The sequence below is a fragment of the Vibrio sp. Vb1980 genome (assembly GCF_033338615.1).
Classification (GTDB): Bacteria; Pseudomonadota; Gammaproteobacteria; order Enterobacterales; family Vibrionaceae; genus Vibrio; species Vibrio alginolyticus.
This window is the reverse complement of the sequence record NZ_JAWOSZ010000023.1, coordinates 1-50,535: the sequence shown is the minus strand read 5'-3', so window position 1 is coordinate 50,535 and position 50,535 is coordinate 1. Positions and strand designations below refer to the sequence as shown.

Annotated in this window: 47 protein-coding genes and 3 tRNA genes; 19 read left to right on the top strand and 31 right to left on the bottom strand. The window is 45.0% G+C overall.

Going from position 1 to position 50,535, the window contains the following annotated elements; all coding sequences use genetic code 11:
• Nucleotides 1-507: 507 nt before the first annotated feature.
• The 14 genes from R7F64_RS22270 to R7F64_RS22205 all read right to left on the bottom strand — a co-directional run bounded on the left by R7F64_RS22270 (nt 508) and on the right by R7F64_RS22205 (nt 15,126).
• Entirely contained in the window at nt 508-1,662 is a 1,155-nt protein-coding gene (locus R7F64_RS22270; RefSeq protein ID WP_005382038.1) for a flagellin, read from the bottom strand.
• Between the two features lie 427 nt (nt 1,663-2,089).
• On the bottom strand, nt 2,090-3,283 hold the full coding sequence (gene flgL / locus R7F64_RS22265; protein WP_047102907.1) for a flagellar hook-associated protein FlgL: 1,194 nt from the start codon (nt 3,281-3,283) through the stop codon (nt 2,090-2,092).
• A 13-nt stretch (nt 3,284-3,296) separates the two neighbouring features.
• Complete coding sequence (gene flgK / locus R7F64_RS22260; RefSeq protein ID WP_065274248.1) at nt 3,297-5,237, bottom strand: flagellar hook-associated protein FlgK; 1,941 nt, start codon at nt 5,235-5,237, stop codon at nt 3,297-3,299.
• Nucleotides 5,238-5,397: 160 nt separating this feature from the next.
• Nucleotides 5,398-6,324: a flagellar assembly peptidoglycan hydrolase FlgJ gene (gene flgJ, locus R7F64_RS22255; RefSeq protein ID WP_318072084.1), complete on the bottom strand. Its 927-nt coding sequence runs from the start codon at nt 6,322-6,324 to the stop codon at nt 5,398-5,400.
• A gap of 16 nt (nt 6,325-6,340) precedes the next feature.
• Nucleotides 6,341-7,432, bottom strand: a complete 1,092-nt coding sequence (locus tag R7F64_RS22250) for a flagellar basal body P-ring protein FlgI (protein WP_005393118.1) — start codon at nt 7,430-7,432, stop codon at nt 6,341-6,343.
• Nucleotides 7,433-7,475: 43 nt separating this feature from the next.
• Nucleotides 7,476-8,255, bottom strand: coding sequence for a flagellar basal body L-ring protein FlgH (gene flgH / locus R7F64_RS22245; RefSeq protein WP_005382033.1), 780 nt, complete (start codon nt 8,253-8,255; stop codon nt 7,476-7,478).
• A 30-nt stretch (nt 8,256-8,285) separates the two neighbouring features.
• The gene (flgG, locus tag R7F64_RS22240) at nt 8,286-9,074 is read right to left on the bottom strand and encodes a flagellar basal-body rod protein FlgG (protein WP_005382032.1); all 789 of its coding nucleotides are present in this window, start codon (nt 9,072-9,074) and stop codon (nt 8,286-8,288) included.
• A gap of 18 nt (nt 9,075-9,092) precedes the next feature.
• Entirely contained in the window at nt 9,093-9,842 is a 750-nt protein-coding gene (gene flgF, locus R7F64_RS22235) for a flagellar basal-body rod protein FlgF (protein ID WP_318072083.1), read from the bottom strand.
• A 328-nt stretch (nt 9,843-10,170) separates the two neighbouring features.
• Nucleotides 10,171-11,484, bottom strand: coding sequence for a flagellar hook protein FlgE (flgE, locus tag R7F64_RS22230; RefSeq protein ID WP_005382030.1), 1,314 nt, complete (start codon nt 11,482-11,484; stop codon nt 10,171-10,173).
• Between the two features lie 30 nt (nt 11,485-11,514).
• Nucleotides 11,515-12,225: a flagellar hook assembly protein FlgD gene (flgD, locus tag R7F64_RS22225; RefSeq protein WP_318072082.1), complete on the bottom strand. Its 711-nt coding sequence runs from the start codon at nt 12,223-12,225 to the stop codon at nt 11,515-11,517.
• 17 nt (nt 12,226-12,242) lie between these two features.
• Nucleotides 12,243-12,656 carry a flagellar basal body rod protein FlgC gene (flgC, locus tag R7F64_RS22220; protein WP_005393132.1) on the bottom strand — a complete coding sequence of 138 codons (414 nt, stop codon included), beginning with the start codon at nt 12,654-12,656 and terminating at the stop codon, nt 12,243-12,245.
• Nucleotides 12,657-12,661: 5 nt separating this feature from the next.
• Nucleotides 12,662-13,057 carry a flagellar basal body rod protein FlgB gene (gene flgB / locus R7F64_RS22215; RefSeq protein WP_005382026.1) on the bottom strand — a complete coding sequence of 132 codons (396 nt, stop codon included), beginning with the start codon at nt 13,055-13,057 and terminating at the stop codon, nt 12,662-12,664.
• Nucleotides 13,058-13,360: 303 nt separating this feature from the next.
• Complete coding sequence (locus R7F64_RS22210; RefSeq protein WP_005382024.1) at nt 13,361-14,188, bottom strand: CheR family methyltransferase; 828 nt, start codon at nt 14,186-14,188, stop codon at nt 13,361-13,363.
• Nucleotides 14,189-14,199: 11 nt separating this feature from the next.
• A complete protein-coding gene (locus R7F64_RS22205) occupies nt 14,200-15,126 on the bottom strand; it encodes a chemotaxis protein CheV (RefSeq protein ID WP_005382022.1) in 927 nt (308 codons plus the stop codon).
• Between the two features lie 76 nt (nt 15,127-15,202).
• Here R7F64_RS22205 and flgA point away from each other — a divergent pair, with 76 nt between their 5' ends.
• The 3 genes from flgA (at nt 15,203) to R7F64_RS22190 (ending at nt 16,833) form a co-directional block, all read left to right on the top strand.
• Nucleotides 15,203-15,949: a flagellar basal body P-ring formation chaperone FlgA gene (flgA, locus tag R7F64_RS22200; RefSeq protein ID WP_262654186.1), complete on the top strand. Its 747-nt coding sequence runs from the start codon at nt 15,203-15,205 to the stop codon at nt 15,947-15,949.
• Between the two features lie 116 nt (nt 15,950-16,065).
• Nucleotides 16,066-16,380: a flagellar biosynthesis anti-sigma factor FlgM gene (gene flgM, locus R7F64_RS22195; RefSeq protein ID WP_005382018.1), complete on the top strand. Its 315-nt coding sequence runs from the start codon at nt 16,066-16,068 to the stop codon at nt 16,378-16,380.
• 27 nt (nt 16,381-16,407) lie between these two features.
• Nucleotides 16,408-16,833 (top strand): flagella synthesis protein FlgN, encoded by a 426-nt coding sequence (locus R7F64_RS22190; protein WP_005382015.1) that lies wholly within the window; start codon nt 16,408-16,410, stop codon nt 16,831-16,833.
• 102 nt (nt 16,834-16,935) lie between these two features.
• Here the strand turns inward: R7F64_RS22190 and flgP are convergent, their stop codons facing one another.
• On the bottom strand, nt 16,936-17,367 hold the full coding sequence (flgP, locus tag R7F64_RS22185; RefSeq protein ID WP_005382014.1) for a flagellar assembly lipoprotein FlgP: 432 nt from the start codon (nt 17,365-17,367) through the stop codon (nt 16,936-16,938).
• 9 nt (nt 17,368-17,376) lie between these two features.
• Nucleotides 17,377-18,015, bottom strand: coding sequence for a FlgO family outer membrane protein (locus R7F64_RS22180; protein WP_005382013.1), 639 nt, complete (start codon nt 18,013-18,015; stop codon nt 17,377-17,379).
• Between the two features lie 169 nt (nt 18,016-18,184).
• On the opposite strand from R7F64_RS22180, the gene R7F64_RS22175 reads away from it, so the two are divergent.
• The 3 genes from R7F64_RS22175 (at nt 18,185) to R7F64_RS22165 (ending at nt 20,356) form a co-directional block, all read left to right on the top strand.
• Nucleotides 18,185-19,318 carry a flagellar assembly protein FlgT gene (locus R7F64_RS22175; protein ID WP_005382012.1) on the top strand — a complete coding sequence of 378 codons (1,134 nt, stop codon included), beginning with the start codon at nt 18,185-18,187 and terminating at the stop codon, nt 19,316-19,318.
• Nucleotides 19,319-19,493: 175 nt separating this feature from the next.
• Nucleotides 19,494-19,570, top strand: a tRNA-Arg gene (locus R7F64_RS22170).
• 279 nt (nt 19,571-19,849) lie between these two features.
• Nucleotides 19,850-20,356, top strand: a complete 507-nt coding sequence (locus R7F64_RS22165; protein ID WP_005382011.1) for a hypothetical protein — start codon at nt 19,850-19,852, stop codon at nt 20,354-20,356.
• 115 nt (nt 20,357-20,471) lie between these two features.
• Here the strand turns inward: R7F64_RS22165 and R7F64_RS22160 are convergent, their stop codons facing one another.
• The 4 genes from R7F64_RS22160 to chiP all read right to left on the bottom strand — a co-directional run bounded on the left by R7F64_RS22160 (nt 20,472) and on the right by chiP (nt 25,519).
• A complete protein-coding gene (locus tag R7F64_RS22160; RefSeq protein ID WP_005382010.1) occupies nt 20,472-21,434 on the bottom strand; it encodes an OmpA family protein in 963 nt (320 codons plus the stop codon).
• Between the two features lie 639 nt (nt 21,435-22,073).
• Nucleotides 22,074-23,501 (bottom strand): glutamate--tRNA ligase, encoded by a 1,428-nt coding sequence (gene gltX, locus R7F64_RS22155; RefSeq protein ID WP_005384075.1) that lies wholly within the window; start codon nt 23,499-23,501, stop codon nt 22,074-22,076.
• A gap of 177 nt (nt 23,502-23,678) precedes the next feature.
• Nucleotides 23,679-24,275 carry a DUF2057 domain-containing protein gene (locus R7F64_RS22150; RefSeq protein WP_318072081.1) on the bottom strand — a complete coding sequence of 199 codons (597 nt, stop codon included), beginning with the start codon at nt 24,273-24,275 and terminating at the stop codon, nt 23,679-23,681.
• 122 nt (nt 24,276-24,397) lie between these two features.
• The gene (chiP, locus tag R7F64_RS22145) at nt 24,398-25,519 is read right to left on the bottom strand and encodes a chitoporin (protein WP_005382007.1); all 1,122 of its coding nucleotides are present in this window, start codon (nt 25,517-25,519) and stop codon (nt 24,398-24,400) included.
• Nucleotides 25,520-25,997: 478 nt separating this feature from the next.
• Here chiP and R7F64_RS22140 point away from each other — a divergent pair, with 478 nt between their 5' ends.
• The gene (locus R7F64_RS22140; RefSeq protein ID WP_042522772.1) at nt 25,998-28,694 is read left to right on the top strand and encodes a heavy metal translocating P-type ATPase; all 2,697 of its coding nucleotides are present in this window, start codon (nt 25,998-26,000) and stop codon (nt 28,692-28,694) included.
• 21 nt (nt 28,695-28,715) lie between these two features.
• Nucleotides 28,716-29,165, top strand: coding sequence for a DUF411 domain-containing protein (locus R7F64_RS22135; RefSeq protein WP_005382005.1), 450 nt, complete (start codon nt 28,716-28,718; stop codon nt 29,163-29,165).
• 65 nt (nt 29,166-29,230) lie between these two features.
• Here the strand turns inward: R7F64_RS22135 and R7F64_RS22130 are convergent, their stop codons facing one another.
• Both R7F64_RS22130 and R7F64_RS22125 read right to left on the bottom strand, forming a co-directional pair.
• Nucleotides 29,231-29,923: an oligogalacturonate-specific porin KdgM family protein gene (locus R7F64_RS22130; RefSeq protein WP_005382004.1), complete on the bottom strand. Its 693-nt coding sequence runs from the start codon at nt 29,921-29,923 to the stop codon at nt 29,231-29,233.
• A gap of 439 nt (nt 29,924-30,362) precedes the next feature.
• A complete protein-coding gene (locus tag R7F64_RS22125) occupies nt 30,363-33,014 on the bottom strand; it encodes a beta-N-acetylhexosaminidase (protein ID WP_318072080.1) in 2,652 nt (883 codons plus the stop codon).
• Nucleotides 33,015-33,508: 494 nt separating this feature from the next.
• On the opposite strand from R7F64_RS22125, the gene R7F64_RS22120 reads away from it, so the two are divergent.
• Both R7F64_RS22120 and R7F64_RS22115 read left to right on the top strand, forming a co-directional pair.
• On the top strand, nt 33,509-34,381 hold the full coding sequence (locus R7F64_RS22120; RefSeq protein WP_253657014.1) for a TraB/GumN family protein: 873 nt from the start codon (nt 33,509-33,511) through the stop codon (nt 34,379-34,381).
• A gap of 151 nt (nt 34,382-34,532) precedes the next feature.
• Complete coding sequence (locus R7F64_RS22115) at nt 34,533-34,916, top strand: hypothetical protein (RefSeq protein ID WP_005384085.1); 384 nt, start codon at nt 34,533-34,535, stop codon at nt 34,914-34,916.
• 321 nt (nt 34,917-35,237) lie between these two features.
• Here R7F64_RS22115 and R7F64_RS22110 read toward each other — a convergent pair.
• A tRNA-Pro gene (locus R7F64_RS22110) sits at nt 35,238-35,314 on the bottom strand.
• 259 nt (nt 35,315-35,573) lie between these two features.
• Between R7F64_RS22110 and R7F64_RS22105 the strand changes: the two genes are divergently transcribed.
• From R7F64_RS22105 to rluF, 3 genes are all read left to right on the top strand, one after another.
• Nucleotides 35,574-35,714 (top strand): DUF3149 domain-containing protein, encoded by a 141-nt coding sequence (locus tag R7F64_RS22105; protein ID WP_005382236.1) that lies wholly within the window; start codon nt 35,574-35,576, stop codon nt 35,712-35,714.
• Between the two features lie 132 nt (nt 35,715-35,846).
• Nucleotides 35,847-36,428: a DNA endonuclease SmrA gene (smrA, locus tag R7F64_RS22100; protein ID WP_005382233.1), complete on the top strand. Its 582-nt coding sequence runs from the start codon at nt 35,847-35,849 to the stop codon at nt 36,426-36,428.
• A 94-nt stretch (nt 36,429-36,522) separates the two neighbouring features.
• A complete protein-coding gene (gene rluF / locus R7F64_RS22095; protein ID WP_042524120.1) occupies nt 36,523-37,680 on the top strand; it encodes a 23S rRNA pseudouridine(2604) synthase RluF in 1,158 nt (385 codons plus the stop codon).
• Between the two features lie 64 nt (nt 37,681-37,744).
• Here rluF and ybaK read toward each other — a convergent pair whose 3' ends face one another.
• The 8 genes from ybaK to hemA all read right to left on the bottom strand — a co-directional run bounded on the left by ybaK (nt 37,745) and on the right by hemA (nt 45,600).
• Nucleotides 37,745-38,218, bottom strand: a complete 474-nt coding sequence (gene ybaK / locus R7F64_RS22090) for a Cys-tRNA(Pro) deacylase (protein ID WP_005382231.1) — start codon at nt 38,216-38,218, stop codon at nt 37,745-37,747.
• Between the two features lie 102 nt (nt 38,219-38,320).
• Nucleotides 38,321-40,003: a bifunctional UDP-sugar hydrolase/5'-nucleotidase UshA gene (ushA, locus tag R7F64_RS22085; protein WP_318072079.1), complete on the bottom strand. Its 1,683-nt coding sequence runs from the start codon at nt 40,001-40,003 to the stop codon at nt 38,321-38,323.
• Nucleotides 40,004-40,223: 220 nt separating this feature from the next.
• Nucleotides 40,224-41,075, bottom strand: coding sequence for a 3-deoxy-8-phosphooctulonate synthase (kdsA, locus tag R7F64_RS22080; RefSeq protein ID WP_005384095.1), 852 nt, complete (start codon nt 41,073-41,075; stop codon nt 40,224-40,226).
• Nucleotides 41,076-41,128: 53 nt separating this feature from the next.
• On the bottom strand, nt 41,129-41,938 hold the full coding sequence (locus tag R7F64_RS22075) for a SirB1 family protein (protein WP_005382226.1): 810 nt from the start codon (nt 41,936-41,938) through the stop codon (nt 41,129-41,131).
• Between the two features lie 5 nt (nt 41,939-41,943).
• Nucleotides 41,944-42,327: a SirB2 family protein gene (locus tag R7F64_RS22070; RefSeq protein ID WP_005382225.1), complete on the bottom strand. Its 384-nt coding sequence runs from the start codon at nt 42,325-42,327 to the stop codon at nt 41,944-41,946.
• A 40-nt stretch (nt 42,328-42,367) separates the two neighbouring features.
• Entirely contained in the window at nt 42,368-43,222 is an 855-nt protein-coding gene (gene prmC / locus R7F64_RS22065) for a peptide chain release factor N(5)-glutamine methyltransferase (RefSeq protein ID WP_086046567.1), read from the bottom strand.
• Nucleotides 43,223-43,225: 3 nt separating this feature from the next.
• Complete coding sequence (gene prfA, locus R7F64_RS22060; protein ID WP_005382222.1) at nt 43,226-44,314, bottom strand: peptide chain release factor 1; 1,089 nt, start codon at nt 44,312-44,314, stop codon at nt 43,226-43,228.
• A gap of 29 nt (nt 44,315-44,343) precedes the next feature.
• Nucleotides 44,344-45,600, bottom strand: coding sequence for a glutamyl-tRNA reductase (gene hemA, locus R7F64_RS22055; RefSeq protein WP_005384104.1), 1,257 nt, complete (start codon nt 45,598-45,600; stop codon nt 44,344-44,346).
• Between the two features lie 134 nt (nt 45,601-45,734).
• On the opposite strand from hemA, the gene lolB reads away from it, so the two are divergent.
• The 6 genes from lolB (at nt 45,735) to R7F64_RS22025 (ending at nt 50,419) form a co-directional block, all read left to right on the top strand.
• Complete coding sequence (gene lolB / locus R7F64_RS22050; protein WP_318072078.1) at nt 45,735-46,373, top strand: lipoprotein insertase outer membrane protein LolB; 639 nt, start codon at nt 45,735-45,737, stop codon at nt 46,371-46,373.
• Nucleotides 46,370-47,242 (top strand): 4-(cytidine 5'-diphospho)-2-C-methyl-D-erythritol kinase, encoded by an 873-nt coding sequence (gene ispE / locus R7F64_RS22045; RefSeq protein WP_064369040.1) that lies wholly within the window; start codon nt 46,370-46,372, stop codon nt 47,240-47,242. Before lolB ends, ispE begins: the two co-directional genes overlap by 4 nt.
• A 27-nt stretch (nt 47,243-47,269) precedes the next feature.
• Nucleotides 47,270-48,214 carry a ribose-phosphate pyrophosphokinase gene (locus R7F64_RS22040; protein ID WP_005393176.1) on the top strand — a complete coding sequence of 315 codons (945 nt, stop codon included), beginning with the start codon at nt 47,270-47,272 and terminating at the stop codon, nt 48,212-48,214.
• Between the two features lie 151 nt (nt 48,215-48,365).
• Entirely contained in the window at nt 48,366-48,956 is a 591-nt protein-coding gene (gene pth, locus R7F64_RS22035; protein ID WP_005384112.1) for an aminoacyl-tRNA hydrolase, read from the top strand.
• Nucleotides 48,957-48,966: 10 nt separating this feature from the next.
• Complete coding sequence (gene ychF / locus R7F64_RS22030) at nt 48,967-50,058, top strand: redox-regulated ATPase YchF (protein ID WP_005393178.1); 1,092 nt, start codon at nt 48,967-48,969, stop codon at nt 50,056-50,058.
• 284 nt (nt 50,059-50,342) lie between these two features.
• Nucleotides 50,343-50,419, top strand: a tRNA-Met gene (locus R7F64_RS22025).
• The last annotated feature ends 116 nt before the right edge of the window (nt 50,420-50,535 follow it).

The window sequence follows — 50,535 nt, the reverse complement described above, 5'->3', positions numbered from 1 at the left end:
TGGTGATTTCTCCAATTGATTTTCCGGTGTAGCGGTTTCCGACGTCTCGGAAAACCAAGTAGTTCTCTCAAAGTTACCTCTATTAACGACACCAAATTCAGAAGCTTTAGAAAAAAGTTTAAAAAAATAACATTGCGAGATTTAGCTAATAAAATTGAAGAAAAGTAAGAAAAAGTGCTCAAGTTTCCACAAATCGAGCCGAGAGGGCTAAATTGTATAGAAAACCAGCAAAAGGAAACAATTAAAGGTAAGTTCGCAGACGATAGACGTGAAGATTAGAAAAGAAAAAGCCCCTTTTCCTTTGAGAGAACTGGGGCTAGGTTGGTCGCCAGAGCCTATGTGGAGATCAAGAGAAATGAACACATTTCCGGCATACCGAGTGCAACTTTACATTGAAAATGATTGGCAGGTGAGAGATGAGAGAGCCGCTCATTCTATTGTAAAGCTGCTTGCCAAAAGCCTGCATTCCCATCCACGTCTGAATGTATTGAGTACAGGCTAAGTAAACTACTGCAATAGTGACATTGCAGAGTTTGGCAACTGTTTCGCTTGAGCAAGAATCGATGTACCTGCTTGTTGCAAAATTTGTGCTTTGGTCATTTGCGTGGTTTCTTTCGCAAAATCTGTATCTTTAATTCGGCTGTTCGATGCGTCAACGTTTTCTTGGATGTTTGCCAAGTTGTTGATGCTGTGACTCAGACGGTTTTGCTTCGCACCTAAGTCTGCACGTTGCGAGTCTACGTATTTCAGTGCCGAATCCAGCACAGAAATCGCGTTTTGAGAACCTTGTACCGTGGTCATATCAATATCTTGTACTGACGTTCTGATAGGTTCATCACTCAGGCCAAGCTCAGATGCTAATCCACCAGAAATAGAAATCTCACCCTGAACGTTTGGATGCGCGACAAAAACTTGCAACTTGCCATCTTCACTTACAGACGCATTAATCATATCAGACTGACCATTAATGTAAGTGGCAAGCTCTTCGATGTCGTCGCCCGCTTTGGCATTAATGTTGATTTCTAGATCATCAACATTGCCGTCTTCGTCTTCACCCATACCTGGTAGCGTGATCTTCAAGTCAGATTTAGCTGGGTCAACGCTCCAGTTTTTATCTTTACCGTTCTCAGATAAGAAGGTCACACCGCCCATGCGAGTATCGTCCGCACGAATGCTGGTGAGTCCCATGATCATGGCTTCACCTGAGCTCGCACCAATCTGGAATGCCGCTTCACCGAATGAGCCGTTCAATAGACGACGACCACCAAATGAAGTGGTTTCTGCAATACGGTTTAGCTCGTCAATCAATGCCATTGACTCTTCGTTGATCGCCTGACGCTCAGCCGGAGAGTTAGTACCGTTCGATGATTGAATCGCAAGGTCACGCATTCGTTGCATGACAGAGGTTGCCTCATTCATCGCACCTTCAGCGGTTTGTGCAATCGAGATACCATCGTTCGCGTTACGCATTGCGACATCTAGGCCACGAGACTGTGCAGTTAAGCGGTTAGAGATCTGTAGACCTGCCGCATCATCTTTTGCACTGTTAATCTTATGTCCTGAAGATAAGCGCTCCATCGACGTGTTTAATTCATCAGTCGCTTTGTTTAGGTAACGCTGCGCGGTCATCGCGGAGACGTTAGTACTAACTGTTACAGCCATTTTGCTCTCCTGTTGAGTTCGCAAGATTTTGCGAAGCGGCCAGCTTTACTCTCATTTGGATAAGCACTGACCGTAAAAGTTACTTGCTAAATCTGCCTTAAACGCAGGGTTTAGAATCTCTAAATCTGTTCTGATATTTTCAATACAATTTGTGTGCCAACTTGCGTAAATTATTTAACTACTTTTAAAAGAATCAGATAAACAATAAGTTAGCTTTATCATTAAGCTATTTCAGGTTTGTCAGACTCATCTTAGCCCAAGGGTATTGAACGCTGCCCTGTTGCCGCCCGACTTGCCTCCCGCCTCATTGCCGCTTTGGGTAAAATCGTGCCGCATGACATCTCAGACTCTCAGGTTACGCCGACTTATCGCGCTTAAGGCTTTGCACATAAGGCATCAAAATCAGACAATGTGTATGAGTGCCATACTAGATGTAGTTAAACAACGTTAGATCTTTGGTCTTACCGAATGCTTGTTGCGATGCCTGTAACGCTCGCGAGTTTTCACTGAACTCGATCACGGCTTTAGAGTAATCCAAGTCCTCAAAGTTGCTCTTCGCTTTTGCCAGAGACAAATTAAAGTCTTCATGATTTTGCTCTTGGATATCCAGCGTACTCAATCGAGCACCGGCATCTGTACGCGCTTTATTCAAATGGATAAAAGCAGCGTGGAATTCTTCTGTCATTTGGTGCAATTTGGCGGTCGCCGACGTATCCGAAACCGATTTGTCTGACCATGCCATTGCATCCTTGAAGGTATCGAAAATGCTGAACTCTGCCCGCTTTTCGATCTCAATGCTGTCACCAGGCGTAATTTGGCCTTTTACGTGCACTTTCAGGCCTTTGTATTCAATCCCTTTCTCTGGAGAAAACTCATCGGCATCCACTACTTTGCCGTTACGCTCTAATTGGTAACCAAATTTGCCGTTATTCATATCGACAAATGTCACGCGATACGCCGCATCATCCTTCGTATCAACGTTAGTGGCTCTGTTTAATAGCAACTCAGAACCATTTTGTAGATCGTAATTCGGCTGATAATCGCCAAATGGGTTTGGTATCTCCATAAACAGCTTGCTGCCAGGATCGTTCATTGGCATCTCAAGCATGCTAGAAACTTTCATTTTGCGCTGATAATCGTCCCCAGCGTATTGCACGCTACCATCTTTATCGCGATAAAATGGTTGGCTTTTTGGCTTAGTGCCAGCAAACACGTAGTTACCAGATTCATCTTGCGAGTTCACCAAGTTAAGGAAGTTGTTCGCAATCTCTTCTAGCTCACGCTTCTTTGCTTGTCGGTCTTCAGCAGAAAAGGCACCGTTAATCATCTCCATCGTTAAGCGCTTCGACTCGTCGGCAAAATTCTCCGCATTGGCGATATTAACTTCGTGGTTTTCTAGACGATTACGCACCAACACTATCGAGCTAAGATATTGTTGTAGCTGTTCTTGTTGCTGACTAATGTTTTGGATGTAATGCGCAGCGAGGGGGTCGTCACTAGGTTTCAGTAACTTTTTCCCTGAAGCAAGTTGCTCTTGGTTGTGGTGAACCTTATTCTCTTGACGACGCAGATCATTTTGTACGGACTGATAGTTATGGAAACTAGAAATTCGGGTTAGCACTTATCTCTTCTCCTTACCTCAGTTGTAAAATAGTATTGAAGGTATCATTCGCCGCTTGCATCACACGTGATGAAGCCATGTACGCTTGTTGAAACTTCATCATGTTGGCCGCTTCTTCATCGAGGTTAACGCCAGAAATAGAAGCAACGCGCTCTTGCGCCGCTTCATGCTCTAAACGAGCGACGGAGGCTAAACGGTTTGCTGTAGAAGATTTCAGTCCAACTTCAGTATTGAGGTTATGATAAACATCGATCAAGGTACTGGATTTTCCATCCATCATCTTGTCTGTTTGGATCTTCTGCATTTTTCTCAAGTTGCCGTTACCACCTTCAGAAGGCACCAAGTTTGCGGTGAATTTATCATTCATCAGTGCGCCTTCGCTCAACTCAAACACGGTTGCATCGCCGTTTTTATACAGCGGATGGCTTTTCGGCACTGAGATTTCAATCATCGGGTTATCTTTATCTAACGGGTATGAGTATTTGTCCGATAGTAAATTACCCTTGTTATCCGTGATCTTTAACCACGGCTTATCATGCTTCTCGTCGGCTGGTTGTACGGTAACCTCAAACTCTTTAACATCCCCCGCCTCACGAATTTTAAACTTGGCGTTACCTTGGGCAAAAGTGGTTGAGGCTTCATAACTTTGTGCGGCAATAGCTTTTGCGTCATTGGTTTCCATCTTTATGATGGCTGCACCACTTCTCGTTGGGCGGAGCAATACGCGCTCACCGGCGGCAAGGCCTTCACCAATTTGCACTTTCATACCATCCAGAACAAATGACGAATCCGAACGGTCGATGTTCAACGACATTTGCTCACCTTTCGGTGTTGTCACGCTGTATTGATCGCCATCATAACGCAGCGAATATTCACCACCTTTGATCGCGGAAATGTCCTCGATGTAAACCGCAACATCAGCTTGGGAGTCAGGCGCAGCAAAAACTCGAGATTTTGCCACCAGCTCAGAGTTCACGTCGGTAAATACGTCTTTACCTATCTTACCGTTGAGATCCAGACCTTGAGATTGCAGCTGATTAATTTTGTAGGAAAAGCCCGTCGCTAAACGGCCCATTTCATCTTGCAGTTGTGGGATGTGTTTGTCGCGCATTTCAAGTAAAGCGCCGATTTTGCCATCCATATCATCAGACTTGATCGCTTTAATGCCATTCCCTTCCACCATTGCTAATCGTCTTTGATGAACATCCGGATAGCCATCGATCATTTTGAGCTGGCTTGCTTCCGTGCCAGAAACAAGAGTGTGTCCATTGCCGATATGAACATTAAACCCTTCCGCATTTTTGCGTGGGGTTACGGTAACTTTGGTGTACTCTGACAGCTCAGTAACCAGCTTTTCATGCTGATCCATCAGGTCATTATGTGGACCGGGAGTACGCATCATCAGTCGATGAATATCGCGAATTTCCAACGCAAGTTGATTAACGCGCTCAATGCCCATATCCAATTTTTTATTGGTGACATCAGATTGCAGTCGCACGGTTTCGTGGAAATCATTTAATGTATCAGAGAAGATTTTCGCCTTTTCCAATACCACTTTTCGTGCCCCTAAATCGTTCGGGGTATCTGCCATGGTTTTTACCGCATCGAACCACTCATTCAGGTTCTCGGGAATTTTCTTCGATGCCACAGAGCTCAACATGCTAGAAAGCATATCAAGATTATCTTGGGTATCCGTTTTGTTGGCATTGTTGGTCGACGACAGGTTCAGTTCATTCACGGCAAACTGATCCCACGAGCGGCGAACATTTTCCACATGCACACCCATGCCGTAGGTAGAACCACCGAACATGCGCGGATCATTCGTGCCTTGGATAACAGACTGACGGCTATAACCCTCTGTATTAACATTAGAAATGTTATGACCAGTGGTGTTTAATTGTCTCTGAGCAGTAAGCACACTTTGAGTACCTACATTCAGAAGATCTGACGCCATACATGCCCCCAAAAACGAAATATAAATCGGCAAAACCGATCACCTAGACACATTAAAAGCAAAAGATGTGCCAAGTGATAGAAAGGCGTAGATGTTCAGATAAAGTGAAGGCTTGCACTATGGCAAGCCTTCGAGAACGTCATAAATTGTCGCAGAGACATTACATACTTTCGATTTTATCCTTCACCTGCAGGACTTTATCTGCGTAATTCGGATCGGTCGCGTAACCCGCACTGTGGATACCGCGAATAAACGACTCTGAATTCCCGCGTTGCTGCAATGCTGTATCGTAACGTGGGTTGTCATTCAAAAATCGTACAAAGTCATTAAAGCTGTCTTCGTAACTTGAGTAGGAGCGAAACGCTGCCGTTTCTTTCACTGGCGTGTTATCGTGGAACTCTAAAGTTTGAGTCGTCACTTTGTCACCCTGCCAGCTTCGATCTGCTTTGATATTAAATAAGTTGTTGCTGCTGCCACGCGCGTTCTTCACGACCTTTTGTCCCCACCCCGTTTCCAAAGCGGCTTGCGCAAGTAGCAAAGATGGCTCGACACCTAGGGCTTTCGCAGCTTTCTCCGCGTATGGCTTCATCGAGTTAACAAAGGATTCTGGTGAATCGAATCGAGTGGGTTCATTGCTTGGTCGAGATAGTTGACCAGATTCAATCAAGCGCTGTTCAATCTCGCGCGCTTTTTTCGTGTCAACACGACGATATTCCGCAGCATTGTTTGCCGCATCACGCATAGCCGTTTCTTTTTTGTCGTTCCCTTGCCCAGCCGTTAATTGCTTAACAATCATATCGGCCAGTCCCATTGAACCAGACGAACTCAATTCACTCGCCATCTGTTCATCCAACATTTGTCGGTAGAACTTCTCGTTTTGGCTGTTCATCATGTTGGACTCAAAGCCCTCATTGGCTTCTCGCATGGATTTCAACATCATGGAGGTGAAAATAGATTCGAACTGACGAGCTGCTGCACGCAGTGCTTCTTGCTCGCCATCTTTACCTTCCTTCACTGCTTTTTGACGCAAGGTATCCAGCGAACTGATGTCATGAATAAAACCAATGTCGTTAGGATTGTTCATTATACCTACCTCCTAACCATTAAATGATGATCAACTGGCCTTCAATGGCACCAGCTTGTTTCAATGCTTGCAAGATAGCCATCAAATCCGACGGCGCTGCGCCGACTTGATTCACTGCACGGACCAAATCATCCAACGTTAAGCCTGGCTCAAACTTAAACATCTTGCCCTGCTCTTCGCTGACTTCGATATCCGAGTCTGGTACGACAACGGTTTGCCCACCAGAAAAGCCGTTAGGTTGGCTAACATTCAGGTTTTCTTTGATCGCAACCGTCATGCCGCCATGCGTTACTGCTGCAGGTTTAAGACGCACATGCTTACCAACTACGATGGTGCCCGTTCGTGAGTTAACGATGATTTTGGCTGCACCATCTGCTGGGTCGAACTCTAGGTTTTCGATTGCCGATAAGAACGCAACACGCTGGCTGACGTCACGAGGAGCACGCACGCGCACTGATGTCGCGTCAACAGCGCTCGCCATTTGTGGGCCAAGGAAGTTGTTTACAGCATCCGCCATACGTTGAGCCGTTGTGAAGTCTGACTCAAGCAAGTTGAACGTGATGTAATCACCACGACCAAATGGGTTTGGAATTTCTCGCTCTACTGTCGCACCACTAGAGATAAGACCAACGGTTGGATTGTTACCTACGATTTTAGAACCGTCAGCGCCTTCAGCACTGAAGCCGCTCACTACTAAGTTACCTTGAGCAACCGCGTAAACTTGACCGTCGAGACCTTTGAGGAACGTTTGCAGCAAGGTGCCACCACGCAAACTTTTAGCACTTCCGATGGAAGAGACAGTCACGTCCACTTGCTGACCCGGTTTAGAGAAAGGCGGCAATTCGGCCGTAACCATGACTGCGGCAACGTTTTTAATTTTTGGCTTTGTGCCCGGCGGCATCTGAATGCCGAAGTTTTGCAGCATGGCGGCGAAACTTTGCTCTGTAAACGGGTTCGCTTCACCCGTACCAGGTAAGCCTGAAACCAAACCATAACCCACGAGTTGGTTGCTTCGTACACCTGCCACTTGCGCGACGTCTTTGATACGTGCGGCTTGGGCTACGGTAGAAAACAGAGCAACGCTCATCAGTACTAAAAGGAGTTTTTTCATGCTTACTTATCTCTTGCAGTCAAATTGCCGTCAGCACGGCGTGTTATAGCGCTACATTAAAGAATCGTGCCAAGAAGCCTGGCTCTTGCATATCTTGTTGCAAACCAGTGCCAGAGTACTGAATTCTTGCGTTAGAAACGCGATTTGATGCAATGGTGTTGTCGAAATTAATATCATCCGGACGAATAGTGCCACTTAAACGTATGTACTCATCACCCGTATTTAGCGTCATCCACTTCTCACCGCGGATCACGAGGTTGCCGTTTGCCAGTACTTCGATCACCTCAACAGTGATGTAACCACTGATGCTGTTGCTCTGCTTTGCAGAAGAGTCACCTGCAAATGAGTTGGAGTTGTTTAAGTCATAAGAGAAATTATATTTTCCGCCAATTTGCAGCTCTTCTCCGCCCACTTGAAGCGGGTCCATTTGCGCTTCATTGGTTTTCGATAAATCGGCATTTGCGCTTTTCGTCGCACTGGTTGTCTCATCCAGTGTTACGGTAATAATGTCGCCAATACCACGTGGTTTAGAATCGTCGTATAGGTCGGTAATGTGCTCGGCGCTAAACAACGAACCTGTTGCAGCAGCGTAATGCTCAGGCTTGTTTTTCGGATGAATTGGAGCCCAAGCAGGGTCGCCAGCAACCGGATCACTTCTACCACGTAAAGTATCTACAATACCGCTGCTCTCTTCTTTCGATTTATCGCCTTCTACTGCGTCGACCACAGTGGTTGCTTGTGTCACTTCATCCGTTTCAATCGGTTCCAACATGGCACAGCCCGACATCGTAGCAATCAAAGCGAGTAGGCAAATACGTTTCATCGTGAGCTCCTCAAATCTTGCTCTTAATCGTTACAATTGCTGGTTAACGAAGCTCATCATTTTATCGACTGACGAGATCACTTTTGAGTTCATTTCGTAAACGCGCTGGGCTTCGATCATGTTGACCAACTCTTCCGTTACATTCACGTTGGACGCTTCCAGCATGGATTGACGAATTTCACCCAAACCGTCCAAACCTGGAACACCCTCTTGTGGATCGCCACTGGCACCCGTTGGTAAGTAAAGGTTCTGACCAATTGGCTCTAGGCCACCCGGGTTAACAAAATCTGTAATGGTTAACTGACCAACGACTTGGTTGTCTTGCTGCCCTCGGACGCGAACCGACACTTCACCATCCGTACCGACAGTAATAGAAATCGCATCTTCTGGAATCACAATTTCAGGCTCTACAGGGTAGCCAGAACCCGACGTGACTAACGTGCCTTCACCATTTAGCGTGAACTGACCGTTACGGGTATAACCGATGTTGCCGTCCGGCAATGTCACTTGAAAAAAGCCGTCGCCTTCCACCATCATGTCCAGTGCGTTGGTCGTTGTCTGTGCATTGCCGTGCGTGTGCACTTTTTGCGTCGCAACCACTTTAGAACCCGCACCTAGCATCAAGCCACTTGGCAGTTCCGTGTTCTGAGATGACTGGCCGCCAGGCTGGTTGATGTTCTGATAGAACAGATCTTCGAATACTGCACGGCTCTTTTTGTAGCCGACAGTAGAGGCGTTCGCCAAGTTGTTCGAAATCGTGGCAATGTTGGTTTGTTGGGCGTCTAGACCTGTTTTACTTACCCATAGTGCTGGATGCATAGTGAACCTCTAACTCTGTTAACTCATACGAAGCAGTGAATCTGAAGATTTATCCATTTCTTCAGCTGTGCTCATCATCTTGACTTGCATTTCAAACTGACGTTGTAAGTCAATCAATGCGGTCATTTCACCTACGGCATTCACGTTACTGCCTTCTATCGCTCCCGTCTGGAGGCCAACAGTCGCGTCTGCTTCGTAAGGTTGGTTTGGAGTTTTATGGCGAAATAAGCCATTGGTGTCTTTAAACAAGCTTTGATCATTAGGCTTAACAAGCTTAATGCGATCAACCGCTTGGAATTCTTCTGCCGGGGCACCTTGAGGAAGTACAGAGATGGTGCCATCCCGACCGATTTCAATTTTGGAGAGAGGAATAGGCAAAGTAATCGGCGCGTCGTTTTCACCCAGCACCAAATGACCACTTGCGTTGGTAAGCATGCCATTTTGATCGACTTTTAGGTTGCCGTTACGGGTCAACCCTTCTTTCCCTGTGTGATCGAGTACCGATATCCAACCGCTGCCTTCAATCGTCACATCCAGATCACGCCCTGTTGTAATCACGCTACCTTGAGCAAAGTTATGCCCTGGACGCTCTGTCATGCTGAACACACGTGAAGGATGGCCTTCACCATAAGCCTGCATTGAGCGAGCCTGTGCTAAATCAGCCCGAAATCCGGTCGTGCTTACGTTAGCCAAGTTATTAGCGCGCAATTGTAGTGCCTGCATATTTTGCTTGGCGCCACTCATTGCGAGAAACAGTGCGCGATCCATAAATTACTCCAAAAAATCTCTCTGTACACGGAGTAAAAGCAATAGTTATGCCAAAAAAAATAGGCTTATCAATCAATACTTTGAATTAACAACCAACAATTAAAAGAGGTCAATAGGGGCAGAAAACTGTAACGAGAGGCAAGGTTTTGATCCATACGGCGGCAACAGCGGCAAATCGTAGATCAAAGCATGCTTAGCCTGAGTGAGGTGTATTCAGGCTAAGCATCAGATGAATGTCATGATGAAAGTGAACAAAGCGGTAATTACTAAGAAGCAATCACACGCCATTGCTTACTCAAGCAGAGTATCGAATGACCCAGCTAGTGCTCTAGCGGATCTGTAAGATATTCTGTTGTAGTTGGTTGTGTACTTCGAGCGAACGTGAGTTTGCTTGGAAGTTACGCTGAGCAGAGATCAGGTCCACCAACTCCTGCGTCATATCAATGTTTGACTGTTCCAGCATACCGTTATTGATGGTGCCGAAAGAGCCTTTATTTGATTCACCCCAGATCTTGTCACCAGAGAACTGCGTTGAATCCCATTGAGTGCCGCCTTTCTTATCCAGACCTTGCTCGTTTGGAACACGTACGAGAGCAACACGACCCAATGTAACGTTTTCACCGTTTGAGTAAGTTCCCAATACGCTGCCGTTTTCATCGAAGTCAACTTTGGTTAGGAAGCCCGTCGTTGCACCGTCTTCGTCAAACTTAGTCAGTTCGAACGGAGCCGCAAACTGTGTTGCTGAGCCTAAGCCGAAGTTAAGCGTCTGCGCAGGATCGGCACCATTCATATCGACTGGTGTCGTGTTCGTCGCCGGATCGCCCAGAGCCACAGAAGTGATTGGCTGACCATTGTTCAAGCTCGCCAACGTACCATCGTTGTTGAACTTCATGGTATGCCCCACATGACCTGTTGGCGTTTGCGCATCACCAGCCGCAACATTTAAAGGCTTTTCACCTTCTTTATCTGTCACGGTGTAGTAAGTGTTCCATGTATTTGGCTGAGTCTGATCTTTCAAGTAATACGTCGTTAGCTTGTAAGACTGACCCATCGAGTCATAAATTGTCGAAGAGGTTGAACGGTTGTATGTATCTGGGTCTGAAAAATCAAACTGCGTTGGATCTTTCAAATCGCCGTTCGCTGGCAAGTTCACACCCACTTCAATGTTTGCTGTTTGTTTTGGCTTACCAAATTCAGCAGGAATATTGATGGGTTGTGGCTCGTATGAAGAAACCTCACCAGAGCTTGGGTCCACTTGGTAACCTAATAAGAACTCGTCGTTCGCGGTCACCATGTAGTTTTCTTTATTTAAGTGAAATGCACCATTACGTGTCAGTTCATTCTGTTGTGGAGTTAGACGCTCTTTCGCTACAGCGAAAAAACCTGTCCCCGAAACACGCAAATCCATTGGGTTGTTGGTGTAAATGCTAGAGCCTTCATGGAACTGCTGTGCCACTTGGCTTGCTTGTGCACCACCACCCGGTGTGGTTTTTGCGTTAGTAAATAAAGAGTTAGAGTAGACATCAGCAAACTCAGCACGGGACTCTTTAAAGCCGTAAGTGTTGGCGTTCGCAATGTTGTTACTGGTGGTGTTCAAATCCAGTTGGGCGGCGGACAAACCGCTTAAAGATACATATGACATTCCAAAATCTCCTAATCTAGCGAGCTATGACTACACTTTGCCGACTTCCAATACTTCTGCAAGTCGAACTGGCGATTCAAAACCAGCCAGATTGAGTAATACGTTTCCGTCACCTTTGCCAAGCAATACGCTGTTTACGTTGGCATACGTCGATACTGGGAACTCTTGCGACTCCCCCTCAACTAAGCCAGACGCTTTCACTTTGTATTTGCCAGCTGGCAGTGGATTTCCGCTTTCATCTTTACCGTCCCAAAGCACACGCGTGTCGCCGGCTGGTTTCGCCCCTACCTCAAAGGTACGAACCAGTTGGCCAGCTTCATCCTCTACACGAACAAACAGATTATCGATAGATTGTGAAAGCTTAACCATTACCGCCATTGGTGCGTCGTCCTGCTTCACACCTGCTGCTCCTGGGACCAATACGTCACGCCCTACCAAAGAGGAAGCTTGTAACGCTTGATTTGATGTCATTGACGAATTCAAACTCTCAAACTGAGTGTTCATCTTGCCAATGCCATCAACGGTCGCAAATGAAGCCATTTGCGCAATCATCTGGTCATTACTTACCGGCTTAAAAGGGTCTTGCTGAGACAGTTGCTTCGTGAGCAATGATAAGAAGTCTTCCTGTTTTAGGTCCTGCTTACCCGTGCTCTCTTCCGCTTTCTTGTTACTCTCTTGTAGACTTTTAAGCTGGTCGATATAGGACAAGCCGCTTTGACCAACGTTGTTAATTCCGGCCATACGCTACCCCCTTATCCTTATTGACCCATCTGCAGCGTACGCAGCAGCATTTGTTTACTAGAATCAGCGACCTGTACATTAGTTTGGTATGCACGAGAAGCTGAGATCATGTTTGCCATTTCTTCCATTACATTGACGTTAGGCTTGTAAATGTAGCCTTCTTCGTTTGCAAGGGGATGGTCTGGGTTGTACTCCGCACTCAGCGGTTTATCACTTTCTACAATACCCATCACTTTCACTGGCACCGTATCACCGCCACGCATGGCGTTACTTAACTCAGCACCAAACACGGCATGACGCGCTTTGTAAGTGTCTTTCGCAGAGCTGCTGACACTGTCGGCGTTCGCCAAGTTGCTTGAGGTAGTATTCAGACGAACGGATTCAGCGCTCATTGCGGAACCTGTCACATTGAAAACGTTAAATAAGCTCATCTAAATTATTCCCCTTTGATTGCTTTGGTTAAGTTCTTGAATTTGCTGCCTAGAAAGTCGAGTGATGCTTGGTGTCTGATTTGGTTTTGCATAAACAAGTTACGCTCTAAATCCAAGTCTACCGTGTTGCCATCTCCCGTATCTGGTTGCGTAGGAAGACGATATAACTTGTCCCCAACCAACGTTGTAGTGGCAGGAATATGCCGACCATCTGTGCGACTAAGACCAATGCTTGCCCCAGATGTTGCCGCTTGCAATTCCTTCGCAAAGTCTAAACCTCTTGCTTTGTAACCAGGCGTGTTTGCTTGTGCGATGTTGGTGGAAATCACCTCTGCATTGCGCTCACGTACGCCCACCGTGTGCTGGTGGATGCCTAGTGCATTGTCAAAAGATATAGCCATGTTTGCCTCTACAATTAAGAACTGACCGTGATTGATAACCAAAAAGCAATTAGCATGCCAAAACCTAAAGCATTACACCAACCTAGTGGTTACCGTGAATTGAAATAGCAATAAGTGAGCCAAAGTAACTGGAATGTCATGTCGTATCACTTTGCTCACTTAATAAAGATACACCGTGTTGAGGGCACAAGGCAAAAACGCGCTTCAACTAATTGAGTGATACATGAAGCGCTCGGCGCAGAAAGGTAACAAACAAAAAAGCCTGACACGAAGTCAGGCTTTTCTATCAATGAAGAGATACCGCTATTTAAGCTTGTAAATGATGCCCGGATTACAGCGCACCATTTCAAATTTATCAGTCAGACCAGTTAGCGACTCTGATGCCCCTAACAGCAAGTAACCACCAGGGTTTAAACTGCTCGCCATTTGGTTAAGCACTTTAGATTTCATTTCTGGAGAAAAGTAAATCAATACGTTACGACAGAAAATGATGTCGAACTTACCCATCAGTGCGTAACTGTCCATCAGGTTTTGTGGACGAAAGTTCACCAAACGCTTGACGTTATCTTTGACTTTCATGCGACCACCGTCCGCATTTTCAAAGAAGGTGCGACGACGTTCTGGTGAAAGCCCGCGACCCAAAGCCAAGTTGTCGTACACCCCTGCACGACACATCTCGAGCATACTTGCCGAAATATCTGTGGCTGTAATGGACACGTTTGGTAACAAGCCCGGCTTGCGCTGTTGCGTTTCCAGGATCGTCATTGCAATAGAATACGGTTCTTGGCCCGATGAACTGGCAGCAGACCAGATCTTAATTGGGCGCTTGCTTGCCGCTACTTCTGGCAATAATTTGTCAGCTAAAACCGTGAACGGATAAGTATCTCGAAACCACAAGGTTTCGTTAGTCGTCATCGCATCCACAGCGGCGACTCGTAATTCTCGATTACGCCCTGTAACAACATCACGTAGCAAATCTGATAACGATGCGAGCTTAAACTTCGTCACTAAAGGACTCAGTCGGCTACGCACGAGGTATTGCTTGCTATCACCTAACACGATGCCACATTGCGATTCTAGAAAACGGCTAAAGTCACGATACTCTTGATCACTGATTGTAATAGCAGTCATTAATGTCTCTTTTATTGTGTTAATGCAGATTTAACCGCGTTACCCAACTCATCTGGGTTAAATTTCGCAATGAAGGTGTTGGCACCTACACGCTCAACCATAGCTTGGTTGAATACACCACTTAATGAAGAATGGAGGATAACATAAAGGTCTTTCAAATCGGCATGTCTGCGAATTTCAGCCGTTAAGGTATAGCCGTCCATTTCTGGCATTTCAATATCGGAAATAACCAACGAAATTTGATCGTAGATATTGCCTTCTTGAGCCATTTCAATCAACTTATTGTACGCTTCTTTGCCGTCTTTGACAGATACGACCTCAAAACCGATGGATGTAATCGCACGCTCTACCTGTTTACGCGCGACCGTCGAGTCATCAGCAATCAGTATGCGGCGTACAATAGGCTTTTCTTGTTCTGCTTGTGCGATTTCTTCGCCAATAGCGGAATCCATCGTTTCATCAACTGGCGCAATTTCTGCCAGGATTTTTTCAACGTCAAGGATTTCAACCAGCTCATTGTCAATGTTTGTAACGGCAGTCAAGTAGTGCGCTTTACCTGCGCCGTCTGGCGGTGGCAAAATCGCTTCCCAATGCATATTGATAATACGCTCAACCGATGATACCAAAAATGCTTGGATCGTACGGTTAAATTCTGCAATAACAACAAAACATTTATCTAAATCAGTGGTTGGGCGGCCACCAATTGCCAGGCTCAAATCAATAACGGACACGGTATGGCCGCGGATATGAGCGATACCTTTAACCAGAGGGTGTAGATTTGGCATTGAAGTCAGCTTAGGGCACTGTAGTACTTCTTTCACTTTGAATACGTTAATGCCGTAGCGCTGTCGGCCCATCAGTCGAAAGGTCAATAATTCCAATCGGTTCTGACCGACGAGTTGCGTACGCTGATTCACCGAGTCAAGAATCCCCGTCATATGCTCATCTCCATCTCAAACTTTTTGTTTTTAAATGATACTCTACCACTGGCAAGCACGATACCAGGGAGACAGTATGGCGTATTTCACTTTCACTTCGACACCATTGACTATGACAATATGTAGAGCGCTAATTACAAAGTACGCTAAGTCTATCGGCATTTTGCTCAGTATGTTTAGCTTTTTTGTTCATTCAGCTTCAGATAATCAGATCGAGCAAATAAAAACAGCAGCAGAACAACATATTCTTGCTACGGTTGATCAGCCTGATGGTGGCGAGCTATCTGTTAATGCGGCAGAGATCGACTCGAGAATAAAAGCAACGGATTGCCCTATTCCGTTAGATACATCTGCCTCTTCCACCAGCAGCACGAGAAGTAACATCAATGTGTTAGTGGAATGCCAACCGGATGACTGGAAAGTCTATGTCCCTGTGAGGATCTCGGTATCAGTACCAATGATCGTCGCTACACGAACACTAGGGAGAGGAGAAATCGTCAGCGCATCGGATGTTACCACTTCCATGATCGAGCTACAGCGCTTTCGTAAAGATGGATTTTCTAGCTACGATCAAGTGGTTGGGGCAAAGCTAAAGCGTAATGTTCGCTTAGGCGATGTCGTAGAGAGAAATGATGTTTGTGTGGTATGCCGAAATGAAAAGGTCATTATCAAAGCGGTGAATTCTGGCATGACGATCACAACGCAAGGCACAGCATTGCAGGATGGTTCAGCTGGCGATCAAGTAAGAGTGAAAAATGATAAGTCGCAACGTATAATAGAAGGCATAGTGACTGACATTGCGGAAATCACTGTTAATTTTTAATACCCACTGGTAGCGTGTTTAAACTGATCAATAAAAATGCAAAAAATGACTAAAGTTATTTTTGCGCTGGTCGATAGTCTGGATACCAGTATTACGATACAAGGCAAAGGTTAAACATGGCAGGTATAGATAATATACGTTCAGGGCAAATGATGACGACAACAAGTCGCGCACCTGCACGTAACGATTCCAATGCTACCAGCACGACAGAATCAAAAAAGGCGCCAGCGCAACAAGACGCAGTATCACTCAGCCAGCAAAGTAAAGCCGTCAGTAAACTCCAGAAGGATATGGCAGCTTCTCCGGCATATGACAGCGCCAAAGTTGCAGCAATCAAAGAAGCTATCACAAACGGTTCATACAAAGTCGATCCTGAAAAATTGGCTGACAACATGATTAAGTTTGAAAACGAATTGCAAGGCAAAAGCTAACTGACTTAGGCCGAAGGTAAGTATTTTATGGCAGCATTAGTCGATCTCGTTAATTTCCAGCTAGAAAATGCTAAGGCACTTTCCGCTGTTTTACGCCAAGAAACACAAGCAATAACGGCGCGTGTCTCTACCGAGATTGAGAACATTGCCAAACAGAAGATGACGCTCATTGATCAGCTCAGAACAACTGATCAGCGAATCGCCTCTCACCCGCACGTCAATCAACTTACTGAAGATGAGCACCTAAGTCAGGTTGTTGCTCAAATCCAATCGATCGTCCTCGACTGTCAACAAGTTAACCAAGTAAATGGCGAATCGCTTAGTCGCGCACAGCTGAGCTTCAATAAACTCAACAACATGCTCCAGCGAACTCATGGCAAAGTTGGCATGACCTACAATGCGGGCGGAAAAACCCACACCATCTCGACGCTTGGCACCAATATAAAAGCTTAAACGTCACTCCTACCCTCAATTCCCGCGCTCACGTAGATATAAAAAAGCGACTCATTGTTACCAATCAGCCGCTCAAAAAGATTATCTGTCTAGTGAAATGGTTTAAAACAAAGTTTGCTGACGCTTCTCAGGCACTTGCTGAACTTCTCCATAATCACGTAGCTTATCCATCTTACGGATATCCAGACGCAGCTCAGTCACATAACTGTCTTCAACAAGATAACTACGCACAACTTCTGCACCACGAATTACACCATCGACGGCACCAGTGGTGCTTTCAATACCCAAACGCTGGTCTTGCAGCTCTGCACGTCCACTAACACGCATGCCATAAACTTGCTCTGCTAGCTCACGATAAGCATCAATTTTTGATGCGCGCATTGCACGTACACGCTTTTCTTCTACTGTGCGGCCTGTTTGCTCACTGACGCTGGCGTAGCCCACCGCCACTAAGATTTCATCTTGACGCATCTGTTGTAATGGCTGACACCCAACCAATATCAGTGTGGCAACAATAAATAATAACTTCTTCATGCTTCTATCCTATGGACGGAGAATCACAGTGTACGGCTGACGAATGGTAGGGTCAGAACGAATCAACACACCATCTTGTGTGCGGATGCTATTTAACGTATCTAAGTCACGCCCAATACGGTCAGCCGGAAGGAAACCTTGCGCTGTCGCTACAACTACACGGCTTTGCATGCCAACCACGCGTGCATTGACAAGCACTCCCCCCTCTTGGCGCAGCATCGTTCCGGTCAATACATACTGAATTTGCTGCTCTTGAGCTAAATCTTGCCAATCACGACTTAAAGCAAAATCGCCCTGTTGCGTCACTTGAATAGAGCCCGTAGTTTTGAAATCAACCACTTTAAACCCTCGGCGCTGAAACTGATGGATAAAACCTTCAGAGACCGAGTTACCTAACCAGTTTGTTGCATCCATATTTTGTAGATCAACAAACGAGGTAATCGCAATCGGTGTCCGCGCTGATACTGCCACATTAGAAACCATCAGGTCTTCTGTCATGCTCTCAATGAAAAAGTCCATCGTATGACGCGGACTATCCATCAGCATGAACTGGCTTCCCGAGTAAGGTTCTTTACCATTGTAAATCGGTGAGTACGCGCACGATGTCAGAAGCGTCATCATCGATGCAGCGACAAGCCACTTTTTCATGGTTTGATTCTCCAGATAATCTTAGGTGATACCGTTCTTTATTAATTCCTTTCCAAGAAAGTGAATATTGGAACAGTCTTTGCTTTTCTTTGTTTGCCTAACGAAGAAAAACCCACCAAACTTCACTGAATTTGTTAAAGCAATATTTATACCCGAACGGTTGTAACCAATGAAAAAAATATTAAACAGTCTGTTTTCAATCACTTTAGTGATGCTTGTGCCTTTTAAGGTAATGGCATCTTGGTATGAAGTCACAGGCGTTGCCACCATCGTTTCTTCAGAAGAGACGGCAAGGCTCCATGCGTTGGAAGACGCGCTGTTCAAAGCCGTCAATTTTTCGGGCGCAGATATTGGCAGTATTAGCAACTTGATGCCGCTATTAGAAGAAAGTCGCAACGAATACCAGTTTACCAATCATGAAGTCCGTTACATTTTGGTGGAGTCTGAACGCAAACGTCGCGGTAAAGTCGAGGTAAAAATCCGCGTTGATATTTATCCATCGGCAACGGGTTGCCACACCGATCAATACAAAAAGACAATGCTGGTCGGCAATATTGAGGTCGCATCACCACAACAAGCAGTGATGGGACAAATTTATCAAGTTGGTGACGATTTTAGCCACGTAGTGAACCGTCAACTTGATCAAACCTCACGCAGCTTTGTGTCTGTTGGTACAACGGACTACTCAATAAGCAGCAACTATCCTGCTCGCACTCAAATGATCGCGCAAGACAATGGCGCACAATACATCATTGGAGGGGTCATTACCGATCTCACTGCAACGGTCGAATCTCAACTATTGCAAGATGACATCATCAATCGTCAGTTTGCGTTAGAAATGAAAGTATTTGATGGTAAAACTGGCCATGAAATCTTCAACAAAGCCTACCGTGAGGTCGCGCGTTGGCCATTTGCTAAGACGAGTCAAGTGGACACTCGTAGTGCACGTTTTTGGGCATCGACCTATGGCGAGATGATGCTTCGCGTTAGTCGCAATATTATGTTGGATCTGGAGTCGGAGCTATCTTGCAAAATTACACTGCCAGAGGTTGTGGCAGTCTTCGGTAATACCGTAACGATGGATCTCGGCCGTATGCACGGCGTAAAAGAGGGAGACAAATTGCAGCTTTGGCACACCGCGTCGTTTATCGACCAAAATGGATTGCCAAGAAACAAAGTCTCGCAAAGCGAAATTACATTAACGGTATCACGCATATACGAACACGAAGCGGAACTGACGATTGATCAGCCAAATTTAGCATCTAGCGTTCAAATTGGCGACGTAATGAACAAGATCCTATAAAAGCAAACATTAAGTCTTGAGATATGCTCACTTTTGAATATCATAGGCAGCGCATCTTATTTGATTATACCAATGACCGTAGCGAATCGTTCAACGTGATGCTGATACAGATCTGGTAGATTGCTAGATTTGAACTCAGTAAAACAGTGCAATGAACTGCAACTATTGGTATTACGCCCCCATGGCACAGCTGGATAGCGCAGTCCCCTCCTAAGGGACAGGTCGTAGGTTCGAATCCTACTGGGGGCGCCATATCATAGCCTTAGCTCCCACTTGAGCTAAGGCTTTTTTGTATCTTCAATTTCAAGCCTCGCACTGCTCCCCCTAGTACACCGTGTTAGATAATCTTTCCAGTAATCAATATGATCGGATCGGGTGTTTCGGTTACGGGATAAACCCTTCTACTGATCTGACTTCTTCCCCTTGAAATCATTTCAACAAGCCCTATTTACAGTTTTGTATTTTATTACTTTAATTATCTATGAGTTTTGCTTACCCTTTTAGCTATTAATAAAATTATTAGTTAGCACTATGTCTAAGAGCAATTTAATAACTAACACTGGACACCGCTTTATTTCTAAAGGCAAGACAGCCTTTAAGATACATATCCATACCCCCGAGGATACGGTACTACACCGCTCGGTAGGATTTGTTCGTATTGGAGAAAAGAAAGGCTTACAAAAAGCCATTAAGCTGAGAAACGAGTTAGGCCGGCAAATGTGGGGCAAATTCTGGCGACGTCTTTTGAAAGACCCTTACCTAATGACTAGGCTTCCACATAGCGTTGAGCCTAAAATCGTTCACAAGCCTAACCCTACTCTTGAAAACCCTGACAACCGAGATACGTGTTACATCGCCAAGTGGCGAGAGTTCAATGATGACGGTGAGTATAAATATAAAACGGTGGTTCGCTCTATTAGTAAGTACGGCAAACTTGCCGCCTACATGCAAACCAAAAAAGCGTTGTTAGAAGCACATAAAGATAACTTGGAGATCCTGACATTTATGGGGCGTTTAAACAGCATTGATCTTAAGTAATACCTGGCCACTTTGAACATTTCAGTCAGTTTTTTGAAGAGAAATAAAAAGCCCCAAAGAGCGAACTCTTTGGGGCTTTCAGTTTCAGTCTTCTATACTACGGTCGAATAGGAGCTTATTGCTGAACTTGGTATTCAAATTCTGGAACAACGACTTCTACGCGACGGTTTTGTTGACGACCTTCACGAGTGTCGTTTGAAGCGATTGGGTTGTTTTCACCTTCGCCACGAGCTTGGATACGTGATGAATCAATACCTTTTTCAACGAGTGCGTTAGCAACAGACTCAGCACGTTTTTCAGAAACTTTTAGGTTGTAAGCTGCTGGACCAGACGTATCTGTGTAACCTACAACTTCAACGTTCGCTTGTGGGTGCTCGTTTAGGAAAGCAACTAGGTTATCAAGTTTTGCAGCGCTCTCTGGTTTTAGAGTTGTGCTGTTTAGATCGAAGCTACCTGTGCCAATTGTTTGAGTTTCGAATGTTTTCGTAACTACAACTGGCTCTTCTACCACTTCTTCTACAACCACTTCTTCAACAACAACTGGCTCTTCTACGATTACTGGCTCATCGTTGCCGCCGAATTTAAAAGAAACACCTAGTGTTGCAGTGTTACCTGTCGCACGAGTTACATCGTTGCTGATGTCAGTCAGTGTTTGGTATTCCGCACGAGCTGTTACGTTTTGGCTTAGGTTGAATTCAAGACCAGCCGCGCCTAGGTAAGAGTAATCATCTTTGCCATCAAACATTACGTAAGCGCCACCCACTTTACCGTAAAGTGCGATGTCTTCAGTGATTGGTAGGCTAAATTTAGGAGCAAGAGTGATTGCTTCTACGTGGCCACCGAAAGAAGTTTGGTTAAAATCACCGATGTTGTCGAAACCCGCTTCTACTGCGAAGTATTTATTCATTTCGTAACCAACAAAAGCGCCAAGAGTAGAATCGTCTTTGTCACAAGCCTGGCCCGCTACACACGCGTCTTCCATCCATGACTTACCCATCTTACCACCAACGTATACTTCTGCTTGTGCTGCTGAAGCCATAAGTAGAGACGCTGAAATTACCGCTGCTAATTTTTTCATTATTGATTCCTCTAAAGAAGTTCTTTTGTTAGATGCCGAAATGCGCCGTCTGACTGACGTTGTATTTCAATTCTTTTTATTCATTCCTTGAGTGAGATACTTAGTCAGCTTCTTTTTATGCACATGCATTTTTTTATGGAAGCAACTTACGTACATTTCCTGTTCAGTGATACATATCGCCATCTCGGTATCGCTGACGGGATGAACTATAACGCTAAGAAATCGCGAGAAAAATCCCAATTCTGTCAATTTATTGTCATCAAAAATCTCGACAACATGTGATCTTAAGCAAAAAAATCCCCACGCAACCACGACGCAAACGTTTGCTTTAATTTTTGGAACAACATAGCTAAAGCAAAGGTTTTTCTTAAAAATGAGACAAATAAAATGGAACTTTAAGGAGCATGGATAAAAATCAATCAGATATTTGATATGTAATCGCTCGTTTTTTATTCACGCCAACGATATTTGGATTAAAAAATCTTATCCATATTGAGGTAAATTACAGTTGAAACCATCTCTTCATTCACCAATATGAGAGAAAGTTTCTCGTTATCTAAATTGAAGATACAAAAAAGCCGCGGTTGCTCACCGCGGCTTTGTGACTATTTATTCAAAAGAACGTTCAGTTCAAAGCAATTATGCGTTTGCTTCACGCTCAGCAATGAACTCAAGCGCCATCTTAATGCGAGCAATACAACGCTCTTTTCCAACCAGCTCCATTACTGCATCGACAGAAGGAGACTGACCGCCGCCTGTTACAGCAACACGTAATGGCATACCGATTTTGCCCATGCCGATTTCCAACTCTTCACATACTGCTGCGATAACGCCATCTTTGATGTTCGCTGTCGTCCATTCAGTTAGTGCTTCCACTTTCGCTAATGCAAGTTCTAGAGGCTCTTTAGCCACGCCACGCAGGTGTTTCTTCGCTGCGCCCGCTTCAAACTCAGAGAAATCTTCATAGAAGTAACGGATTTGCTCAGCTAGCTCAACTAGCGTGTTGCAACGCTCACCCACTAGCTTGATCACGTCAGTGATAGCAGGACCATTCGTTACGTCTAGTTTTTGTTGATCTAGATGCCATTGTAGATGCTCAGCAACGTACGCAGGGTCTGAGTTCTTGATGTAGTGGTTGTTCAACCATTGCAGTTTGTCAGTGTTAAAAGCAGACGCTGACTTAGATACTGCGTTTAGGCTAAATAGATTGATCATCTCTTCTTGAGAGAAGATTTCTTGGTCACCATGAGACCAACCAAGGCGCACTAGGTAGTTGTTTAGTGCCGCAGGCAGGTAGCCCATATCGCGGTATTGCATGACTGATACAGCGCCGTGACGTTTAGACAGTTTCGCGCCATCATCACCCAGGATCATTGCACAGTGTGCAAATGTAGGTACTGGGGCACCTAGTGCTTCGTAGATGTTGATTTGACGAGGCGTGTTGTTGATGTGGTCTTCGCCACGAACAACGTGAGTGATACCCATGTCCCAGTCATCCACTACTACACAGAAGTTGTAAGTAGGTGAACCGTCAGTACGACGAATGATTAGGTCATCCATTTGATCGTTGCGGATTTCAATGCGACCACGGATTTGATCATCAAATACTACGCTGCCTTCTTTCGGGTTACGGAAACGGATAACACATGGATCGCCATCTTTTGCCGCTTCGTTTGCTGCTTTGATTTTTGGATGGTTAGCATCGTAGCGAGGCATTTCTTTATTTGCTTCTTGCTCTGCACGGATTTCATCTAGCAGCTCTTTAGACGCGTAACATTTGTAAGCTTTGTCTTCAGCAAGAAGCTTATCAACCATTTCGTTGTAACGGTCAAAACGTTGAGTTTGGTAGTAAGGACCTTCATCCCACTCCAAGCCTAGCCATTCCATGCCTTCAAGAATTGCATCAACCGCTTCCTGAGAGTTACGCTCAAGGTCTGTATCTTCGATACGTAGAACGAATTCACCACCTTGGTTTTTAGCGTATAGCCAAGAGTAAAGTGCAGTACGCGCACCACCAACGTGTAGATAGCCAGTTGGGCTAGGAGCAAAACGAGTTTTAACCGTCATTTGAGTTCCTTAGGGGTAATGAGCAACGAGAGATCTCTCGTTGTAATGTCAAGGATAAAAGTGGCGACATTTTACCACCGTAAGTCAATTCTACAATCGGTTTGACAACAGAAATAAAAACAGGGCAGAACCAAAAAGGCACAGCCCTGCTATTTACTGTTAAAGCACGAGACGAAATTACTTCAGGTTACGCATTGCCCATTGCATAAATTCTTGCTGCTCTTCACGGCTCAATTCATTAAACGATGCTTTGATTGTTTTGGTTTCCGCTGGAGAAGACGCAATGCTTGCCTTAGTCGATTCTTTATTCATTGCGTTATTATAGTCGGCAACTTCTCGTTCGTAATCACGAAAACCTTGCAAACCACCTTTACGAAGTTGAACCATAGAGAATGCCACTTCTTTTCCGTTTTTGTCTTTCAATACCACTTTAGGATCGAGTTCGAAGGCTCTCGCCTCTTCAATAGTACGGAATGTTTGATAAGTCAGAGAAAGCTCGGTGTCTTTTTCTGCATCAAACTCTAATACCAGCGGCTGCGAATCGAATTTACGGCGCTTTCCATCTTCAAATACGATTTGTCCAACCGTTACCGCTAATTGGTTTTCCCCATCTTCTAACTCGATGCTGTTGTTCTTGGATATCCACTCAGGGTAGACGAACTCGCCGTTGAGAACGCGAGGAACTAATTCAGATTGCAGAGTGAGTTGAGCAGCAAAAGCTGGCGCCGAAAGCATTGCGCAAAGTCCGAGAAGTGTCGTTGTTTTTTTCATCATGGTTCTCACTTTATACCAATTTAGATAAGCCTCTAAAATTTACAGGCCAGTCATTTCAAAGGCTTATTTGAATAAGTATCAAGATAAAAAGGGCGTTTCCGCCCTTTTAGCTGCTTCTTTAATTAGAAGTAGTATTCAACACCTACAGAGAACTCGTCGTAGTCAGCAGACTTCCAACGTGCTTCTGTTGGTTTATCTAATTGAGACGCACCGTCGCCAAAGTCTAGAGTACGAGCACGTACGTACAGCACTGCCGATGGGTCTACGAAATACATAACTTGTGCTGATAACACATCGTCCGCTGTATCGTTAATTTTCTTACCATCACGCTCTAGATCAAAGTTAGCGGCGTAAGCCAGTTTGTATTGCCAATCACCCGTGGTGTACATGATAGCGGCAGACATTGCATCTTGCTTTTCACTCACACCATTGCTTGCGTCCGCTTCCATGTATTTGTATTGCGCAAAGAAAGAGATCCCGTTATCAAACCAGCCTTGTGCCCCTACCAAGTACGTGTTGTTTTCCCACGTTTGGCTTTCCATCTTGATATTACGGTTACCTTCATATGCCGCATCTAACTGGATAGGACCAATTTTGTAGTGTGCTGCGATACCACCCCAGTAGTCATCCCCTTCACCTAGACCTGCTTTATCACCTGCACCAGCTGCGATATCTAGGGAGAATTTGTCAGCAAACATTGGAGAGTCCCAGCGGATAGTGTTTGATTGACGGTCTTGGTACTTGGCGCCACCAATAGCACCGCCCCAGTCGTATACATCGCCGAGGCCAGGGTTAGATGCTGGCCAGTCAACCAATTCGTACATAGGTGTCAAAACGCGACCCAGGCGAATTTGCCCCCAAGATGCACTTTCAAAACCGACGAATGTGTCACGTTCACCAAGACCTGCGCCCTCGCCACCAAAGCTAGGGTCTACATAACCGCCTTCGATTTGCCAAATAAAAGTAGGGTCGAAGTTAGCAAATTGTTTTTTACCACGGAAACCAATACGAGACTCGTTGTTTAGCTGCATGCCACCCAAATCATCGTCCGTTGCTTTGCTGCCAGAATCGTAATCGCGGTACGCGGCCTGCATCGCGATGATTCCGTAAACTTCATAAGAAAATGAATCTTTGGTTAGAAACTCTTTTGCTGCGTCACTGTTTGCACCATCAGCAAATGCAGCACCACTGAACATCATGCCGGTAATTGCCGTGGCAAGTAGGCTTTTCTTTAGGTAAGACATTATAAACCCCTATATTTTTAGTTTTTTCCATTTTCAAATTCACTAACTAGGACATGGCAGGAACTTGAAACAGTGTTTGGACGGGGCAAATATGACAAACTTTTTTCGCACTAAAAAACTTTCCCTACAGCAATCTGAGCGACTTCAAAATGAGAAGATCAAAAATAAAATAAATCAATAAAAAACAATTAGTTAAAATCAAATATAAAAAATAAAAAACGTTAAAAGTACGTTTTGACACTGAACTGACATTGAGAGCATCTAAAAAACGTGAGCGACTTCATTCATCTTTTAGGTGTTTTAACGGAACTTTATATTCAAAGAGAAAAAACCTTGAGATCACTCGCAAGTAAAATGACCGTGCACTTGTGGGATTCGAGAGATTTTGACGAAATTGTTGTGAGTAGCAAATGGGTATTGACCTTACCCTTGCAGGAAGGTTTAAGCTCATAGCATCACTACTATTGAGGTGCAGATTATGTATCAGTTAGTTATACCTTTATCAGGGCTCAACTGCATGGGCTGTGCGAGAAAAGTTGAGAATGCTTTACATGCGAATCACGATGTGGAGATCCTCAATTTGTCCCCGACGCAAGTAGAGGTCAAAACCGAGTCTTCTCTTAAAGAGCTCGTCTCGTCGATTGAATCTCTTGGTTACCAAGCAGGAAATCACTACGAACTAAACCTTTCAGGCTTAAGCTGTGGCGGTTGCGTCAAAAAACTTTCATCTTTATTAGAATCTAATCAAGACGTTATTTCTTTTGAGGCTTCAACAACGCACTTAGAGATTCGTACCCTCCTCTCCGAGCAACAAGTGATCGACTTAATAGCAACACTCGGCTATACCGCCAACCTTGATTCTGTTGAAGTAGAGAACGAAAGCTCACCAGAGACCGAACAGGTAGAACAGCAAAGCAATATTAAAGATACGCAGGTGCCACCAGCGAGTATTCAATTGCAAATGCTGATTCAAGGCATGACGTGTGCGAGTTGCGTATCTTCAGTAGAGAAAGCACTTACTAACGTGGAAGGTGTTGAGAAAGCACAGGTCAACCTTGCAGAACAAAGCGCACTAGTATTCGCAAGCCAAGACTCTGATGACCTCCTTAACGCAATTGTTGAATCGGTAAAACAAGCCGGTTACCAAGCAGAGATCCTACAAGACGCCGCAACCCAGCAAGAAAAGCAAGCACAGCAACAACGTCAGCAACAAAAACGCTTTAAACTGGATGCTATTGCTGGCCTTGTCGTCGGAGCCCCTTTAATGATTTGGGGCGTTGCTGGCGGCAATATGATGATTCGCAACACCAACGACCAATTAGCTTGGGGAGTGATCGGTATCGTATGTTTACTCCTTCTTGCCACAGCAGGGAAACACTTCTTCAGTAACGCTTGGTTAGCTGCTACTCACAAGCGCGCCACCATGGACACGTTAGTCGCGCTCGGTACTGGCGCAGCGTGGTTCTATTCGATGCTTGTGGTGATTTTCCCAGGCTGGTTCCCTCTTGCTTCACGCCACGTGTACTTTGAAGCGAGTGCAATGATCATCGGCTTAATTTCTCTTGGTCACTATATAGAAGCAAAAGCCAAAGCAAACACAACACGCTCATTGCAAGCTCTGATTAACCTGCAACCTCAGCAAGCTACGGTAATCACGGAACAAGGCGATCAACAAATAACGGTTGAGCAAATCACGCTAGGCATGAAACTGCGTATCAAACCAGGCGAGAAAGTGCCTGTTGATGGTGTTGTGATTCAAGGTGAATCATACATTGATGAGTCGATGCTCACTGGTGAACCAGTACCAGTATTAAAAGCGCAAGAGGCTCAAGTGTCTGCTGGGACATTAAATACCGATGGTGGATTAGTCATTGAGGCAACGGGCATTGGCGCAAATACCATGCTGGCTCGTATCATCCGCATGGTGCGCACAGCGCAAAGCAGTAAGCCAGCCATCGCGAAACTGGCAGACCAGATTTCATCGGTGTTTGTCCCTGTCGTTGTTGGCATAGCAATACTGGCCGCGCTCGTTTGGTTTGCCGTTGGCCCAGAGCCAAAAGCGAGTTATATGCTGGTGGTCACCACAACCGTCCTGATCATCGCCTGCCCTTGCGCTCTAGGCTTAGCAACCCCGCTTTCTGTCACGGTGGGAGTGGGTAAAGCCGCAGAGCTCGGCATTCTGATCAAAGACGCCGACGCCCTGCAATTGGCAAGCAAAGTCGACACGGTTGTGTTCGACAAAACTGGCACGCTTACCCAAGGTAAACCTAGCGTTCAGAAAGTGTTTACTCACGCCACCAGCCAAGAAGATCTATTGGCTTTAGCGTATGCGGCAGAGCGTCAGTCTGAGCACCCACTGGCAAAAGCGGTATGTGATTACGCCAAACGACACGACGCAAAGGATGTCTCATTAGACAAGTTTGAGAACGTTCGCGGGCGCGGCATTTGGGCGACGTATCAAGATAAACCGCTGCTCATTGGTTCGCTTCAATTTATGCAAGCAGAGAACGTCGAGACCAGCGCACTAAAACCTGCCATCGATGAATGCGCAAAAAATGCGTGGACTCCGGTAGCTGTGGCATTGAACGGCGAACTGATCGGTCTGATCGCCATTGCCGACCCGATCAAATCAGATGCGAAGCAAGCGCTCTCTGCATTAAAATCGCAAGGCATCAAAACGGTAATGCTGACGGGCGATAACCAACACGTTGCCAATGCTATCGGCCAAGAACTTGGTATTGATGAAGTGATTGCCCAAGTAATGCCAGATGAGAAAGCTCAGCACATTGAGCAACTTCAATCTCAAGGACATGTCGTGGCAATGGTGGGGGATGGCATTAACGACGCCCCTGCTCTCGCGTTATCCAACCTAGGTATTGCCATGGGTAGCGGCAGTGATGTCGCCATTGAAAGTTCGCAAATGACCATCCTGAACACGTCACCAATGGCGGTAGTACATGCGATTGAACTCTCTCGCGCTACACTTAAAAACATGAAGCAAAACCTATTTGGTGCCTTTGTTTACAACTCGTTGGGTATTCCAGTTGCCGCTGGCGTGCTTTACCCAGCGTTTGGATTTTTGCTCAGTCCTGTTGTCGCAGGAGCGGCAATGGCACTGTCTTCAATTACTGTCGTTAGTAATGCAAATCGACTACGACTGTTTTCAGTAAAATAACCACTTCTTTTTGAGGGTATTATGAAGTTGAAACTATTGACCTTTGCAATGCTTGCGACCGTGTCCGCCAACGTATTGGCAGCCGATGTCATTAACCATAAATCACCATACTGTGGCTGTTGTGGAGAATGGACAAAACACATGGAAGAGAACGGCTTTACGGTCGAAGAAAAATTGCACGATGACATGAACGCCATCAAACGCGATCTAGGCATCAAGAATGAACAGCTTTACTCTTGCCACACGGCAGAGATCAACGGCTATCTGTTTGAAGGTCACATTCCAGCCGAAGACATTAAAGCGTTTTTGAAAAATCCACCACGTAACGCAAAAGGCCTATCAGTACCGGGCATGCCAATGGGCTCCCCTGGTATGGAATATGGCGACAAAAAAGACAGCTACACCGTTTACGCCTTTAACGAAAAAGGCCAAGTGTTCGAATATAGCCACCACGAAGGCAACGACCAATAAAAACAAAGCCCAGCGAGATAAACCGTTGGGCTTTTTCTTAATGGACAGTTAAGACAAATATAAAATTAGAAGCCGTAAGAGGCACCAAATACAAAAGCGTTATTCACTAGGCTGTCACCACTCGCGTTTTCTGCACCGTGTGCTTGACTACGGAACTCAAAGTAAGGTTGAACACCTTTACGAGTCCACGTTGCACGAAGCTCGTGGTCCATGGTTTCCGCTTCAATCATGTAGACGTTGTTGTAGCTTAGCGTCACATCCTCATTCATCACGTAACCGATGCGGTTGTCCATGCGGTAATCTGTATCCGCATCTGCGTCTGTCGCATCAATGTGCGCACGAGTACGGTTACTTAAGGAGATGCCGTTATCGAAGTTGTAACCGATCTTAACCAATGGACGGTACTGTACGTTCTCGCCAGCAGAGAACAGGTGTTGGTAACCCGCGGCAACCCATAAATGATCGGTAATATTAAATGACTGCTCACCACCCACAGTGATTGCTGGTGTTGTGTTACCTGCGCCACCGTTTTCTGTTTCCAGTTTACCCAACTGAATACCATCAAATTCGGTGTAAACCGTAAAGCCGCCGAATTGGTTATCAAAAGTATGACCAGCTTCCAGCGTAGACGTAACGTCCGAACCATGAATTCGACCATCATCGTGGAATTGAACATTACCTGTTACGTAAGAAGAACCAGCAAAAGCGCTAGAAGCGAAAGCGAGAGAAAGAGCACTCAGTGCAAAAATGTTTTTCATAATTACTGCCTTTATTTATTCACGTTATGCGATAGTTTTAGAGGGCATCTCTTCCCTTTTATCGCAAACTTTGGAATGTGCCTCCTTGGCGTTCGCAATATTGTTTCAATTAATTCGCGATGAAAAATAAAACATTTTAAAAAGTGATCTTGTTCAAACCGAAGCTCAACAACCCTGATAAAAACATGGAAAATACAGGCACTTATCGTATTTTTATAAAATTATTCAAAAAATAGAAGTGTGATCGTAAACAGATAATTTATTGATATTTAGCAGATTAAGTCGATCCAGTTCACAATAACCTTGACCATTACAACCAAAAACTTATTTATCAATGAAAAATAATTAGACATCGATCACGCTTAATTTCCTAAAAAAATAAAGAAAGCCCCAACATGAGGTTGAGGCTTTGCCAAAAAATTAACTTACAAGAATTGAGTTATTTCACGCTGGTCACTCGACTTGCTTTCTCACCAGTTGCTGACACGGAACGGATAAACACTTCACCTTTCACATTTGGACGAGCATTATCTGCGTAAGTTAGCCAGTTCTTGCCGTCTAGAGAGTATTGAAGCTTCACCCCTGGGAACTGAACGTTCATTGCTAGCTTGCCATCTTCTACTTTCGCACCTGGTACAGGCAGGCGGTAGTCGATACCTGATTTTTCTAGCTTAGCCAGTTCACGTTGGCCAAGTACGTTCGCAAAGCGGTTGTAGTCTTGGTTTAGCGCGACTTTGTCTACTAGGTTAGAGTTTTGCGAGTATTCAACACCCACTTTGTAGTCGTTTTCCCAATCAGCACGGTGCCATGCACGCTCAGCGGCTGCTAGTACGCGAGGGAATACCATGTACTCGTATTGCTCATCGTTACGTACTGTCTCAGACCAAAGCTGTGCTGATAGACCGTAGAAAGGTTTCGCTTCGATTTCACCTTTACCAGTGAAGCCGTTACCATCGCGGTCTACAGAGGTTTCTGCGTTCTGAGGCATGTTCTCTGGTGCAAAACCAAACATCTTACGAGTATCTGTTGCACGCGTCGCCCAGTAGTAACCACGCTCTTTCGGGTCAACTTCGTACGGCATGTCCATGTATACGTAGTCTGGGTTAGAAACGATAACGTCGTAACCTTTCTTAGACCATTCGTACACTGATGATGTGCCACCCCAGTAAAGAACGTCCCAGAAGTTAACACGTGTGTTTTCTGTTGCGAACGCTTTCTCACCTTCACTGTACTTAAGGCCATCTTGCCAAGCTTGGAAGTTTGGAATGCCTTTCTCTGCCACCATCTTCGACACTTCTTCTGCGAAGTGGCTTGGTAGATGAGCAAAATCGCTTACCGTACCGTCTGCAATTAGCGTCTGACATGGTGGTGACTGTGCGAATGGCTTGTCTTGCTTAGACAAATCAATGTTACCCTTCCAGCTTACTTTGTCTTCTGCGTTGATGTCTTGCAGACCAGCGCCTAGCTTGATGTTCTTCGCTTCGTCACCACCAAAGTGCCATGTTGTTAGCGGCGTGCCCGCTTCTTGGTGCATTGCTGCTACTTCTGAAATCACTTTATCAACAAAGCGAGTTGAAGATTCCATACATGGGTTGATGAAGCTTTGCTTATTGTAGAACTGAACCGTCGTTACGTTCGATGTATCTTGAGGATCCATCAGGCGGTACTCGTTCGCTTCTGCTTCTTTACCTTCTTCCATTAGACGGTCGTAACGTGCTTCCATTGATACCACTGCTGCACGAGCGTGTGCTGGCATATCGATTTCAGGAATCACTTCGATGTTACGCGCTTTCGCGTACTTCAAGATGTCCACGTAGTCTGCTTTGCTGAAGAAGCCAGAACCAAAGTTGTCTGTCGTTGCGCCTGAGCCAAGCTGAGGCAGTAAACAGCTTTTCTCTTCCAAATCGAAACAACGGTTAGCACCCACTTCAGTCAGCTCAGGCAGACCCGGGATTTCTAAACGCCAGCCTTCATCATCCGTTAGGTGAAGGTGTAGTTTGTTCATCTTGTACGCGGCCATTTGGTCAAGCGTTGCAAGAATCGCGTCTTTAGAGTGGAAGTTACGAGCCACGTCCACCATCACACCACGGTAATCAAAACGCGGCGCATCTTTAATAGACAGTTGTGGTAGAGAATCAGCATTTTGGCTATCTACCAGGCCAAAGATAGATTGTACTGCGTAGAAAACACCTGCTTGGTCAAACGCTTTAATCGCAATACCGTCGCCTTTGATGCTCATTTCGTAAGCACCAGATTTTGCCAATTCACCGGTGAAGTCTGCAGGAACAACAGTGATGCTTACAGGAAGATCACCACGAACATCCACACCTACCACTTCTGCACGACCTTGAATTGCTGCGTATTGAGTCGCATCGAATGCGTCTTTAGGCAGCGCAATACCCGCCGCGATATCTACCGTACCTTTACCTGCTTCAACAGACATTGGCGTTGGTAGTAACGTGGTTGATACGTCTTGTTTTGCTAGATCTTCGTTCTTCTCGAAACGAGACACAGCGCTCGCAAATACGTTGTTGTCATCTGGCGTACGTTTTAGGTTGTTACCCTCAAGGCCAGTCACGAAAGATGCAACGTCTTCTGTGTTAAGAGAAGCGATCATCTTAGGCTCTGCATTTGGTGCAGCAACGAAAGCGCCTGGCATGAAGTCAGTTTCAAATAGCTGCCAGTATTCAGCAACAAGAGGAAGCACAACCTCTTCACCCGCAGCAAAACCATCAAACTTATCTGTTGGTTCTAGTTTGTGTAGATCACCCGTTACGCGAGAGATTTTGAACTGTTCGTTTTCAACATCCAGAATCAGACGAATGCTGTGGAAGTAAATAGCCCAATCTTTTGAGTCAACCGCTTCACCTTGGTTAACCAGCGTCATGTTTACCTTGTTACAAGACGCCCACTCAGCCCCTAAGTCCTGACAAGCAAGACCTTCGTTTGCACCGTGGTTAGTCAACACTTGGTATTGAATATCAAGATTATTAGCCAACGAATTTACAACTTGTTGTTCAGAGCTTTGCAGCGCAGAGCAACCTGCTAATGTAGTGATAACAGAAACAGCAATCAGACTAGGTTTAAACATCTTACTTCCCCAAAAAAGTCAGTGGTTCAAAACGACAATGATAAAAATCTCGGCCCCTCAAATGCGAGGTACCTAACCGTTACATTCAACATACAACCTGTTATTTCTAAGCGTAAAATAAATAGAAATAGGAAGTGATCCAGCTCAAAAAATGACACTCAGCAAAAACAATAAAAACCTAATTTTCATGGAGTTACAATACACGTCAAAATCGAACAACTTGTTTTGACGAGTTTGCTGCGATCTAGGTCACTTATATTCATGAGTTACGACTGATTTTGTAAGATTTGGATCACGCCTAATTATTTTGTGAACCATTAGTAAGCGAGTTACCTATTTACCTTTCGTGAAGTGACTCTCATTTATTCGTCGTCAAAACTCGTCAATATTTTTAGAAATGACGATTTTGTCGAATACACCACTGGAGAAATTGCACTTAACCTCACGCTATTTTGTGTATAAAGTTTAAAGGTATCTTATCTGAGGGCCACTCTATGTTTCGTCTCTTGACGCTCATATCATCTCTACTTGTTACTTTGACTCCTTTTTCCTCTTATGCAGAGCCACAGCATTGGTTAGCGAAAAAAGGGGAAACCGAACTTATGATTATTGGCTCGGTACATGTGGGGGATAAAACGATGTACCCACTCCCTAGAACGGTCATCCAGCACTTAAGCCAAAGCGCAGGGTTGATTATTGAAGCAGACGTCAGGAATTCTGAAGGCTTGGTTTACCCACAAACAACCATTCTTTCTAAAGATGTTTTAGACAGAGCTCAACGTCGCCACTTAATTGAAATTGCCCAAGATTTAGGTTTGCCAGAAACTCAACTCCTAAATTCCCCACCTTGGATGGCTGCATTCACCATCCAACTCGCTTTAGTCAACAAACTGGGGTATGTCTCTGATAAAGGGGTCGACATGCACTTAATAGGACTCGCTGATAAAAAGCAAATCCCGGTCATTTCACTAGAGTCCGTGCAATTCCAAATCGATTTAATCGCAGGTCAATCAGAAGGCGGTAAAGAGATACTTCTCTCGTCAATTGAAGAATATGATGGCGGAGAAGAGTTGGTTCAATGCTTGATAGAGAGTTGGAAGAGCGGTGATGGTAGCATGTTGGTCGAAGCCTCTTTGACCGATCATACAACAGAAGAGTTTAACCAAGCCTTTTTATACGAGCGTAATCGAGATTGGGCTAAAAAACTCGACACTGGCAGTGTTCTACCTCAGCAAGCGGGTCGTTACACCGTTGTTGTTGGTGGCTTGCATTTAGTAGGTAAAGATAACCTGATTGAACTGCTTAAAAATCGGGGTTTTAACATCAAACCACTGGGTAAGACGCGCCAAGCAAATTGTGATATCTAGTGATTGTTTGAAAAATGCCATTTAAATACAATTATTTAAATACAACCATTTAAAATTCATTCAAACTTTCTTATAAATCGCCGTTAAGCTAAGTGGATACAAAACAACTCATATGAAATTTAAATATTTATTCCTATACACGATTGGAATTATGCTCACTTCTTCGCTGTCTTATGCTAAACCGCCATGCAACGTAGAAGCTTTTCAAGCTATTGATATAACTCCGGAAGTAAAAGGCGGTGTTTTAGATAAAGAGAGTGGTCAATTTCTTATTACCGAAAAACCAATGATGCGTTGCGCGAACATCACGTTTTCAACAGCCCACACTCGAAATCGCGTTGCACATATGATGAACCAAGGCTTTGAAGCGGTTTACTATGATGGAAATACAAGCAAATCTCACTCAGTAACGTTTGATGAAGACGATTTAAAAGCGGGTTACGTCAAGATTGGGCCAAATCACCCAAAGACCGCTTATGTCTGTTTCACTACTTCTGAAACTCCTATCAATACTATCTCGTGTGACATCAAGTAATAAATTTACTCGCTCTAAAAAATGAAAAGGCCCTACATTTCTGTAGAGCCTTCCTCTCAATACGTGTCGGTGAAGTGCCATATTCGAACATCAGGCGAACCCCAATTTGATTCGATACTATTGAAGTCTAAAATTACTAGCGCTAAAAACGACGAAAGCCTGCTCATTGAGCAGGCTTTCTAAAAGTGGTAGGTGAAGTAGGGATTCGACGCGACTGGGCTTCCAGAGGACTGGCATTCCTGACCCCGATCCTCTGGTTTCAAATAAATATCACCAAATACGAAAAAGGCTCTACATTTCTGTAGAGCCTTTTTCTCAATATGGTCGGTGAAGAGGGATTCGAACCCCCGACCCTCTGGTCCCAAACCAGATGCGCTACCAAGCTGCGCTATTCACCGAGATGTTTAACTGAGGAATTGTCCCCGTCAACGAATGCGTATATTACGGATTCTGAACTGTGGCGCAAGTGCTTTTTACAAAAAAACCTTAGGTCTTAATTCGTTTGATGAATAACTGAACACTAGCACGTAAAATGTGACTGATAACTCACAACAAAATACAGTTTATTAACCTTAGCAACATAATTGATCCAGATCAGTGTGCAACAAGACACCGCCATTTAGTTTATTCCTGTCGGGAACATCTTGGAGGAAACGTATGGACTTTTGGCTTGATCTCCTATTTGGTAATGCAGTGGGTCTATCGTCAATGATAGTAATTTTTGGGGCAATTGGTCTGATGTTATTTTACGGCGGTTTCTTCATATACAAGATCATGAACGACAAATCTCCTCACTAGATCTCGCTTAGCTCTAGAAACGCTTTGCACCGGAGTCGGTTACTTGCCTACTCCGGTTTTTTATTTGATCTCAATGCACCACTCATTGATATAATCCTATTATTCTTCCCTGTTCTTAATGAGATTACTGCTATGTCTCACGACGACGATTTTGATCTATTTCAACAGATGATGGGCGATGTAAAGCCAATCACTCAAGACACCACCGAACACAAAAAAGTACACCAAGTAACAGAAGCACAGCTCGCAAAACGCGAAGCAGCAATCTGGTTAACGGAAGATGACCCAGAATACCTATCACTTGATCACGCTGAAATGCTCAAGCCAGAGGACTTTGTTGAGTTCAAACGTGATGGTGTACAGGACGGGGTTTACCGCAAACTTCGCCTTGGTAAGTATCCAATCCAAGCTCGCTTGGATTTGCACCGTAAAACATTGAAAGAAGCACGTGATGAAGTCGTGACGTTTTTAAAGCAATGCCTATCAATGGACATTAGAACCGTCGTTATCGTCCATGGTCGAGGAGAACGCTCAAATCCACCTGCAATGATGAAAAGCTTTGTTAGCAGTTGGCTACGACAAATAAAGGAAGTCCAATGCGTCCATAGTGCGCAACGCTTTCACGGTGGAACTGGAGCCGTTTACGTCCTACTTAGAAAAAGTGCGGAAAAGAAATTAGAAACCCGCGAACGTCACCAAAAACGGTTAGGCTAAATTTCACCCTAATGCTAGAATGCCCGCCCTTATTCTTCCTTCCCCTTAGAGGAAGGGAGCTTCATTCGCCGTTGTGAAACGTTAGGAGACAAAAATGTCACAAGACAACGCTAAACGATTAAATAAATTCATCAGTGAAACGGGGTTTTGCTCACGCCGTGAAGCAGACAGACTGATTGAGCAAGGCCGTGTCACCATTAATGGCAACAAACCTGAAATGGGGACAAAAGTGCTACCTGGTGATGATGTTTGTGTGGATGGTAAGCCAGTGGCAGCAAAAGAGAAGCCGATTTATATCGCTCTCAATAAACCAACAGGCATCACCTGTACAACTGAGAGAGACGTCCCTGGAAACATCGTTGATTTCATCGGCCACCAAAAACGTATCTTTCCGATCGGCCGCTTAGACAAACCCTCTGATGGTCTGATCTTTTTGACCAACGATGGCGACATCGTGAACAAAATCCTTCGCGCAGGCAACAGCCACGAAAAAGAGTACGTCGTACGCGTGGACAAGCCAATTACAGGCGAGTTTCTCAAACAGATGTCGAGTGGCGTTAAGATTCTCGACACAGTCACCCTACCTTGTAAGGTAACGAAAGAAACTAAATTCTCTTTCCGTATTGTGCTCACTCAAGGACTTAACCGTCAGATCCGTCGCATGTGTGAAGCGCTGGGCTATGAAGTATTCAAGCTGCGTCGCGTACGCATCATGAATATCTCTCTTGATGGTATTCCCAATGGGAAATGGCGTTATCTAAGTGACGAAGAAGTGGCAGAGATCCTAGCAATGTGTGAAGGCTCGGTAGGTACAGAAGAAGCATCAAAAACAGACTCTAGAGGTCGCAACATTCGTAAAGCGACCGACGCGAAGCTGTTTGATAGCCGTGAAGAAAACCAAGATTCTACTGCTCGTCGTAACCAGAAGACACGAACTTTCCGTGGTAACAATGCTGATGAATTCCGTCATGCACCAAACTCGAAAAAAGGTCAACAAAAGCGTCGTCAGCGTGATGATGAAGGCGGACGTCCAGCTAAAGAACATTACAAAGCGAAACCACAAGGTGAACGCAGCAGACCGCAAGGCGAGCATGGTAAATCACACCGTAAACCAGATGCATCGAGCAATACGCATTCAGTAAACAAGCCTCAATCACCGAGTAAGCCCAAGCAGCATTACATGAACCCAAATGCCGCGAAACCAAGTAAACCAGCTAAACGCACTGGTGGTACATTGAGTCTGAAGAAGTAACGCTTCACTGACAGGCAAGATCAAAAAAGGACGCTCATGAGCGTCCTTTTTATTTGTCATGAGTTTACAAACAAAGAGGTGCAAACTGACCGCGAGTTAAGCTCAGCAAATCTCTCGGGGCTAACTCAATTTCTAAACCACGTTTACCAGCACTCACACAGATTGTGTCTTGCTCTGCTGCGCTTTCGTGCAAAAAAGTAGGTAAGGCTTTCTTCTGCCCTAGTGGGCTAATTCCACCAACGACATAACCTGTGGTCTTTTGGGCGATTTCCGGATCAGCCATATCGGCCTTTTTGCCCTTCGCTGCTTTCGCCGCCAGTTTTAGGTTCAGCTTTTGATCAACAGGGATAATCGCAACCGCAAGGTTCTTTGGCTCCCCGTTCAAGCAGAACAACAAGGTTTTAAATACTGTTTTCGGATCCTGCCCCAGTACTTCAGCAGCCTCCAAGCCATAACTATCGGCTCTAGGGTCATGCTCATACTGATGAATCGTGTGTGGAATTTTTTTCTTTTTCGCAAGATTAATGGCCGGAGTCATCAAGATTCTCCTCATAAAAACAAAAAGCGCAGATTGAATTGGATCTGCGCTTTTAGTTAATGATATCAGCGAGTTTGAGTCAATCGCTTTTTCTCTGTTGGGTTACTGATCAATCGCCGTATCAACTAAATACGTGATTTCACCTGAAGGGGCATACTCATTAACATCAATAGGGCTGTGTGTTTCTAAATAATCCTTCAAAACCTCAGCATCGGTAAAACCTGTATTTACATACCCTGGATGATCGTCGATTTTAGGGTAACCATCACCACCAGCAGCATTATAGCTTGGTACGGTAAAGCGGTAATTACCATCTAAGCGAAGTTGCTTATTACCAATGAACACATTGGTTACCTCACCATTATTGATACTCATCGCAATACCCGCAAACTGCGCGTAAGCTCCAGAGTCGACAGGTTTAGTTGCAACGACATTTAGGTAATCCAATACTTCTTTGCCCGTCATATCAACGTAAGAGACCATATTGCCAAATGGCTGAACAGTCAGCACATCTTTGTAGGTAATCTCACCTGCTGCAATCGAATCGCGAACGCCGCCAGAATTCATTACGGCGAAATCTGCTTTCGCACGTTCCATGTGAGCCGTTGCAATTAATCGACCTAAGTTTGTTTGCTGGTAACGAACCACATTGCGGTCACCCTCAAGCTTACCGTTAGATTCTGCAATCTTCACGTTTAGTTTGCCCTGACCTTTTTCTTGATAAGGACGAAGAAACTCAAGCATCATTTCGTCTTGTTTAATCTCATCTTGGATCAAGATTCGTTGCGACTGACCATCAACTTTAACTTTCTTTTTCAAGTTTACAGGGATTAGATCGTAGCTCACCATCGAGAGTTCGCCATTACGAAACTCGTAATCGGCGCGTCCCACATATTTCCCCCACTCATGTGCCTGAACAATAAAGGTACCATTTTGTTTATCGGGCTGACATTCATCACCTGGTTTAAAGTTCTTTTTGATAACGTTTGGACCTTCCATGCACACAGGTTCTTGTGAGTGTCCTCCAACGATCATGTCGAGATCGCCGTCATTCAAATAACGAGCTAACGCCACATCGCCAGGAGCATTGATGCCTCTATTACCATTTTCATAGTGTCCCATATGCGTGACAGCAAAAATCAGATCTGGATACTCTGTTTCTTTCAGTTCTGCAATCAGCTTCTTGGCTTCTTCTTTTGGGTCACGGAAGTCAATTTGTTCAATGAATTCAGGGTTGCCAAGTTTCGCTGTGTCTTCGGTTGTAAGGCCAATGACCGCAATTTTAATGCCCTGCTTTTTAAACATCGCATATGGTTGGAATAAACGCTTGCCAGTATTTTTATCGTAAATATTGGCAGACAACATCGGAAAGTTTGCCCACTCTTGCTGCTTGAATAGCACGTCCAATGGATTATCAAACTCATGATTACCTAGAGCCATCGCATCGTAACCAATTTTGCTCATGCCTTTAAAATCCGGCTCGGCATCTTGTAAATCAGACTCAGGTACTCCTGTGTTGATGTCACCACCAGAAAGCAGTAACACGCTGCCCCCCTCAGCCTGTATTTCTTCGCGCAAATCATCGATTAACGTTTTACGCGCCGCCATGCCATATTCACCGTATCGATTTTGCCAAAAGCGACCATGATGATCGTTAGTGTGCAACACGGTCAATTTATAGGTTGTATCGGCATTCCATTCTGGTGCAGGTTGCGTAGCACACCCAGCTAACGAGGCCAAGATAGCGGCACTCAAAACAGTTTTGATCATCAGACGCTGATTCATTTATTTACCTTTTTCTTATTGGGATTACTGAAGCACATTTTAAGCATTCGATCTATTTGAAAACCACGTGCACCCTAACACATTGATTTAATAATTATGATGCATTGTTTAGCAATAACAAATTCATCAGTAACAAGTTTGAGAATTCACGGCTTTTCAGATAAAAAAATAGCCAACACTCGGTTGGCTATAGTATTTGTTACCACCAGTCATCTGGCGTTTACTTGATATCTATATCTGCAAAGCTCTTGATCAGATCATCAAGCGATTTCATTTGTGCTAAGAATGGCTCTAACTTGTCTAGAGGCAGTGCAGATGGGCCATCACAACGCGCTTGGTCTGGGTTTGGGTGCGCTTCGATAAATAGACCTGCGATGCCTGTCGCTAGACCCGCTTTTGCAAGCTCAACTGTCTGCTCACGACGGCCGCCAGATGCTGCGCCTGATGGGTCACGCATTTGTAGTGAGTGCGTTACGTCAAAGATGATTGGGCTACCTTTCGAAGCATTTTTCATCACACCAAAACCAAGCATGTCTACAACTAGGTTATCGTAACCGTGGCAAGAACCGCGCTCACATAGGATGATCTTGTCGTTACCGCACTCTGCGAACTTCTCAACGATGTTTCCCACTTGACCAGGGCTCATAAATTGAGGTTTCTTCACGTTGATAACCGCACCTGTTTTGGCCATAGCTTCAACAAGGTCAGTTTGGCGAGCTAGGAATGCAGGAAGCTGAATAACGTCTACCACGTCAGCGACAGGTTGAGCTTGCGCTTCAGTGTGAACGTCCGTGATGATCTTTACACCAAAAGTGTCTTTCAGCTCCTGAAAGATTTTCATACCTTCTTCCAGACCTGGACCGCGGTATGAATGAACAGAACTGCGGTTTGCTTTGTCAAACGACGCCTTAAATACGTAAGGAATACCAAGTTTTTCCGTTACTTTTACGTAGTGCTCACAGATCTGCATCGCAAGATCACGAGACTCAAGAACGTTCATACCTGCAAATAGGGTGAATGGCTTGTCGTTAGCAACCTGAATGTCGCCGATATTAACGATTTTCTGTTCCATTTTGATTCTCTTTTTCTGTCCACGATACGCCACAGTTCGGCACATCGATAAAATTAGTGAAGTGTGACGTGCGTTTCACTCATCACATTAACTTGTGATTTTAGTAGCTCGGAAGCCGGATCGTCAGGGCATTGGTCAATAAAGTACTGAAAATCTGATACCGCTACTTGAGGGCACTCTAGCTGTTGGAAAATAAAACCACGGTCACGAATTTCGTATGGGTCATCTGGCACAAACGTTAGAGCAAGATTTGTACAACGTAATGCCAGCGTATAATGCTCTTCACGCAACATCGCACTTTTAATCAATGCCAACCAGCGACCAATAATTGTTGGGTTGTCAGCTTCCTCAAAATGTTCAGCCTTTAGCTGAGCTAGCGGTCCTTCCTGGCCAATAAGCCAAGCTTGAAGAATCCTTTCACCTACATACTCACCATTAAATGGGTTGATGTAGTCTGGCTTCTTATGCATCCAGTTGACTTTTAACAGGAACTGAGTAGGGAAAGTAACTCCCTTCAACGGGAACCCCAGCTTTTTGCCTAGGTATAACAAAATCGAACCTAAGCTCACAGGAATACCTTTTCTGCGCTCCAACACTTTATCGATGAAGCTGTTGTCCGAAATAAAGTATTCCTGCTCGTCGCCTTTGAATCCCCACTCGTGGAAAAACAGTCGTAGGAATGCATCAAATCGTTGCTCTTCATCGGTTTCATGAACAAGCGTGGCTTCTGCATCTTTGTAAAGACGCTCTAACTCTTGTTTCGCCCAATGTACTTTGGTTTCTGGGTTAATCGCTTTGTTTAGCTCAAGCGCACCTTCCACCAACGGTATATTGTCAAAATCTTCGTCAAAAAACTCTAACATGACGTCTATCCAAATAACGTAGGGCTCTTAGACACAGCAATGTTTGCAGCCATGACCAACCAACCTAATGCGCCGAAAAAGCCAAATATCTTCAGTAGGTTGTTTTTCGCAAGTTTCAATGAGAAGAATCCAAGCGCAATGTACGCCAGTACGCAGGTGATTTTGTTTGTTAACCACGGTGCGGCATCGGTAAACGGGATGAAACCAGTAATGAAAATAAGCGCGATACCTGACACTAGCAATGCAGTATCAACGATGTGGGGAAACACTTTCAAAAAGCGATTATTTCGCTTCGGTGAGTTCATCATCATTAACACGAATCGGATCGATAGTAGCGTCGCGCTGAGAGCGATCGTCACTAAGTGTATGTGTTTTAGAGCTACGTACATTTTTCTTCTCTTTTTAGTTAGTGTTTGCTGACTTCCATGATTAACTGGCCAGACAACCAAGTGTTACTCGATCGTTACCGCCATAATCTTTTTCCGTAGCGACCTGTTGGTAACCAAAGCCACGCATTATCTCACGCACCGCCTCACCTTGATCATAACCATGTTCAAATGCCAGCCAACCGCCCACTTCAAGATACTGACGAGCAAGATCCGAGATATGACGAATATCAGCTAAGCCATTCTCTTTAGCAACTAATGCAGATTTTGGCTCAAAGCGCACATCGCCTTGGGATAAATGTGGATCTTTTTCATCAATATATGGCGGGTTGGAGACAATTAAAGCAAACTTCGTACCTTCTGTAATAGGCTCAAACCAACTGCCTTGAGCAAAGGTCACATTTTTGATGTTTAGCTGCTCAGCATTGTACTCTGCAAGTGCTTTCGCTTCTTGCTTAAGGTCTACGCCCATCACTTGACGCTTTGGCATTTCAGATGCAAGCGCGATGGCGATAGCTCCCGTCCCCGTTCCAAGATCTAAAACAGGCCCAGTTTGCTCGTAGGTCTTATCGAGTGCAACCTCGACCAAACGTTCTGTATCCGGTCTTGGGATCAAGGTAGAGGGAGAAACTTTGAACGGTAAAGACCAAAACTCTCGCTCACCAATAATATAAGCGACGGGTTCACCAGTTAAACGTCGTTCAAGTAGAGCGTCAAACTGAGATTTTTGCTCTGCTTCTAACGCTTTTTCTGGCCAGGTCAGCAGGTAAGTTCGTGGTTTGCCAAGGACATGGCAAAGGAGTACAGCTGCATCGAGAGAAGGCGACTCTTTGCCGCCTTCTGCCAGTTTCGCCGTCGCACTTTTCAGTGCTTGCTCAATCGATTGAACTTGGCTCATCGATTAGCCGTTCTCTGCGAGCGCCGCAAGTTGGTCTGCTTGGTGCTCTTGAATCACAGGATCAATCAAGCTCTGCAGGTCACCTTCCATCACTTCGTTCAAACGGTAGATGGTCAGGTTGATGCGGTGATCAGACACACGACCTTGTGGGTAGTTGTAGGTACGAATACGGTCACTACGGTCACCAGAACCTAGAAGGTTACGACGTGTATCAGACACTTCTGCGGCACGACGCTCTTCTTCCGCTTGAACGATACGAGCAGCAAGAACCGCCATTGCTTTCGCTTTGTTCTTGTGCTGTGAACGCTCATCCTGACACTCTACTACCGTACCCGTTGGTAAGTGGGTAATACGGATTGCAGAATCCGTGGTGTTAACGTGCTGACCACCCGCGCCAGATGCACGGAACGTATCGATTTTCAGGTCTGCTGCTTTGATTTCTGGCAGATCCGCTTCAGGGATTTCCGCCATTACTGCTACTGTACAAGCAGAAGTATGCACACGGCCTTGAGATTCAGTTGCTGGAACACGCTGTACACGGTGACCGCCTGACTCAAACTTCAGTACGCCGTACGCACCGTCGCCGCTCACTTTTGCGATCATCTCTTTGTAACCACCGTGCTCAGCCTCGTTTGAAGACATGACTTCGATGCGCCAGCCACGCTTTTCTGCGTACTTGCTGTACATACGGAATAGATCACCCGCGAAGATACCCGCTTCGTCGCCACCCGCACCTGCACGAATTTCTAGGAAACAGTTACGATCATCGTTCGGATCTTTTGGCAGAAGAAGAATCTGTAACTCATCAGTAAGACGCTCAATCGTCGCTTTCGCTTCTTTGATTTCTTCTTGCGCCATTTCACGCATTTCTTCGTCGTCTTCGTTTGCCATCTCTTCAGCGGCGACAAGATCTTCTTGTGCTTGTTGATAAGCTTGGAAGCACTTGGTTACTTCTTCTAGCTGAGAGTACTCTCTTGATAGAGCACGGAATTTGTCCTGATTTCCAATTACATCAGGATCACCAAGAAGATGTTGAACTTCTTCGTAACGTTCTACTAGCGTTTCTAGCTTAGTCAGAATAGAGGCTTTCATAGTGTCGTTTTCTTAATAAAAAGCGTGAGTTATAGATCATCCAAGCCAAGTGTTTGGCGGATAATCGTTAATTTTGCTGGTTCGCCTTGCTCAGCTGCACTTTGCAATGCGCGAGTTGGAGCGTGAATCAGTTTGTTGGTGAGTTTATTACTCAGCTCGCGCAGCACTTTCTCCGGATCTGCGCCTGCCGCTAAAGATTGCAAACTTTTGCTCAGTAACTCTTCACGAATTTCGTTGGCTGATTTGCGATAGTCGCGAATACTATCGACGGCTTGCAGTGAACGCAACCATGTCATAAACGCAGCGCTTTCTTCACTAACAATCGCTTCAGCTTGAATCGCTTCGACTTTACGCTGCTCAATGTTGCTGTCGATGATAGATTGCAAGTCATCAACAGAATACAGATATGCGTCGTTCAGTTCACCGACTTCCGACTCTACATCTCGCGGCACCGCAATATCGACTAACAAGATAGGTTGATGTCGGCGCTGCTTTAGAGCCGTTTCGACCATACCTTTGCCAATAATAGGCAATGGGCTCGCCGTTGAGCTAATCACAATATCCGCTTTCGCCAAATGTTCAGGAATTTCGTTCAAACTGATCACTTCTGCGCCAAATTGGTCCGCTAAGCCTTGCGCGCGCTCTTTAGTGCGGTTCGCGACAATCATTTTTGTGCAACCGTTGGACGCTAAATGCTTCGCGACCAATTCAATCGTCTCGCCCGCACCAACTAAAAGCACGGTTGAATCTGATAACGACTCAAAAATATGTTTTGCCAATGTACATGCCGCATAAGCCACGGACACGGCATTACCACCAATATCTGTCTCTGTTCTCACCCGTTTGGCGACTGAGAACGTCTTTTGAAACAATTTATCAATCGAGGCATCGACGGCTTGATGATCTCGCGAGTCAGAAAATGCTTGCTTTACCTGCCCCAAAATTTGAGGCTCACCCAACACCAGAGAGTCAAGACCGCACGATACGCGCATCAAATGCTTTATTGCAGCTTGTTCTTCATGAACATACAAACTCGGCATTAAATCTTCGCGGCTCACTTGATGAAATTGAGCAAGCCAATCGATCAGCTTGTTTCGCGCTCCTTGCTTAACATCGCAGTACAACTCTGTTCGGTTACAGGTTGAAACAATCACACTGCCGTTAACCGCTTCGTGCTCTCTAAGTTGCTCGAGTGCAGGGCCGAGTTTATCCGGACCAAACGCCACCTTCTCTCGCAAGTCGACAGACGCTGTATTGTGATTAATTCCAATAGCAAGCAAGGACATCTAACGTGGTATCTCTGGGATAGGTTATAAAATAGGTCCAGAATTTTACTGTAAGCACGCATTTATTGAAAGGGTAAGCCGGATTTGTTTTCCTAAGTGCGACTTTTCAATGCTATAGTTGTGAGCGATTCCCGATGAAACAGATTAATAAGCCATCAAACATGACGTTACGCTCCTTTATTCTTTTTTTCTTGTCGAGCTTACTGCTCGCTGGTTGTTCGTCCGTTCCAGAAAGTGTTACCAGCGTTGAATGGCAAGCTCATGAGCAGCGACTCGAAACCATCCAAGATTTTCAAGCAACGGGGAAACTTGGTTATATTGGCCCAGACCAAAGACAAAATTTAAACTTCTACTGGAAACATTCTTCAGCACTAAGCCAGTTGCGTTTAACAACGATTCTCGGACAAACGGCATTAAAGCTCACCATCACCCCACAAGGCGCCACAGTAGAAACTTACGACGATCAGGTCCTTTCTTCTCGCAGTGCTAACCAGCTGATTTACCGTCTTACAGGGTTGATGATGCCCGTCGAACACATGCCTGGCTGGCTATTAGGTCTACCGACCGATGCCGACAAATTCCAACTGTCTCCAACCAATACACTGCAAGCGTTAAACAAACAAATTGGTTTAAATGATTGGAGTATTGCTTATCAACGATATGGCGACGTTCAATGGCATGAACAGTCTCTCCCTCTGCCAAATAAGCTGAAACTCACCACAGCTGATGTCAAAATAAATCTAGTGATCACAAAATGGAACATCACCCAATGATTGAACTTTCAACACGCTGGCCATCACCAGCGAAATTGAATCTCTTTCTATATATCAACGGCCGTACAGAGAATGGCTACCACGAGTTACAAACCTTATTCCAATTCGTCGATCACGGCGATGAGCTCACCATTCAAGCGAACCATTCTGGTGATATTACGATTTCTCCAGACATAGAAGGTGTGCCCCTTCAAGACAATTTAATTTGGAAAGCAGCAACCGCGCTTCAAACTTACTCAAACTGCCCTTTTGGCGCGCATATTGAGCTACAGAAAGTGCTGCCTATGGGTGGAGGCATTGGTGGGGGCTCATCGAATGCAGCTACAGCATTAGTGGCACTGAATTACTTATGGCAACTGAATCTAACTGACGACGAACTGGCTGAAATAGGTTTAAAACTAGGCGCAGACGTGCCCGTATTTGTGCGCGGATTTGCAGCTTTTGCTGAAGGTGTTGGTGAAAAACTCTCTCCTGCTTATCCCGAAGAAAAGTGGTATTTAGTCGTCAGACCGAATGTATCTATCGCAACCGTCGACGTTTTTTGTCATCCAGATCTGACGCGAAACACCCCAAAACGAGATCTAGAAACACTTTTAAATACGCCAAGCGTAAACGATTGCGAAAAAATTGTACGAATGCTCTACCCAGAGGTTGATAAGCAACTTTCTTGGCTGCTACAATACGCGCCGTCAAGATTGACGGGGACAGGATCTTGCGTTTTTGCTGAATTTTCGAGCAAATCTGAAGCAGAAACTATCCTTGCACAACTCTCTGATAAAGTCTCGGCATTTATCGCTCAAGGGCGCAATATTTCGCCATTAAAAGAGACTTTGGCTGAATACCAATCAGCCTCACACCGACCTATTTAAACTGGACGCAAACCCGAGGTTTCCACCGTGCCTGATATGAAGCTATTTGCTGGTAACGCAACACCTGAACTAGCCCAACGTATTGCTGATCGTCTTTACATCTCTCTTGGTGATGCATCTGTTTCTCGCTTTTCTGATGGCGAAGTTGCAGTTCAAATCAATGAGAATGTTCGTGGTAGCGATGTTTTCATCATTCAATCCACTTGTGCACCGACTAACGACAACCTAATGGAATTGGTTGTTATGATTGATGCAATGCGCCGTGCTTCAGCAGGCCGTATCACTGCAGTTATCCCTTACTTCGGCTACGCTCGCCAAGACCGTCGTGTACGTTCTGCGCGTGTGCCAATTACTGCAAAAGTTGTTGCTGATTTCCTATCTAACGTTGGTGTTGACCGCGTTCTAACTATCGACCTACACGCAGAGCAAATTCAAGGCTTCTTCGATGTACCTGTAGACAACATCTTCGGCACGCCAGTGCTACTTGAAGATATGCAGGCTCGCGGTCTAGATAACCCTGTAGTGGTATCTCCTGACCTAGGTGGCGTTGTTCGTGCTCGTGCAACAGCAAAAGCACTAGGCGACATCGACATCGCAATCGTAGATAAGCGTCGTCCACGTGCAAACGTTTCTGAAGTAATGAACCTAATCGGTGATGTTGAAGGTCGTGACTGTGTGATCGTTGATGACATGATCGACACAGGTGGCACACTATGTAAAGCAGCTGAAGCACTAAAAGAGCGCGGTGCTAAGCGTGTATTCGCTTACGCTACTCACGCAGTATTCTCAGGCAACGCTGCGGATAACATCAAGAACTCAGTTCTTGACCAAGTTATCGTAACTGACTCTATCTCTCTGTCTAAAGAGATGGCTGCAACAGGTAAAGTGACAACACTAAGCCTATCTCGCATGCTGGCTGAAGCGATTCGTCGTATCAGCAACGAAGAGTCAATCTCTGCAATGTTCAACTAATACGAACATTTCAGTTACACTGATTTCAAAAGCACCCCTCTTTGGGGTGTTTTTTTATTTGTACTGATAACTAGAAAATCCCTTGGTCGCCCACCGCGAGTTTTCTGTGCTATCATACTGCGCTTTTTGAGATTCCAGAGAGATCCTAACCTTGAGTCAACAAATCAAACTTCTTGTTGGTCTTGCTAATCCAGGACCAGAATACGCCAGAACTCGTCACAATGCGGGCGCTTGGGTTGTAGAAGAATTAGCACGCGTTCACAACGTTACACTGAAGAACGAACCAAAGTTTTTTGGTCTAACAGGACGCATTATGGTCAATGGCCAGGATCTCCGTTTGCTTATCCCAACCACCTTCATGAATCTATCAGGTAAATCGATCGCTGCGCTTGCGAAATTTTATCAAATTAAACCTGAAGAGATCATGGTTGCTCATGACGAGCTAGACTTACCGCCAGGTGTCGCTAAGTTTAAAAAAGGTGGGGGGCACGGTGGACACAACGGTCTGCGTGACACCATTAGCAAACTGGGCAATAACAAAGATTTTTATCGTCTTCGTATTGGCATTGGTCATCCGGGACACAAAGATAAAGTGGCGGGTTTTGTATTAGGTAAAGCGCCAGCTAAAGAGCAAGAGCTTTTAGATGCAGCAGCTGATGAGGCTGTTCGTTGTCTAGATATCCTGATTAAGGATGGCCTATCTAAAGCACAAAATCGCCTCCACACGTTCAAAGCTGAATAAGGTTACTATCATGGGTTTTAAATGTGGCATCGTTGGTCTACCTAACGTAGGTAAATCAACTCTGTTCAACGCACTAACTAAAGCGGGTATCGAAGCAGCAAACTTCCCGTTCTGTACCATTGAACCAAACACTGGTGTGGTTCCTGTGCCAGATCTACGTCTAGACGCACTAGCTAAGATCGTTAACCCACAGAGAGTTCTTCCAACGACGATGGAGTTCGTGGACATCGCTGGTCTTGTTGCTGGTGCATCACGTGGTGAAGGTTTAGGTAACAAATTCCTAGCTAACATCCGTGAAACAGACGCGATTGGCCACGTTGTACGTTGTTTTGAAAACGAAAACATTGTTCATGTTTCAGGTAAAGTTTCACCTATTGAAGATATCGAAGTGATCAACCTTGAACTTGCAATGGCTGACCTTGATTCTTGTGAGCGAGCGATTCAACGTAACGCGAAGAAGGCAAAAGGCGGCGATAAAGACGCAAAATTTGAACTAACCGTACTAGAAAAACTGTTACCAGTACTAACTGAAGGCGGCATGGCACGCACAGTTGAGCTATCTAAAGAAGAGTTAGCAGCAATCGGCTACCTAAACTTCCTAACACTGAAGCCAACTATGTACATTGCAAACGTAAACGAAGATGGCTTCGAAAATAATCCATATCTAGATGCGGTTCGTGAGTTCGCAGAAAAAGAAAACAATGTCGTTGTACCTGTATGTGCAGCTATCGAATCTGAACTATCTGAACTAGAAGATGAAGATCGCGAAGAATTCCTAGCAGATATGGGGATCGAAGAGCCGGGTCTGAACCGTGTAATTCGCTCTGGTTACGAACTACTGACTCTACACACCTACTTCACAGCAGGTGTTAAAGAAGTACGTGCTTGGACAATCCCTGTTGGTGCAACTGCGCCTCAGGCGGCAGGTAAGATCCACACTGACTTCGAGAAAGGCTTTATTCGTGCAGAAGTAGTCGGTTACGACGATTTCATCCAATTCAATGGTGAAAATGGCGCAAAAGACGCAGGTAAATGGCGTCTAGAAGGTAAAGACTACATCGTAAAAGATGGTGATGTTGTACACTTCCGCTTCAATGTTTAATTAAATGAATGAATTCTAAACACTTCATTTACACTAAAAGCCAGCTGTTAAGCTGGCTTTTTTAATACCTTAAGTAAATGAACAAAAATAAATTACGCAAGTGCAAGCTAATTTATTTCCAGTTTTAGATCATAAACACGCCTCTTTGTTTAAAAAGGAAGCGAACGAGGTTTTTTCCGAAATTTATTAAAAAAAACTGTTGACGGATCTCACTCAACTTCGCATAATGCGCGCCGTTCCCAACGACAAGGCAACAAAGCGTTGAGAACAAAAAATATGGTTTTGGCTACGTAGCTCAGCTGGTTAGAGCACATCACTCATAATGATGGGGTCACAGGTTCGAATCCCGTCGTAGCCACCATTCCTAAATGTTCTTTTTATCAGAGCAGTTAGGAATAGATGCGGAAGTGGCGGAATTGGTAGACGCACCAGATTTAGGTTCTGGCGCCGCAAGGTGTGAGAGTTCAAGTCTCTCCT

Excerpts from the sequence above, each read along its gene's own strand:
- R7F64_RS22270 (WP_005382038.1), bottom strand. The coding sequence starts at position 1,662 with ATGGCTGTAACAGTTAGTACTAACGTCTCCGCGATGACCGCGCAGCGT.
- flgK (WP_065274248.1), bottom strand. The coding sequence starts at position 5,237 with ATGGCGTCAGATCTTCTGAATGTAGGTACTCAAAGTGTGCTTACTGCT.
- R7F64_RS22250 (WP_005393118.1), bottom strand. The coding sequence starts at position 7,432 with ATGAAAAAACTCCTTTTAGTACTGATGAGCGTTGCTCTGTTTTCTACC.
- flgH (WP_005382033.1), bottom strand. The coding sequence starts at position 8,255 with ATGAAACGTATTTGCCTACTCGCTTTGATTGCTACGATGTCGGGCTGT.
- flgG (WP_005382032.1), bottom strand. The coding sequence starts at position 9,074 with ATGCATCCAGCACTATGGGTAAGTAAAACAGGTCTAGACGCCCAACAA.
- flgF (WP_318072083.1), bottom strand. The coding sequence starts at position 9,842 with ATGGATCGCGCACTGTTTCTCGCAATGAGTGGCGCCAAGCAAAATATG.
- flgE (WP_005382030.1), bottom strand. The coding sequence starts at position 11,484 with ATGTCATATGTATCTTTAAGCGGTTTGTCCGCCGCCCAACTGGATTTG.
- flgD (WP_318072082.1), bottom strand. The coding sequence starts at position 12,225 with ATGGCCGGAATTAACAACGTTGGTCAAAGCGGCTTGTCCTATATCGAC.
- flgC (WP_005393132.1), bottom strand. The coding sequence starts at position 12,656 with ATGAGCTTATTTAACGTTTTCAATGTGACAGGTTCCGCAATGAGCGCT.
- flgB (WP_005382026.1), bottom strand. The coding sequence starts at position 13,057 with ATGGCTATATCTTTTGACAATGCACTAGGCATCCACCAGCACACGGTG.
- R7F64_RS22210 (WP_005382024.1), bottom strand. The coding sequence starts at position 14,188 with ATGACTGCTATTACAATCAGTGATCAAGAGTATCGTGACTTTAGCCGT.
- R7F64_RS22205 (WP_005382022.1), bottom strand. The coding sequence starts at position 15,126 with ATGACGGGGATTCTTGACTCGGTGAATCAGCGTACGCAACTCGTCGGT.
- flgA (WP_262654186.1), top strand. The coding sequence starts at position 15,203 with ATGGCGTATTTCACTTTCACTTCGACACCATTGACTATGACAATATGT.
- flgM (WP_005382018.1), top strand. The coding sequence starts at position 16,066 with ATGGCAGGTATAGATAATATACGTTCAGGGCAAATGATGACGACAACA.
- R7F64_RS22190 (WP_005382015.1), top strand. The coding sequence starts at position 16,408 with ATGGCAGCATTAGTCGATCTCGTTAATTTCCAGCTAGAAAATGCTAAG.
- flgP (WP_005382014.1), bottom strand. The coding sequence starts at position 17,367 with ATGAAGAAGTTATTATTTATTGTTGCCACACTGATATTGGTTGGGTGT.
- R7F64_RS22180 (WP_005382013.1), bottom strand. The coding sequence starts at position 18,015 with ATGAAAAAGTGGCTTGTCGCTGCATCGATGATGACGCTTCTGACATCG.
- R7F64_RS22175 (WP_005382012.1), top strand. The coding sequence starts at position 18,185 with ATGAAAAAAATATTAAACAGTCTGTTTTCAATCACTTTAGTGATGCTT.
- R7F64_RS22165 (WP_005382011.1), top strand. The coding sequence starts at position 19,850 with ATGTCTAAGAGCAATTTAATAACTAACACTGGACACCGCTTTATTTCT.
- R7F64_RS22160 (WP_005382010.1), bottom strand. The coding sequence starts at position 21,434 with ATGAAAAAATTAGCAGCGGTAATTTCAGCGTCTCTACTTATGGCTTCA.
- gltX (WP_005384075.1), bottom strand. The coding sequence starts at position 23,501 with ATGACGGTTAAAACTCGTTTTGCTCCTAGCCCAACTGGCTATCTACAC.
- R7F64_RS22150 (WP_318072081.1), bottom strand. The coding sequence starts at position 24,275 with ATGATGAAAAAAACAACGACACTTCTCGGACTTTGCGCAATGCTTTCG.
- chiP (WP_005382007.1), bottom strand. The coding sequence starts at position 25,519 with ATGTCTTACCTAAAGAAAAGCCTACTTGCCACGGCAATTACCGGCATG.
- R7F64_RS22140 (WP_042522772.1), top strand. The coding sequence starts at position 25,998 with ATGTATCAGTTAGTTATACCTTTATCAGGGCTCAACTGCATGGGCTGT.
- R7F64_RS22135 (WP_005382005.1), top strand. The coding sequence starts at position 28,716 with ATGAAGTTGAAACTATTGACCTTTGCAATGCTTGCGACCGTGTCCGCC.
- R7F64_RS22130 (WP_005382004.1), bottom strand. The coding sequence starts at position 29,923 with ATGAAAAACATTTTTGCACTGAGTGCTCTTTCTCTCGCTTTCGCTTCT.
- R7F64_RS22125 (WP_318072080.1), bottom strand. The coding sequence starts at position 33,014 with ATGTTTAAACCTAGTCTGATTGCTGTTTCTGTTATCACTACATTAGCA.
- R7F64_RS22120 (WP_253657014.1), top strand. The coding sequence starts at position 33,509 with ATGTTTCGTCTCTTGACGCTCATATCATCTCTACTTGTTACTTTGACT.
- R7F64_RS22115 (WP_005384085.1), top strand. The coding sequence starts at position 34,533 with ATGCTCACTTCTTCGCTGTCTTATGCTAAACCGCCATGCAACGTAGAA.
- R7F64_RS22105 (WP_005382236.1), top strand. The coding sequence starts at position 35,574 with ATGGACTTTTGGCTTGATCTCCTATTTGGTAATGCAGTGGGTCTATCG.
- smrA (WP_005382233.1), top strand. The coding sequence starts at position 35,847 with ATGTCTCACGACGACGATTTTGATCTATTTCAACAGATGATGGGCGAT.
- rluF (WP_042524120.1), top strand. The coding sequence starts at position 36,523 with ATGTCACAAGACAACGCTAAACGATTAAATAAATTCATCAGTGAAACG.
- ybaK (WP_005382231.1), bottom strand. The coding sequence starts at position 38,218 with ATGACTCCGGCCATTAATCTTGCGAAAAAGAAAAAAATTCCACACACG.
- ushA (WP_318072079.1), bottom strand. The coding sequence starts at position 40,003 with ATGAATCAGCGTCTGATGATCAAAACTGTTTTGAGTGCCGCTATCTTG.
- kdsA (WP_005384095.1), bottom strand. The coding sequence starts at position 41,075 with ATGGAACAGAAAATCGTTAATATCGGCGACATTCAGGTTGCTAACGAC.
- R7F64_RS22075 (WP_005382226.1), bottom strand. The coding sequence starts at position 41,938 with ATGTTAGAGTTTTTTGACGAAGATTTTGACAATATACCGTTGGTGGAA.
- R7F64_RS22070 (WP_005382225.1), bottom strand. The coding sequence starts at position 42,327 with ATGTACGTAGCTCTAAAACACATACACTTAGTGACGATCGCTCTCAGC.
- prmC (WP_086046567.1), bottom strand. The coding sequence starts at position 43,222 with ATGAGCCAAGTTCAATCGATTGAGCAAGCACTGAAAAGTGCGACGGCG.
- prfA (WP_005382222.1), bottom strand. The coding sequence starts at position 44,314 with ATGAAAGCCTCTATTCTGACTAAGCTAGAAACGCTAGTAGAACGTTAC.
- hemA (WP_005384104.1), bottom strand. The coding sequence starts at position 45,600 with ATGTCCTTGCTTGCTATTGGAATTAATCACAATACAGCGTCTGTCGAC.
- lolB (WP_318072078.1), top strand. The coding sequence starts at position 45,735 with ATGAAACAGATTAATAAGCCATCAAACATGACGTTACGCTCCTTTATT.
- ispE (WP_064369040.1), top strand. The coding sequence starts at position 46,370 with ATGATTGAACTTTCAACACGCTGGCCATCACCAGCGAAATTGAATCTC.
- ychF (WP_005393178.1), top strand. The coding sequence starts at position 48,967 with ATGGGTTTTAAATGTGGCATCGTTGGTCTACCTAACGTAGGTAAATCA.